The organism is Bartonella sp. CL70QHWL (assembly GCF_042194855.1).
Lineage (GTDB): Bacteria > Pseudomonadota > Alphaproteobacteria > Rhizobiales > Rhizobiaceae > Bartonella.
Genome location: NZ_JBHINJ010000002.1, coordinates 1 through 57,671, shown reverse-complemented (window position 1 = coordinate 57,671; position 57,671 = coordinate 1). Strand labels below are relative to the sequence as shown.

Annotated in this window: 54 protein-coding genes and 2 pseudogenes (1 of these 56 running past the window's edge); 31 read left to right on the top strand and 25 right to left on the bottom strand. The window is 37.9% G+C overall.

The features are described from left to right. The 3 genes from ACFIJZ_RS01500 to ACFIJZ_RS01490 all read right to left on the bottom strand — a co-directional run. A protein-coding gene (locus ACFIJZ_RS01500) for a hemin ABC transporter substrate-binding protein (RefSeq protein WP_273791109.1) crosses the window boundary here: on the bottom strand, positions 1-335 show its 5' end (the start). It extends 568 nt beyond the left edge of the window; only the first 335 of its 903 coding nucleotides appear in the window; its start codon is at positions 333-335; the stop codon falls past the left edge of the window. An 18-nt stretch (positions 336-353) separates the two neighbouring features. After that, positions 354-1,397: a hemin-degrading factor gene (locus tag ACFIJZ_RS01495; protein WP_375630796.1), complete on the bottom strand. Its 1,044-nt coding sequence runs from the start codon at positions 1,395-1,397 to the stop codon at positions 354-356. Positions 1,398-1,668: 271 nt separating this feature from the next. Continuing rightward, on the bottom strand, positions 1,669-3,849 hold the full coding sequence (locus ACFIJZ_RS01490; protein ID WP_375630794.1) for a TonB-dependent hemoglobin/transferrin/lactoferrin family receptor: 2,181 nt from the start codon (positions 3,847-3,849) through the stop codon (positions 1,669-1,671). 244 nt (positions 3,850-4,093) lie between these two features. Between ACFIJZ_RS01490 and ACFIJZ_RS01485 the strand changes: the two genes are divergently transcribed. After that, positions 4,094-4,864, top strand: a complete 771-nt coding sequence (locus tag ACFIJZ_RS01485; protein ID WP_375630892.1) for an energy transducer TonB — start codon at positions 4,094-4,096, stop codon at positions 4,862-4,864. 1,040 nt (positions 4,865-5,904) lie between these two features. On the opposite strand, the gene ACFIJZ_RS01480 is transcribed toward ACFIJZ_RS01485, so the two are convergent. Further along, a complete protein-coding gene (locus ACFIJZ_RS01480) occupies positions 5,905-7,995 on the bottom strand; it encodes a lytic transglycosylase domain-containing protein (RefSeq protein ID WP_375630792.1) in 2,091 nt (696 codons plus the stop codon). A gap of 250 nt (positions 7,996-8,245) precedes the next feature. Between ACFIJZ_RS01480 and dapA the strand changes: the two genes are divergently transcribed. Together dapA and smpB are read left to right on the top strand one after the other, a co-directional pair. Continuing rightward, positions 8,246-9,130 (top strand): 4-hydroxy-tetrahydrodipicolinate synthase, encoded by an 885-nt coding sequence (gene dapA / locus ACFIJZ_RS01475; RefSeq protein ID WP_375630790.1) that lies wholly within the window; start codon positions 8,246-8,248, stop codon positions 9,128-9,130. Between the two features lie 18 nt (positions 9,131-9,148). Next, positions 9,149-9,625: an SsrA-binding protein SmpB gene (gene smpB, locus ACFIJZ_RS01470; RefSeq protein ID WP_012231306.1), complete on the top strand. Its 477-nt coding sequence runs from the start codon at positions 9,149-9,151 to the stop codon at positions 9,623-9,625. Between the two features lie 48 nt (positions 9,626-9,673). Here the strand turns inward: smpB and ACFIJZ_RS01465 are convergent, their stop codons facing one another. Then, on the bottom strand, positions 9,674-10,342 hold the full coding sequence (locus tag ACFIJZ_RS01465) for a uracil-DNA glycosylase (RefSeq protein WP_375630891.1): 669 nt from the start codon (positions 10,340-10,342) through the stop codon (positions 9,674-9,676). 568 nt (positions 10,343-10,910) lie between these two features. On the opposite strand from ACFIJZ_RS01465, the gene rpoZ reads away from it, so the two are divergent. The 11 genes from rpoZ to panB all read left to right on the top strand — a co-directional run bounded on the left by rpoZ (position 10,911) and on the right by panB (position 20,338). Continuing rightward, on the top strand, positions 10,911-11,309 hold the full coding sequence (rpoZ, locus tag ACFIJZ_RS01460; protein WP_273791104.1) for a DNA-directed RNA polymerase subunit omega: 399 nt from the start codon (positions 10,911-10,913) through the stop codon (positions 11,307-11,309). 128 nt (positions 11,310-11,437) lie between these two features. Next, positions 11,438-13,663, top strand: coding sequence for a RelA/SpoT family protein (locus ACFIJZ_RS01455; RefSeq protein ID WP_375630788.1), 2,226 nt, complete (start codon positions 11,438-11,440; stop codon positions 13,661-13,663). Positions 13,664-13,679: 16 nt separating this feature from the next. Then, a complete protein-coding gene (gene pyrE / locus ACFIJZ_RS01450) occupies positions 13,680-14,258 on the top strand; it encodes an orotate phosphoribosyltransferase (RefSeq protein ID WP_273791120.1) in 579 nt (192 codons plus the stop codon). A gap of 94 nt (positions 14,259-14,352) precedes the next feature. After that, entirely contained in the window at positions 14,353-14,961 is a 609-nt protein-coding gene (locus tag ACFIJZ_RS01445; protein ID WP_375630786.1) for a DUF2062 domain-containing protein, read from the top strand. A gap of 27 nt (positions 14,962-14,988) precedes the next feature. Continuing rightward, positions 14,989-15,390 carry a holo-ACP synthase gene (gene acpS, locus ACFIJZ_RS01440; RefSeq protein ID WP_273791101.1) on the top strand — a complete coding sequence of 134 codons (402 nt, stop codon included), beginning with the start codon at positions 14,989-14,991 and terminating at the stop codon, positions 15,388-15,390. 80 nt (positions 15,391-15,470) lie between these two features. Beyond that, positions 15,471-16,283, top strand: coding sequence for a signal peptidase I (lepB, locus tag ACFIJZ_RS01435; protein WP_273791100.1), 813 nt, complete (start codon positions 15,471-15,473; stop codon positions 16,281-16,283). Next, complete coding sequence (gene rnc, locus ACFIJZ_RS01430) at positions 16,264-16,971, top strand: ribonuclease III (RefSeq protein ID WP_273791099.1); 708 nt, start codon at positions 16,264-16,266, stop codon at positions 16,969-16,971. The genes lepB and rnc overlap by 20 nt, the downstream gene beginning before the upstream one ends. Then, positions 16,964-17,869 carry a GTPase Era gene (gene era, locus ACFIJZ_RS01425; RefSeq protein ID WP_273791098.1) on the top strand — a complete coding sequence of 302 codons (906 nt, stop codon included), beginning with the start codon at positions 16,964-16,966 and terminating at the stop codon, positions 17,867-17,869. The genes rnc and era overlap by 8 nt, the downstream gene beginning before the upstream one ends. Before the next feature lie 26 nt (positions 17,870-17,895). Next, a complete protein-coding gene (gene recO, locus ACFIJZ_RS01420) occupies positions 17,896-18,642 on the top strand; it encodes a DNA repair protein RecO (protein WP_273791097.1) in 747 nt (248 codons plus the stop codon). 23 nt (positions 18,643-18,665) lie between these two features. Further along, a complete protein-coding gene (gene panC / locus ACFIJZ_RS01415; protein WP_273791096.1) occupies positions 18,666-19,526 on the top strand; it encodes a pantoate--beta-alanine ligase in 861 nt (286 codons plus the stop codon). Next, positions 19,523-20,338 carry a 3-methyl-2-oxobutanoate hydroxymethyltransferase gene (gene panB / locus ACFIJZ_RS01410; RefSeq protein WP_375630782.1) on the top strand — a complete coding sequence of 272 codons (816 nt, stop codon included), beginning with the start codon at positions 19,523-19,525 and terminating at the stop codon, positions 20,336-20,338. Before panC ends, panB begins: the two co-directional genes overlap by 4 nt. Positions 20,339-20,436: 98 nt before the next feature. On the opposite strand, the pseudogene ACFIJZ_RS10190 reads toward panB, so the two are convergent. The 3 genes and pseudogenes from ACFIJZ_RS10190 to ACFIJZ_RS01395 all read right to left on the bottom strand — a co-directional run. Then, a pseudogene (locus tag ACFIJZ_RS10190) lies at positions 20,437-20,720 on the bottom strand (integrase arm-type DNA-binding domain-containing protein); the annotation flags it as partial. A gap of 210 nt (positions 20,721-20,930) precedes the next feature. Then, on the bottom strand, positions 20,931-21,548 hold the full coding sequence (locus ACFIJZ_RS01400; RefSeq protein WP_375630780.1) for a YfbR-like 5'-deoxynucleotidase: 618 nt from the start codon (positions 21,546-21,548) through the stop codon (positions 20,931-20,933). Further along, the gene (locus ACFIJZ_RS01395; protein ID WP_375630778.1) at positions 21,541-22,413 is read right to left on the bottom strand and encodes a YgfZ/GcvT domain-containing protein; all 873 of its coding nucleotides are present in this window, start codon (positions 22,411-22,413) and stop codon (positions 21,541-21,543) included. Before ACFIJZ_RS01395 ends, ACFIJZ_RS01400 begins: the two co-directional genes overlap by 8 nt. Before the next feature lie 64 nt (positions 22,414-22,477). On the opposite strand from ACFIJZ_RS01395, the gene ACFIJZ_RS01390 reads away from it, so the two are divergent. Continuing rightward, positions 22,478-23,806: a dihydroorotase gene (locus ACFIJZ_RS01390; RefSeq protein ID WP_375630776.1), complete on the top strand. Its 1,329-nt coding sequence runs from the start codon at positions 22,478-22,480 to the stop codon at positions 23,804-23,806. Positions 23,807-24,225: 419 nt separating this feature from the next. Here ACFIJZ_RS01390 and ACFIJZ_RS01385 read toward each other — a convergent pair whose 3' ends face one another. Next, positions 24,226-24,594, bottom strand: coding sequence for a TIGR02301 family protein (locus tag ACFIJZ_RS01385; RefSeq protein WP_375630774.1), 369 nt, complete (start codon positions 24,592-24,594; stop codon positions 24,226-24,228). Between the two features lie 497 nt (positions 24,595-25,091). Between ACFIJZ_RS01385 and cysS the strand changes: the two genes are divergently transcribed. The 5 genes from cysS to pssA all read left to right on the top strand — a co-directional run bounded on the left by cysS (position 25,092) and on the right by pssA (position 30,973). Then, positions 25,092-26,600, top strand: a complete 1,509-nt coding sequence (cysS, locus tag ACFIJZ_RS01380; RefSeq protein ID WP_375630772.1) for a cysteine--tRNA ligase — start codon at positions 25,092-25,094, stop codon at positions 26,598-26,600. 39 nt (positions 26,601-26,639) lie between these two features. Then, entirely contained in the window at positions 26,640-27,311 is a 672-nt protein-coding gene (locus ACFIJZ_RS01375) for a DUF421 domain-containing protein (RefSeq protein WP_375630770.1), read from the top strand. A gap of 114 nt (positions 27,312-27,425) precedes the next feature. Beyond that, complete coding sequence (locus ACFIJZ_RS01370) at positions 27,426-29,309, top strand: ABC transporter ATP-binding protein/permease (protein ID WP_273791088.1); 1,884 nt, start codon at positions 27,426-27,428, stop codon at positions 29,307-29,309. Positions 29,310-29,426: 117 nt separating this feature from the next. After that, on the top strand, positions 29,427-30,125 hold the full coding sequence (locus ACFIJZ_RS01365; protein ID WP_273791087.1) for a phosphatidylserine decarboxylase: 699 nt from the start codon (positions 29,427-29,429) through the stop codon (positions 30,123-30,125). A gap of 8 nt (positions 30,126-30,133) precedes the next feature. Next, positions 30,134-30,973, top strand: coding sequence for a CDP-diacylglycerol--serine O-phosphatidyltransferase (gene pssA, locus ACFIJZ_RS01360; RefSeq protein ID WP_273791086.1), 840 nt, complete (start codon positions 30,134-30,136; stop codon positions 30,971-30,973). A gap of 70 nt (positions 30,974-31,043) precedes the next feature. On the opposite strand, the gene ACFIJZ_RS01355 is transcribed toward pssA, so the two are convergent. The 9 genes from ACFIJZ_RS01355 to rpsF all read right to left on the bottom strand — a co-directional run bounded on the left by ACFIJZ_RS01355 (position 31,044) and on the right by rpsF (position 39,963). Beyond that, the gene (locus tag ACFIJZ_RS01355) at positions 31,044-31,793 is read right to left on the bottom strand and encodes an SDR family NAD(P)-dependent oxidoreductase (RefSeq protein ID WP_375630767.1); all 750 of its coding nucleotides are present in this window, start codon (positions 31,791-31,793) and stop codon (positions 31,044-31,046) included. A 2-nt stretch (positions 31,794-31,795) separates the two neighbouring features. After that, the gene (purF, locus tag ACFIJZ_RS01350; RefSeq protein ID WP_375630765.1) at positions 31,796-33,289 is read right to left on the bottom strand and encodes an amidophosphoribosyltransferase; all 1,494 of its coding nucleotides are present in this window, start codon (positions 33,287-33,289) and stop codon (positions 31,796-31,798) included. Between the two features lie 75 nt (positions 33,290-33,364). Then, positions 33,365-33,946 (bottom strand): CvpA family protein, encoded by a 582-nt coding sequence (locus tag ACFIJZ_RS01345; protein WP_273791083.1) that lies wholly within the window; start codon positions 33,944-33,946, stop codon positions 33,365-33,367. A 142-nt stretch (positions 33,947-34,088) separates the two neighbouring features. Continuing rightward, complete coding sequence (gene radA, locus ACFIJZ_RS01340; protein WP_375630763.1) at positions 34,089-35,465, bottom strand: DNA repair protein RadA; 1,377 nt, start codon at positions 35,463-35,465, stop codon at positions 34,089-34,091. Between the two features lie 6 nt (positions 35,466-35,471). Beyond that, positions 35,472-36,962 carry a replicative DNA helicase gene (locus tag ACFIJZ_RS01335; protein ID WP_273791081.1) on the bottom strand — a complete coding sequence of 497 codons (1,491 nt, stop codon included), beginning with the start codon at positions 36,960-36,962 and terminating at the stop codon, positions 35,472-35,474. A 594-nt stretch (positions 36,963-37,556) separates the two neighbouring features. Then, complete coding sequence (gene rplI / locus ACFIJZ_RS01330; RefSeq protein WP_273791080.1) at positions 37,557-38,153, bottom strand: 50S ribosomal protein L9; 597 nt, start codon at positions 38,151-38,153, stop codon at positions 37,557-37,559. A 25-nt stretch (positions 38,154-38,178) separates the two neighbouring features. Next, positions 38,179-39,159, bottom strand: coding sequence for a hypothetical protein (locus tag ACFIJZ_RS01325; RefSeq protein WP_375630761.1), 981 nt, complete (start codon positions 39,157-39,159; stop codon positions 38,179-38,181). A 148-nt stretch (positions 39,160-39,307) separates the two neighbouring features. After that, on the bottom strand, positions 39,308-39,556 hold the full coding sequence (gene rpsR, locus ACFIJZ_RS01320) for a 30S ribosomal protein S18 (RefSeq protein ID WP_012754957.1): 249 nt from the start codon (positions 39,554-39,556) through the stop codon (positions 39,308-39,310). Then, complete coding sequence (rpsF, locus tag ACFIJZ_RS01315) at positions 39,556-39,963, bottom strand: 30S ribosomal protein S6 (RefSeq protein ID WP_273791078.1); 408 nt, start codon at positions 39,961-39,963, stop codon at positions 39,556-39,558. Before rpsF ends, rpsR begins: the two co-directional genes overlap by 1 nt. A gap of 335 nt (positions 39,964-40,298) precedes the next feature. Between rpsF and ACFIJZ_RS01310 the strand changes: the two genes are divergently transcribed. The 7 genes and pseudogenes from ACFIJZ_RS01310 to gmk all read left to right on the top strand — a co-directional run bounded on the left by ACFIJZ_RS01310 (position 40,299) and on the right by gmk (position 46,708). Further along, positions 40,299-40,886, top strand: coding sequence for an undecaprenyl-diphosphatase (locus ACFIJZ_RS01310; RefSeq protein WP_273791077.1), 588 nt, complete (start codon positions 40,299-40,301; stop codon positions 40,884-40,886). 77 nt (positions 40,887-40,963) lie between these two features. Continuing rightward, the gene (gene fabD, locus ACFIJZ_RS01305; RefSeq protein WP_273791076.1) at positions 40,964-41,908 is read left to right on the top strand and encodes an ACP S-malonyltransferase; all 945 of its coding nucleotides are present in this window, start codon (positions 40,964-40,966) and stop codon (positions 41,906-41,908) included. Positions 41,909-41,926: 18 nt separating this feature from the next. Then, positions 41,927-42,664, top strand: a complete 738-nt coding sequence (fabG, locus tag ACFIJZ_RS01300) for a 3-oxoacyl-[acyl-carrier-protein] reductase (protein ID WP_273791075.1) — start codon at positions 41,927-41,929, stop codon at positions 42,662-42,664. A gap of 261 nt (positions 42,665-42,925) precedes the next feature. Beyond that, on the top strand, positions 42,926-43,162 hold the full coding sequence (locus ACFIJZ_RS01295) for an acyl carrier protein (protein ID WP_004860281.1): 237 nt from the start codon (positions 42,926-42,928) through the stop codon (positions 43,160-43,162). Between the two features lie 101 nt (positions 43,163-43,263). Next, the gene (fabF, locus tag ACFIJZ_RS01290) at positions 43,264-44,526 is read left to right on the top strand and encodes a beta-ketoacyl-ACP synthase II (RefSeq protein WP_375630759.1); all 1,263 of its coding nucleotides are present in this window, start codon (positions 43,264-43,266) and stop codon (positions 44,524-44,526) included. 96 nt (positions 44,527-44,622) lie between these two features. After that, positions 44,623-45,731 (top strand): annotated as a pseudogene (gene mltG, locus ACFIJZ_RS01285) (endolytic transglycosylase MltG). A 299-nt stretch (positions 45,732-46,030) separates the two neighbouring features. Further along, the gene (gene gmk / locus ACFIJZ_RS01280) at positions 46,031-46,708 is read left to right on the top strand and encodes a guanylate kinase (RefSeq protein ID WP_375630757.1); all 678 of its coding nucleotides are present in this window, start codon (positions 46,031-46,033) and stop codon (positions 46,706-46,708) included. A 29-nt stretch (positions 46,709-46,737) separates the two neighbouring features. On the opposite strand, the gene rsmA is transcribed toward gmk, so the two are convergent. The 6 genes from rsmA to lptF form a co-directional block, all read right to left on the bottom strand. Continuing rightward, positions 46,738-47,568, bottom strand: a complete 831-nt coding sequence (gene rsmA / locus ACFIJZ_RS01275) for a 16S rRNA (adenine(1518)-N(6)/adenine(1519)-N(6))-dimethyltransferase RsmA (protein WP_375630755.1) — start codon at positions 47,566-47,568, stop codon at positions 46,738-46,740. Continuing rightward, positions 47,559-48,572 (bottom strand): 4-hydroxythreonine-4-phosphate dehydrogenase PdxA, encoded by a 1,014-nt coding sequence (gene pdxA / locus ACFIJZ_RS01270; protein WP_375630753.1) that lies wholly within the window; start codon positions 48,570-48,572, stop codon positions 47,559-47,561. The genes rsmA and pdxA overlap by 10 nt, the downstream gene beginning before the upstream one ends. Beyond that, positions 48,572-49,528 (bottom strand): SurA N-terminal domain-containing protein, encoded by a 957-nt coding sequence (locus ACFIJZ_RS01265; protein ID WP_375612927.1) that lies wholly within the window; start codon positions 49,526-49,528, stop codon positions 48,572-48,574. The genes pdxA and ACFIJZ_RS01265 overlap by 1 nt, the downstream gene beginning before the upstream one ends. Before the next feature lie 109 nt (positions 49,529-49,637). Then, positions 49,638-51,998, bottom strand: a complete 2,361-nt coding sequence (locus ACFIJZ_RS01260; RefSeq protein ID WP_375630751.1) for an LPS-assembly protein LptD — start codon at positions 51,996-51,998, stop codon at positions 49,638-49,640. Then, positions 51,999-53,090 carry an LPS export ABC transporter permease LptG gene (gene lptG, locus ACFIJZ_RS01255; protein ID WP_375630749.1) on the bottom strand — a complete coding sequence of 364 codons (1,092 nt, stop codon included), beginning with the start codon at positions 53,088-53,090 and terminating at the stop codon, positions 51,999-52,001. Beyond that, a complete protein-coding gene (gene lptF / locus ACFIJZ_RS01250; RefSeq protein ID WP_375630747.1) occupies positions 53,087-54,277 on the bottom strand; it encodes an LPS export ABC transporter permease LptF in 1,191 nt (396 codons plus the stop codon). Before lptF ends, lptG begins: the two co-directional genes overlap by 4 nt. A 397-nt stretch (positions 54,278-54,674) precedes the next feature. On the opposite strand from lptF, the gene ACFIJZ_RS01245 reads away from it, so the two are divergent. The 3 genes from ACFIJZ_RS01245 to ACFIJZ_RS01235 are packed head-to-tail and all read left to right on the top strand — an operon-like array spanning position 54,675 to position 55,553. Further along, the gene (locus tag ACFIJZ_RS01245) at positions 54,675-55,121 is read left to right on the top strand and encodes a DNA polymerase III subunit chi (protein WP_273791065.1); all 447 of its coding nucleotides are present in this window, start codon (positions 54,675-54,677) and stop codon (positions 55,119-55,121) included. Further along, positions 55,121-55,300, top strand: a complete 180-nt coding sequence (locus tag ACFIJZ_RS01240) for a hypothetical protein (RefSeq protein WP_375630745.1) — start codon at positions 55,121-55,123, stop codon at positions 55,298-55,300. Before ACFIJZ_RS01245 ends, ACFIJZ_RS01240 begins: the two co-directional genes overlap by 1 nt. After that, positions 55,290-55,553 carry a hypothetical protein gene (locus ACFIJZ_RS01235; protein WP_273791119.1) on the top strand — a complete coding sequence of 88 codons (264 nt, stop codon included), beginning with the start codon at positions 55,290-55,292 and terminating at the stop codon, positions 55,551-55,553. Before ACFIJZ_RS01240 ends, ACFIJZ_RS01235 begins: the two co-directional genes overlap by 11 nt. Here the strand turns inward: ACFIJZ_RS01235 and ACFIJZ_RS01230 are convergent. Further along, positions 55,550-56,839 (bottom strand): MFS transporter, encoded by a 1,290-nt coding sequence (locus tag ACFIJZ_RS01230; RefSeq protein WP_273791063.1) that lies wholly within the window; start codon positions 56,837-56,839, stop codon positions 55,550-55,552. The two genes, ACFIJZ_RS01235 and ACFIJZ_RS01230, sit on opposite strands and share 4 nt — an antisense overlap. Before the next feature lie 572 nt (positions 56,840-57,411). Here ACFIJZ_RS01230 and ACFIJZ_RS01225 point away from each other — a divergent pair. Then, complete coding sequence (locus tag ACFIJZ_RS01225) at positions 57,412-57,576, top strand: hypothetical protein (protein WP_273791062.1); 165 nt, start codon at positions 57,412-57,414, stop codon at positions 57,574-57,576. Positions 57,577-57,671: the final 95 nt, after the last annotated feature.

Sequence of the window (57,671 nt, the reverse complement as noted above, 5' to 3'; positions counted from 1 at the left end):
ATTGTTGAAGCGGGACCGCTTCCTTCAACAAGCAATATACCCTCTGGAGCAAGTGATAAAACACCCTCAGGTGAAAGAGCACGCATATATCCAAGCACAGGAAGCTTGAGCGCTTCTTGTGGGTAGACACTTGTACTATCACGGGCGACAAGTTGATCTTGGGCTCCTAATGCATAGACAATTTCTGTAAGTGCTCCGCCGATAGAAACAATTCGAGCATTTTCAGGAAAACGCGTTGCAGGTTCAGCAATTACTTGTTTAGAAAAACAAGTAAGAGAGAGCAGTAAACACATAAGAAAAAGGTTTGATAACCTATGTAAAAGAGATATGAACATGTCCAACCTTACCTTATCTTAGTTACTGCTGTTTTCTTGGCATGATGGCAAACTATTCAATAAAGAGCGCCAATCGTCACGTTCTTTTTGTCCCTCCTTGCGTACGCCAAAGAATTGAATAACCATCTCATCAGCTTTATCGAAAACTTCAAGTGAGCTGACATACCCATCAATCGTAGGCTTGCGAACACGCCATACCTTATAAAATCCAGAAACGAGTAAATGGAGGTGAAATTTCTGATCGAGAACATTAAGCCAAGGTCCCATTTGCTTAATGTTCTTTACTTGCCCAGTGAAAATTTGAATACATCCTTTATTACCAACAAAACACATAATTGGTAACTCTTGTTGTGCAACTTGTCTGAGCATCATTTCAACAGCTTCTATTTTTAACTCATCGGCAAACTCATTTCCGACATGTTTTACAGCATCATGTCGATTAATTTTCAGTTCAGAAATAATCTCATGAAGTTGATGCACATCAGTCATCTGGCGCCAACGATCTCGGAACTTTTCAACATCCAGCTTTGTCGTATCACATTGTACTGGAGTAAGAACGGGAGAAATATCAAGTACAGGTGATTGATCGTCATGAAGCAACTTTTCAACAAGTGCAGCCCATTCTTCCATATTTGTTGCGTCTTTAGAATAGAGTTTGAAAATGGCAATGCCATATTGATCAAAGAATTGCAAACTTTTCATAGGTGTTCCGAGAATAATCACATCATGCTCGAAACCAAACTTCCATTTTTTTGAAAAAATACGCAAGTCAATTTCACCGAGTGTTATCGGGATATGCTGGCTTTGAACAATTTTCTCAAAACATCCTGTTATTTCATGGACAGCATTATCATTCCGTGTCAATGCCATAACTGTGCCAAGTTTAGGAGCATTTTCCAAGAGAGTAGCGACATCAGCGCGTAGTTTTTTTGCTTTTCCAATTGTACAATAAGCCGCAATGAGTTCTGCTTCGGATATACCAATAGAGTCCGTGAAATCGCGGTTACGCATCTCTTTTTTTTCTTCACGCAAGCGAATAATCATTTCGGCTGTGTATGACATGGGCTTATCCTTATGTTACCTGTTTGAGGGTTAATTGTTTAATTTTTCAACTCAAAGACAGTAAGTCGAACCACTATCAACTAATGGTTCAACCTACTACCAAATAAGCCCTTTTTTTATTAACAGTAGAACAATAAAAACCGATAAATTACAAAAAGCTAAAGCTTAAACCTCAAAATCTGTTGTTTAGAGAACAAGAAGAACAGAAACACAATAACTTATTCTTTATCGATCTAACCTTTTTAATTGATCTAATGGTTAACAAAAGTAACTAAAATTTTTGCACGAACGAAACTTTAAAGTTGCGACCAGGCTGAGTATAATAATCCTTCGGCGTTGAGCTTTCACCGGAAGGAAGATCTGATACATTCCAATATTTTTGATTGAACAGATTATAAACACCAGCCCTTATAACAGGACCCTTTTCACCAAATGGCTTCAACCAACCTGACACATCAATAATATTATAACCTGGAATTTTTTGATAGTCCGATTCCTTAGCAACTTTATCGCGTTTGGCAGATGAGGTAAGAACAACGTCTGCTCCCCAGATTTCTTTTGCATATCCGATCCCAACAATCGCTTTTAAAGCTGGAATTGAGTTAAGATATTCATCTTTATCAAGATCTTTTCCTTGCGAATAGGCAAGAGCAAAATTGCTATGGAATCCACCATTAAGAGCCAAATGTATTTTGGCTTCAGCACCATAAATACGCACATTCGCACGATTTATGTAATGGCGACGCGCAAATTTGAATTCCTCTGATGGCCCTTTATCTATAGTATCTATGAAGTCCTTGTATTGATTAAAAAAGGCACTGACTGAACCGCCGAAGTTTCCATTTCCATACCTTATACCAACATCATATCCATTGCTTGTTTCTGCTTTAAGATCAGGGTTTCCCTTCACATAGTAAGCAGAGGGTTTTATATAAGAGACATAAAGTTCTGGAATACGTGGTGCACGAAAAGCTTGCGCCCATTGAGCATAAAGTGTTACTTGATTACGAACATCCAGCTCCATACGTAATTTGGGAGAAAAACGTGAACCATTTCTTTCTGGAGGAAATTTGTCAGAAATCAGAGCTTTTTCATAAGAGGACGTTTTTTGAGGGATATATTTAAACCAATCATAACGAACTCCAGGTGTTATACGGAAATGGTTATCAGCAAAGCCAATTTCATCTTCGAAAACAAAACCCAAATTATAGCCATTCGCATCTGGTGAATCTGACCGATTAGCGGGTACAAAGAGACAGCCCCGTGCATTTTCCGCCAAATGACAATTATCTTTCCCTAACAAATAATGATGAAATTTAGATGATAAAACATTAGTGGCAATCTTTAACGTATGATCTACAGTGCCAATATGAACTTTCTTGAGAGCGTTAGCATTGATACCATAATTAGTATTACGCAAAAAATTATCTCTCAAAAAATCCCCTTTGGGGGCCCTAACACGAAATCCGGTCAGAATATGACGATTTGACTGTCTTTGCCAATAAATCTGCCCACGAAATGCATCAAAAAGTGCATCTTCATTGCCATTATAGTCATAAGAAAGAGAAAGGCGTTCACGGAGTTTGTCGTCCTTATCATAAACAGAACTAGGGGCATAATATCTCTCAGAAGCATTCAATGAATGTGTATCAATGGTGTGACCAAAACGCTCGGCGGTAAAACCAAGTCGGTGATTATCATCAAGGTATTGGTGAATTTTAAAGAGCAAATTATTTTGATCAAAATGAGCAGGGTTTTTACGTGTGCGCTCTCCATAGCCCTCTAAGGTTCCCATATTTTTGCGCTCATGACCTTCCGCATAAGAACCCTGGAAAAGCAAAAACGTTTGTTGAGCACGCATTGCAACAGCTTGATCTACGTGCCAACTATTATCAACAGAATGATAACCACCTTTTATAAGACCACCCCAATTTTTTCCTTCTGTGATAAGATCTTCAGGATCAAGGGTACGCAAAGCAACAATTCCTCCTAGCGCACCAGATCCATAAAGGCTAGAATCCGATCCTTGAATAATATCAAGTGTGGAAAGTGCACCAAAATCAAACGTTGTGTTACCACTATTTCCGCGGAATATATCGTCCAACCATGGAAGAACGATACCATCCATCGTTGTAAGAATACGGCTTGCCTCTAAACCACGAATGACAAAACTGTTATTCCCTGGGTTATAGGATACGGATGGATCAAGGCGATTAATATCATAGGCATCAGTTATTTGTTTTTCACGAATATCTTTCGCGGTTTTTCGACTCGTCAAAATAGTGACCGAATCCAAGGCCGTCCCTATTTTTTTCTCTTCAATAACAATTGGTTTGAGTTCAGTGACAGAAGCTCCATCATTACTTCGTGCGAAAACAAATGAAGGTATACAGACCGATAATGCACTTAAAATCACACAGCTTTTATAGATATTTTTTCGTCTTATTTGCATAACACATCACAACCCTTTTAACGTCCCCTCTCTGTTTTGAAATTTTATTTACATACAAAAAGGCTGGACCCGCTGATTAAAACTTGCCAGCCAAGTAGAAATGATTTTGAAAACAACACAAAATCACTGGAAAACCATATTAAACATGACAAAATCAGTCAAGAAAAAAGTTGCAATTTCAAAATAGCCTGTTTTAATGAGATTGAACACCAATATTAAGCTTAAAATAGTGGCAGAAAAAACGATGAATTTTGCAAATACGAAGCAATTATTAACTCTTTGGATTGGTGCATTTGTTGGAGCTTTCTTTTTGCATGTATTATTGGGAGCGCAGTTTTATTTTCAAAGTATTGGTGTAAGTAATGGCTTGCTCTCGTCGGAGATTATGCTGACTTTTGCGCAAGAAACTGTATATCCGGATGTTGATACAGACTTGCCAGATATTCATACAGAGTCGGATATTAATACAGAGCCAGAAGTATTACAGTCTGATCTCCTAGAGCAGGAGTTAGAAGGATTGCAATCCGTGGATGAAGTTCAATCGCAAGAACCTCAGCATATAGTAGAACAGGATGACTTAAAGTCTTTAGAAGACCCCCTTCCTCAAAAAGTGGAGCATAAAGCGTTTATCAAAAAAACAATACCGATGCCAAAGGCTGTAGTAAAGCGCTCCAATACAAAGGCGGTACGTTCTTCTTCCACCAATAAGGGCGGTGGTACAGCAGGGACTGAAGATATGTTGTTAATGGAGTGGTTAGCAAAGGTACAGTCACAATTAGAAAGGCAAAAAAATTATATTGTGGGACAGCGTACCAGTCATACAAAAGGAACGGTGAAGTTAGAATTTATGGTACATGAGCAGGGGAGTATTTTTTCTAGTCGTGTAGCAGTCTCTGCTGGTGATCCGGAACTTGATCGATTAGCGATGGCGGCACTTCAACGCATTGGTTCTTTTCCACCACCACCACCATCAAAAGTGAATAAAACAATCAGAGTATCCCTAATATTTAGCTGATTTTTTATGCGGGGCGCTTTTCTTATAATATATTGATTTATAATGATTGTTTATAATTTTAATGAAAGTTAAAATATAGTTTGTTCTAATTTTTTTGACGTTGAATTAATCAAAACCATTCGCTTACTTATGATATAAGTTGAGGGGGGGAGCATGAATAAAAACTTCTAAAAAGCAGCGAATATACTTCTTATGAATACTCTAAATGAAAGGGTTGTTGCAACATTGGGAGTTATGGGATGATAGAGCTATAGCTTTTATTAAGTAATTAAGTAAAGGTTAATCGTGTCTAATCGATTTTTATACCGTTCGTGAGAGGATTTTCGTAAGTACTTTCCAGATACACCGTTGTGAAATAGACTTAGAAACATTAAAATAAAACAAGAATATCAATAAGAAAAACATACTATTTTGGGATGCTCTGTTTTTGTGTGAAGGATGTGAACTTATATGTAAAAATGAGAAAAACAAAAAGCAAAGCTTCATCTTCATCATTAAAAGATATTGACATATTTAAAAGTCGTAAAACCGAATGAAAGGGAAGGGGCAGAAGAAAATTGTTTGTCTTTAAGGCTTTCTAACTCAATGAGTCTGTCTTTCTGTTATCAGAGATAATCCAAACGATATATATAACAACCTACTCTCTATTTGGTATAGAAATGTTATAAGCAGAAAAAAATAGTTTTAAAATATGCTGTTTCACAAGATTTGAATATTGACTAATAAGCAACAGTAAAAGGATGAGCTATTTGTTTCACTCTTCTCTTATATTTGTAATCTCTATGATATTGTCGTTTATGTTGAGAAGAAATGAACTATTTGTATGACATGTTGATTTATAATGATAATTCATCATTTTGTATTTAGAATAAAAGACCCGAATAGCGCAGGGTTTTCTTATTTTGAATTTATTGATACTGAATCAATTAAAATTACTTGCTTATACATCATAAGAAGGCTGGTATGTGGGTACTATTTAAAAAGGAATAAAAACACTTCTTATGAATGCTTTCAAATGCTATTTGGGAAGTTAAGGCATATTATTTCCGTCGACCAGAAAGCAGATCGGTTTTTATATCTATTTTCCCAGTGAGTCTTGCTTTGTAGACACCATAATTTTCCATGACACGCATCACGTAATTACGTGTTTCTGTATAAGGAATACGTTCAATCCAATCAATGACGTTATCGAGAGATTGTCCTCGAGGATCGCCATAACGTTTTATCCATTCATTGACTCGACGGGGACCCGCATTATAGCCAATAAGAGTTAGTATATAGGATCCATTAAAACGTTCTAATTGTTCATTGAGAAAATGGGCACCTAATGTTGCATTATAATGAGCATCACTGCTAAATTTTTTAGGAGACCATGCGATTGAGTATTTTTTTGCCAGTGCTTTTGCTGTTGTAGGAAGCAATTGGAGTATACCTTGTGCACCTGCTTTTGATATGGCTGTTGGATTAAATTCGCTTTCTTGGCGTGCAATGGCATAGATAAGCGATTTTTCTTCTACAGAAATATTAGCAGAAGCTGGTATAGCTCCCAGAGGATGAGAGAGTGCACCAACATTTTTTCCCTGAAAAGCAGCCATTTTTCCAATTTTGAGGCTGGTATAATAGTCTCCATTTTTTTCTGCCATAACAGCCAGAAGAGCTAATTCACCGGGGCTTTCTATTCTTTTTCCGAGCTCTCTATAAAAAATTTTAGCAAAATCAGCATAGCCGGCTGCTTCAAGACGTTGAATTGCTTTGATCGCTTTTCGTGCACTAAAATGTTGTCGCTCAGCGGTTGTTGGTTTGGGAAAGAAAACTTTAAGCTTTTTTTGGTTGAGTCGTTCAGCGGCTAATTGACCATAGTAAGTTGCACCAAAATGAGCAGCGCGATGAAAGTATTGCTGGGCATTTTGATGTTCTTTTAGCGCTTCTGCTGTTCGTCCCATCCAGTAATATCCACGTGATGCATAAAAAGGTAAAGAAGAGAGTTGAGGAATACGTGAAAAATGCTGCATTGCTAATTTAGGGTTATGAAGAAACCGTAGTGCATACCATCCTGCATGAAACTCAGCATCGACGGCTAATGCAGATGTTATACCAGTGTGCGTTGCAACGAGTTGATAAGCAATTTTTGGTTTGTTTAAATCGAGCATTTCACGAGAAAGGGCGCGTTGTTCTTTCCACAATGAATGAGGGTTCATAAGGCGAAATGCATCGTTTGATGTTTTCATCATGAGTGCTGCGGCCGCATCATATTGCTCTGTTCGTCGAAGATGGCGTATTCGAGCAAACTGAAAAAGAGGATCTTTTTGCCATGATCTCTCTACAGCTTTTAATTTTTGTGTAGCTCTAGGATCATTTTTTTCAACGGCCACAAAAGCATTAAAAAGAGATTGAGCATGGGCTAATTTTGCAACGCGTGCTGCTGAATCAAAACGATGTGCATACAGCATAAACTGCATGCGTTTCAAATGATCAATAGGTTTTAATGCAGCGCTTGCATTTTTAAGAACAAATACTTCTTCTTTTGCACTGAGTTGTGTTTTATGCCACCATGGAGCAATAATGTGTTGAGCACGAGTGGTTTGTCTGGTTTCGATAAGTGCTTTAGCGAAGAGAGCCATCCCTTGTGCTGTTTGGGGCGGGTGATGAGAAAATTTTTGGATGATTGCGCGTGTAACGTTGGTTTCGTTAAGAAAAGCACGTTCAGCATTGCGTTGCATCGTTTCTATACCTGGCCATCCTTTTAGCATGTTGATTGCATTAAATATTTCAGAACTTGGTATATTCGCTTGGTTTGATACCCCCAGCGCCCATGTCAAAATATGACGATCAAGGCTATGTTTTTCCATTGAATTACGAAGATTTATTGTTTTTGCAATATTGTTGTTTGCTAGTGCATCTAGCCCAGCTTTCAGTTGCTGAAGTGTAGCAGTATTGTGTGATGTCGTGTGTATCTGTTGAAGAGAGTCTTGAGCTTCTTTTGTGGTAAAGGGAGTAGGGCGAACCAAAGGGATTGGCGCTTTCCCTTGCAAAAGGGGTGTTTGCGCGTATGCACTTGAAAATAAAATTCTTATTGCCAGTATAAGTGCAGTAAAGGTTGATACGAAAAGAGAGGTGGAGAATACACGCATAGAGAAAAGACCTTGAGACCTTGCTTTTTGTAAAAACTTAAGGATTTATAGAACACAAGCGTGAAAAACGCGTTAATATAGACGGCTTATTTTAAAGAACTGTTCAACATTTAAGGAGGGGCATTTTCATCTTATGAGGGCTTTTTTTGAAATTCATCTTGCTTCAATGATAGAGCAAGATTATGCTCTATTTAAAATTTATAAAAGGCGATTATAAAAAAATAAAAGCAAACATTATAGGGAGTTTATCATGCTCAAGGGAGCTATAACTGCGCTTATCACACCGTTTGATAACAAGGGCGCAATTGATGAGAAGGCGTTTTGTGATTTTGTTGAATGGCAGATCACACAAGGGATTAACGGTGTAAGCCCTGTTGGGACAACAGGTGAATCAGCAACGTTAAGTCATGAAGAACATAAGCGGATTATAGAATTGTGTGTTGAGCAGGTTGCAAAGCGTGTTCCTGTTGTTGCTGGAGCGGGATCAAATAGCACAAGCGAGGCTGTAGAGCTTGCACAATACGCGCAAAAAGCTGGTGCAGATGCAGTTTTGGTTGTCACTCCCTATTATAATAAACCAAATCAATCTGGTTTATACAAGCATTTTTCTTCCATTGCCAAAGCTGTTTCTATTCCGATTATAATTTATAATATTCCTGGTCGTTCTATTATCGATATGGCTGTAGAAACGATGAAAGACCTTTATCAAGATTTTAACAATATCATTGGTGTTAAGGATGCAACGAGCAGAATTGAGCGCGTTAGTGAACAAAGTGAAAAGTGTGGAAAAGATTTTGTGCAGCTTTCTGGTGATGATTGTACGGCGTTAGGTTTTAATGCACATGGAGGTATGGGGTGTATTTCAGTTTCCTCCAATGTTGCTCCGAAGCTTTGTGCAGAACTTCAAGCAGCTTGTTTTCGTGGTGATTATAAAACAGCACGAGAATTAAATGATCGCTTGATGCCTCTTAATCGTGCTGTGTTTATTGAACCTAGTCCAGCAGGTATTAAATATGCTGCTGCAAAATTAGGATTTTGTGGTGATACTGTGCGTTCTCCTATTGTACCATTAACAGAAAGAACAAAGAAGATTATTGATGAAGCCCTCAGTCATGCTGGTCTTTTAAAAGCATAAAATGATATTGACAAAGCCATGAATAAAAAAAAGAACGCGCCCGTACGGAAAATAATTGCTGACAATCGTAAAGCACGTTTTAATTTTGAAATCCTTAATAATCTCGAGGCTGGTCTTGTCCTTCAGGGAGCGGAAGTGAAGTCCTTACGTTCTAATCATGCCAATATTGCTGAAAGCTATGCGAGTTTTGAGAATGGGGAATTATGGTTAGTAAACAGCTATATTCCTGAATATACGCAGGCTAATCGTTTTAATCATGAACCACGACGTTTGCGCAAATTATTACTTTCAAAACGTGAGATGGCACGTTTTTTTAATGCAACGTCTCGTGAAGGAATGACGCTTGTTCCTCTCAAACTTTATTTTAATGAACGAGGGCGCGTTAAGTTGGAGATCGCTCTAGCGCGGGGGAAAAAGCTTCATGATAAGCGCGAAACGGAAAAAAAACGTGATTGGGGACGTGAAAAAGCAAGACTTTTAAAAAGATATGGATGATGGATGCAATTTCGATATTCTTTATTTATAGCACTTTTTAAAACAGTTTTAGCATTGATCTAAGTATGTTTTTGCTGCTTGAAAGATTTGGTGAAACATGGCGTCTGTCAAGCGCCCAGTATTTGTATTATAACGAGAACAGTGATAGCTCGAAAAGATGCGTAATCTGCCGATGTTATTGATTTCACCATGTCCAAAAGGGTGAGATAAAACTTTTGCATTAAGGGCACGTATCGTTGAATGGTGCGCAATGGTGCCTAAGGTAATAACGGCTTTAAGTTTGGGAAGATTTGTTAAAAGAGGTGAGAAGAAATAGCGGCACGTGTTAATTTCTGCACCGGTGGGTTTATTTTCTGGTGGAACGCAACGAACAGAGTTAACGATTGCTGCATCAATAAGTTCAAGAGTATCATCTGCTCTTTCTTCAAAGGTTCCTTGGGCAAAACCAAACTTTTTTAAAGTTGAATACAGTAAGTGCCCAGCATAATCACCAGTAAATGGACGTCCAGTTCGATTTGCTCCGCGCAATCCAGGAGCAAGCCCGACAATAAGAAGGCGTGTTGTGTCTGGCCCTTTATAAGGAAAGAATGGGCGCACCGGTGCGTTATACCAACTTGGTTCTTTTACACGCCAGCCAGCGATAAATTGATGAAGCCTAGGACATAAATTGCAATTTTGGGGTGGTTCTGGGCAAAGTGATGTTAATTGGCTATTCATGGTGTTAGGCATTAATCGTTTTTCTATTTTTTTGAGTCTTTTATAGCGTATATGACGGGTTATGTTTTGATAAACAATCTATAATGAATATAAATAAACTTTTTTAGAAGAAAGTTTAATATAAACTTATTGCTAATTATTGTGTAAGAGGTCATCTTTCAGTAATTTATTCGATGAATAAGAGTGCAATACACATGATGTTCAAAGAAAAAAAGTTTTCTCTTTAGATAAAGATATTATCATAAAAAGTATGCGTAAGGCTGCCGTTATTGCAAAGGATTTTAAATAGCTGGTATTCCTTTTAAAAGGATGAATACTCCAGACAAATATTTTGTCAAGAAAGACCGTCCTTTGTTTGAAGTCAATCTATTGGAATGCTTTTACGAGAAACTTTGATAACGAGCATGAATAGGTTATACATTTTTATAAATTTTCCAAGAATTTTCTTAAATAAGTTCTTTAATCAAAAAATATAAAAGTTTGTGTTGTTTTTCTTGTGTTTTATTTTGATTATTGTATATACTCCTTTATCCGCTATTAAATTTTTTTATTTGAGAAAGAGGCATAAATGGCCCGCGTAACGGTAGAAGATTGTATTGATAAAGTTGACAACCGCTTTGAGTTGGTACTTTTAGCAGGTCATCGGGCGCGTCAGATTTCACAAGGAGCGCAGATTACGGTTGATCGCGATAATGATAAAAATCCAGTTGTTGCTTTGCGTGAAATAGCAGAAGAAACATTGTCGCCTGCTGATTTAAAGGAAGACCTTATTCATTCGCTGCAAAAGCATGTGGAAGTAGATGAGCCAGAAATGGCAAGTGAATTTATTACCCATTCAGGTGAAGCTGAAAGTGTTTTTAATACGTCATCGCAAGAAGAAGGTACTTCATTTGATCATATGTCAGAAGAAGAGCTTTTAGCGGGTATTGAAGGTTTGGTTGTTCCAGAAAAAAGTGACGATTATTAATTGCAGCAATTTATGTTACAGGAGTAAAGATACTTTGTCATGTGAGGAGCAATTATTTTTCGTGTCTTTTATTAATAGGACGTGTTCAATAAAGATTAGGGGTGTGAAAAGATAAAGGATATGCTCGTATGATGCGTCAGTGTGAGCTTGTTGGACGTGTTCAACGTTACAAGTCTGACGTAGATGAGGCTCTTTTAAACAGGGCCTATGATTATGCAATGAAAAAGCATGCGCATCAAAAGCGTGCGTCAGGTGATCTTTATTTTTCTCATCCTTTAGAAGTTGCTGCTATTTTGACAGATATGCGGTTGGACGAGGCAACGATTGCTGTTGCTCTTTTGCATGATACAATTGAAGATACAAGCGCTACACGAGCAGAAATTGATCAGCTTTTTGGTTCTGAAATTGGGAAGTTGGTTGAAGGGCTTACAAAGCTTAATAAGCTTGATCTTGTATCAAAGAAAGCCGTACAGGCAGAAAATCTTCGTAAACTTCTTATTGCTATTTCTGATGATGTTCGTGTTCTTTTAGTCAAACTTGCTGACCGTCTTCATAATATGCGTACCCTTGGTGTTATGCGTGATGATAAACGTCGGCGAATTGCTGAAGAGACGATGGATATCTATGCGCCACTTGCAGGCCGTATGGGTATGCAGGATATGCGTGAGGAATTAGAGGATCTCTCTTTCTTTTATTTAAATCCAGAAGGTTATCGTACGATTACCAATCGACTTTCTGAATTATTGAAACACAACCGTGATTTGCTTTCCACAATTGAAAATGAATTGACAAAACTTTTTTTGGAGCATGGCATTAAAGCAGATGTTAAAAGCCGTCAGAAAAAATCTTATTCAGTCTTTCGCAAAATGGAAAGTAAAGCATTATCTTTTGAACAATTATCGGATATTTTTGGATTTCGTGTGATTGTTGAGTCCGTGAATGATTGTTATCGTGCTCTTGGTGTCATTCATACGACATGGCCAATGGTTCCTGGTCGTTTCAAAGATTATATCTCTATACCAAAGCAAAATGATTATCGTTCTATTCATACAACAATTGTTGGCCCTTCAAGACAACGTGTTGAGTTGCAAATTAGAACGGCTGCTATGGATGAAGTTGCTGAATATGGGGTTGCTGCTCATTCCATATATAAAGAGCGCGGTTCCAATTATTCGACTGTGAAGTTATCAAGTGAAACGAATGCCTATGCATGGTTGCGTCAAACGATACAATCTTTGTCTGATGGAGATAATCCAGAAGAGTTTTTAGAACATACAAAACTTGAGCTTTTTCAAGACCAAGTTTTTTGTTTTACGCCGAAAGGTCGATTAATTGCTTTTCCTAAAGGAGCTACGCCTATTGATTTTGCTTATGCCGTCCATACAGACATCGGTGATTCTTGTGTGGGTGTAAAAATCAATGGTCGTATTATGCCTTTAATGACCAAATTAAAAAATGGTGATGAGGTTGATATTATTCGCTCACACGCTCAAATTCCGCCAGCAGCATGGGAATTTCTTGTTGTCACAGGTAAAGCACGTTCAGCTATTCGACGAGCAAGTCGTGCTGCGGTACGTAAACAATATTCGGGTTTAGGATATCGTATTCTCGAGCGTTCATTTGAATATATGGGAAAGCAATTTTCAAAAGACCTTTTGAAGAAAGTTTTGCCACGTTTAGCACGTAAAGATGTAGAGGATGTATTGGCTGCTGTTGGGCGTGGAGAGCTGTTTTCCGCTGATGTGATTAAAGCGGTTTATCCTGATTATCAAGATCACCGTGTGGTACAAAAGTCATCTTTTAGGCCTGGGGAAGAAGGTTGGTTTAATATTGAAAATGCTCAAGGTATGATTTTTAAAGTTCCAGAAAATGAAAAGAATGCAAAGGTCGAGAATCATCAATCTAAAGCATTGCCTATTAGAGGAACCCATGGAGATATACCCGTACGTTTTTCACCGGAAGGAGCAGTACCTGGAGATCGGATTGTTGGTATTATGCAGCCAGGATCTGGGATCGTTATTTATCCAATACAGTCTTCAGCTTTGATGGCGTATGATGATCAGCCAGAACGATGGATTGATGTTCGCTGGGATATTGATGCCCAAATGAATGAACGTTTTCCTGCACGGATGAATATTTTGGTTGTAAATAGTCCTGGTTCTTTGGCTGAAATTACACAAATAATTTCTGCTAACGATGCCAATATCCAAAATTTATCTTTTATCCGTACAGCACCAGATTTTACAGAAATTATGATTGATTTGGAAGTGTGGGATTTAAAACATTTGAATCGTATTTTTTCTCAATTAAAAAAGGCAGGTTCAGTAAGTACAGTACGGCGGGTTCATGGATAAAAAGAAAGATTTAGCAATGAATACACAAGATGTCATTGATATTTTTAAACAAGCAGATGCTATTCTAGAAGGGCATTTTATTTTAACATCGGGGCGCCATAGTGCGACTTATATGCAAAAAGCGAAAGTATTCATGCATGCTGACTTGACAGAAAAGTTATGTCGTGGATTGGCTGAAAAAATCAAAAAATCTATCGAGGAAAAAATTGATTATGTTGTTGGGCCCGCAATTGGCGGTCTTATTCCTTCCTATGAAACTTCACGTCACCTTGGTGTTCCTTCTCTTTGGGTAGAGCGTGTAAATGGCATCTTTGAATTGCGTCGTTTTGAAATCAAGAAGGGTGCACGGGTTGTTATTGTTGAAGATATTGTGACAACGGGTCTTTCCATTCGTGAGACTGTTGAAGCGCTTGTTGCAGCAGGAGCAGAGGTATTGGCCAGTGCATGTATTCTTGATCGTTCTGGTGGTAAGGTCAATGTTGGAGTTCCATTGATTGCGCTTGCTGAATACGAGATAACCTCTTATGCTAGTGATGCTCTTCCTGCAGAGCTTTCTGTTCTTCCAGCGATTAAACCAGGCAGTCGAAATATTTAATTGTCTTTCTATTTTTTTTTGTGCAAAAGCTTAAAAAGATTAATTTGGATGATATAGGTTATTTCATTATCAAAAGATGTATATTGAGAGTCATATGCTTTTTCGTCGTCGAGAACCAATAGATTTTGTAACGCGTATTCGACTTTGGTTATGGCCACGTCGTTCATTTTCTCGCTCATTTTGCTACATATATAAACGTATTTTGCGTATATCAGCAACACCGCATGAAGTAGCATTAGGGGTTGCTGTTGGCATTTTTTTAGCTTGTTCCCCTTTCTTTGGGCTGCATATTATTTTGGCAATATTTTTTTCTTGGCTTTTGCGTGCAAACTTTGCTGCCGCAATCATTGGGACGATTTTTTCTAATCCACTCACATTTTTATTGATTATCATGGCTGATTATAAAGTAGGGTACTTTTGTTTATCACTTTTTAGCGATGTCAAAGAGATTTCTCTTTCGCAAATTCGTGCTCTATTTAATGGTTTGACATTGTCAAATCTCTCTCTCCTCTTTAAAGGCGCATGGGACACAATTATGAGTCCTATGATTTTAGGTGGAACTCTTTTAGGTATTGTTTTTGGTGGTTTATCTTATATAGGTGTTTACAGAGCAACGGTTCGTTTTAAACAAAAGCGATATCAAAAGATTATAAAAAAAAGGCGTTTAAAGAAGCGTTCATCGCCTGTATTAAAACAGAAATAAATTTGAGAAAGATCGGGTTAATATCTTATGATTATTGGTCTTGGAAATGATCTGGTTGATATACGACGTATTGAGAAAATGTTGGTTCGTTATGGTGAGCGTTTTATCCAACGTATTTTTACGGATATTGAAAAAAATAGATCTGAAAATCTCAAAAAAAGCTCCTCTTCCTATGCAAAAAGATTTGCTGCTAAAGAAGCATGTGCTAAAGCCTTAGGAACGGGAATCGCTTGTGGTATCAATTGGAAAGACATGGGGGTAGTTAATTTGCCATCTGGTAAACCAATAATGCAATTAACAAATCGTGCGCAAATGCAACTTCAAAAGTTATTACCTCCTCATCATGATGCAGTTATTCATCTTAGCATAACAGATGATTTTCCTTGGGCACAGGCATTTATTATTATCGAAGCACTTCCACGTGGATAGATGGCGTGAGAGATTGTGCTTTTGTTATTTGAATATTATGATGAAAAAAAATTATATCTGTGATGAGAAGGCAGTTGGTGATGATCCAAAAAGATAAAGTGCATAAAAAAGAAAAAAAAGGTGGGATTCGTGAATTTATTTCTGTTTTAGTACAGGCTCTGCTTTTAGCAGCGTTTATTCGGACACTTTTTTTCCAGCCGTTTAGTATTCCTTCCGGTTCAATGCGTCCTACTTTGTTGGTGGGAGATTATCTGTTTGTTTCTAAGTATGCATATGGGTATTCTCATTTTTCCATCCCCTTTTCTCCCCCTCTTTTTTCTGGACGGATTTGGGCATCTCAACCTCAACGTGGAGATGTGGTCGTTTTTCGCTTACCAAGTAATCCGAAGATTGATTATATAAAACGCGTTGTTGGGCTACCAGGTGATCGTATACAAGTCCGTCAAAGTGTTCTTTATATTAATGATGAGGCTGTTTCACGTCACTTTATGGGGGAGATTAATAATTCTGATATAACAGAGGTTAACTATCCTGTTGAGGTTTATCGCGAGACAATGCCTAACGGTGTCAGTTATGATACACTTGATTTAGCTTTCATCCCGAAAGTTGATGATACAAAAGTTTTTGAAGTTCCTCAAGGACATTACTTTATGATGGGAGATAACCGCGACAATTCAGATGATAGTCGTTTAGATGTAGGCTATGTTCCAGAAGAAAATCTTATTGGTCGCGCGAGCGTCATTTTCTTTTCTATCAGTAACGGTTCAAGTGCTTGGCAGATTTGGCGCTGGCCATTTGATGTGCGTTGGAAACGTTTGTTTTCTTTCATAAATACGGTTCATGATTTGCCGCTTATCAAGCAAGGAAACAACGATGAAACGTCTCATGATTGATCAGCTTTTCAAGCTGACGGGGCATCGTTTTAAAGATGAAGAGAGGTTAACGAAGGCATTAACACATTCGAGTGTACAAGATTCGGAACAGGGAAATTATGAACGACTAGAGTTTTTAGGGGATCGGGTTTTAGGGCTTTTGATTGCGGAAATGCTGTATCAACTTTTTCCTCAGGCAAGTGAAGGTGAATTATCAGTCCGTTTGAATCATCTTGTTAATGCGCAGACATGTGCTGATATTGCGCGTGAAATGAGGCTTCCTGATATGATTCGTGTTGGTTTTGAGATGAAAAATTTCGAGGGGCGTCGACTTATCAATATGCATGCAGATGTCGTGGAAGCTTTGATTGCCGTGATATATCTCGATGGAGGATTGGAAAGCGTTCGCCCTTTTATTCAAAAATATTGGCAAAGTCGGGCAAAGAAAATGGATGCTGGTCGACGTGATGCCAAGACAGAATTACAAGAATGGGCGCATATCCAAGGCAATGCACAACCACATTATCAGGTTATCAAACGTTCAGGTCCCGATCACGATCCTGTTTTTATGGTAGAGGTCAGTATTTCTGGGTTTGCTTCAGAGATTGGGCAGGGAAGCTCCAAAAGATATGCCGAAAGAATGGCAGCTGAAAAAATTTTGCGACGAGAGGGTGTATGGAAAACAGTGGGAAAAAATGATCATGAGTGACGTTATGAAAACGCGTTCTGGGTTTGTTGTGCTTATTGGGATGCCTAATGCCGGTAAATCGACACTGGTTAATCAATTGGTTGGAACAAAGGTTTCAATTGTAACGCATAAGGTACAAACAACACGAACTTTAATCCGCGGTATTGTCATTCATGATGATGTGCAAATTGTGTTGGTCGATACACCGGGTGTTTTTCGTCCCCATAAGCGCTTAGAACGAGCCATGGTCTCTGCTGCTTGGGGAGGGGCTAAGAGCGCTGATGTTCTACTCGTTTTAATCGACGCTCAAAATGGTCTTTCGGATGAAGTTGATATGATGTTAGATATTGTAAACAATCTGAAACAAGAAAAAGTTCTTGTTCTTAATAAGGTTGATACAGTTGTTAAATCATCTCTTCTAGCGTTAACCACTAAAATAAATGAACGTGTAAAGTTTGCGCAAACATTTATGATTTCTGCTCTAAACGGTTCTGGTTGCAAGGATTTACTTCATGCGTTGAGTAATATGATGCAGGAGGGGCCATGGTATTATCCGGAAGATCAAATTTCTGATATGCCCATGCGTCATCTTGCTGCTGAAATTACGCGTGAAAAACTTTTTCTTCGTCTTCATGATGAACTTCCTTATTCCTCAACGGTTGAAACAGAAAGCTGGGAAGAGCGTTCAGATGGTTCCGTTAAAATTAATCAAGTTATTTATGTCGAGCGTGAGAGTCAGAAAAAAATTGTCTTAGGAGCAAAAGGCGATACAATTAAAGCGATTGGACAAGCAGCACGTAAAGAACTCATGGAAATTATGGATCAAAAGGTTCATCTTTTTCTCTTTGTGAAAGTGCGCGATAATTGGGATACCGATCCAGAACGTTATCGCGAAATGGGATTGGATTTTTTAAAATAAGATTTTTAAAAAATAATTAAAGTAAAATGAAGTGGAAAGAACAAGCCGTTATTCTTGGTACGCGCCAATATGGTGAAACAAGTGTTATTCTTGAGATTATGACACGTGAACATGGTCGTTATATGGGAGTGGTAAAAGGGGGGCGGTCGCGTCGTATGGCAGCTCTTCTTCAACCTGGAAATTTTGTGGAGGCTGAATGGTGGGCTCGTTTAGACGAACATTTGGGACTTTTTCGGCTTGAAGCTCTTGATTTACATGCGGCACGATTAATCTGTCTACCAGAAGCACTTTATGCTTTGCAATTGATAGCTTTTCATTTGCGGCTTCTTCCCGAACGTGATCCGCACCCCATTTTATATGATATTTTACACCTTTTTATGCAGAATTTTGATGAACCATTTGTAAATGCAGAATTGCTTGTACGTTTTGAAATGCGGCTTCTTGAAGAACTTGGTTTTGGTCTTGATTTATCTTGTTGTGCTGCAACAGGTCGTCAGGAAAGGCTTCATTACGTATCACCAAAATCTGGACGGGCTGTCTGTGAAGAAGCAGGGGAACCTTGGAAAAAAAAGCTTCTCATTCTACCACAGTTTCTTGTACAAAGAACGACTCGTCCTGCTGATTTTAGTGACATAATAAATGGTTTTATACTGACGGGTTTTTTTCTTATGCGTCATGTCTGGGAGCCACGAGATATAAAGCAGCCGTCAGTGCGCATGAATATGATACAATTGTTTGAGCGCCAATTTGGTGTGCAGGCATTAATTGGTTGATCTGATGATAATTGAATGGGAAAATGAGAATTTTAAAGACAATTGCTGAAGTCCGCCAATATACTTCAGAGGAACGACGTTTAGGTTTTTCGATTGGTTTTGTTCCAACAATGGGGGCATTGCATGATGGACATCTTGCATTAGTACAGTATGCAAGAGCAATGTGTGATCGCGTAGTGGTTTCTATTTTTGTCAATCCAAAGCAATTTGGACCTCAAGAAGATTTTTCTCAATATCCAAGAGATTTGAAGGGCGATTGTGCTTTGTTAAAAGAAGCAGGTGTTGAATGTGTTTTTGCTCCTTCTGTAGATGAAATGTGGCCACTGGGGAATGATACAATTGTACAAGTGAAAAAATTATCACGTATTTTGATGGGAAAATTACGTCCGGGGCATTTTTGTGGTGTAACAAGCGTTGTTGCTAAACTTTTTAACATTGTCCAACCAGATAAGGCTTTTTTTGGGGAAAAGGATTTTCAACAAATTTTAATTATTCGGCGTATGGTTGAAGATTTGGCTTTTCCTATTGAAATCGTTGGAGTTCCTATTCTACGGGAGTCAGATGGTGTAGCTTGTTCTTCACGCAATCAGCTTTTAACATTAGAAGATCGTAAAGCTGCCAAAATTATTCCTGAAAGTGGAAAAGCTGCTGAAAAGCTTTATCATGAAGGTGAACGGTCGGTTGATAAATTATGCAAAACTGTTCGTGATATTTTACAACAAGAAACGCGTGCAATCATTGAAGCGATAGATTTACGGGATATGGAAACTTTATGCGTGGTTAAAGGAACATTGAATAAACCGGCGGTTTTACTCCTTACTGTCCGCTTTGGTGAGGTAAGGCTGATTGATCAATATATATTGCAAGAGAAGAGTGGAAAATGAGTGTACATAAAACCGTAAAGCGTATAACATCTTCCGAAATACGTGCAAGAAAGGGACAACAGCCAATTGTTTCTTTAACAGCTTATCAAGCTTATACTGCGCGGATTGCTGATCCATATTGCGATATCCTTTTGGTTGGTGATAGCGTTGGGATGGTTGTGTATGGGTTTGAGACAACGCTTCCTGTTAATTTAGATATGATGATTTCACACGGGAAAGCCGTGGTGCGTGGATCTCAAAAAGCTCTTGTTGTTATTGATATGCCTTTTGGTTCTTATGAGGAAAGTCCAGAGCAAGCTTTTTTAAATGCATCGCGCATTCTTGCACAAACGGGGTGTGGTGCAGTTAAGCTTGAAGGGGGCGTTTATATAGCCGAAACAATAGATTTTTTGTGTAAACGTGGCATTCCAGTGATGGGGCATATCGGTCTTACACCCCAAGCAATGAATCGTTTTGGTGGTTTTAAAACACAAGGACGCAAGGAGAATGATTGGCAAAGAATTGAAGCAGATGGAGCAGCGATTGAAGAGGCAGGTGCTTTTGCTGTTGTTTTAGAAGCAATGGTCGAACCTTTAGCGGTGAAACTGACAAATAAGCTTTCTATCCCTACGATCGGTATAGGGGCGTCCAATCAATGTGATGGGCAAGTATTGGTTATGGAAGATATGTTGGGCTATGGTTCTCATGTGCCAAAATTTGTACGCCGTTATGGAGACCTTGAACAAGCCATGGAAACTGCAATAAAGAATTATGCAGAGGATGTCACATCTCGTGCTTTCCCCGCGGATAATGAAGTTTATAAACTAAAATAAACTTCAGTTTAAGATGAAAGGTTTGACAAGAGAACATTTGTTATTTTGATAATGAATGTGCATTTTTAATATATTTTGTATGCAATTTGAACTGTGATTTTTTCCATTTCTTTAATGAAGTCATGCCTCTCATGCAAAACAGAACGCCATTGGGTCGCTAATTCACGTGCTTTTTTAAAGAAAGCTTTCTTAAGGTACCCAATCCTATTTCGCGACGGCGTTCGTGAATAGTATAGTGGTAAGTCCCTTATGAAGTGTATAAAATTTATAGAGCACTCCCGTCTTTACGCTTCATAAGAGAGCAAGCCGGCATCATCACGCACTTTGCCAATTTTCAATGTTGCGACAGCGCTTAGCACTTGAGATAGTTCATAAGAGGCATTTTAATTCTTTCTTTAAAAAGTTTTATCTACACGCCAGCCCCACTTGTGGTGTGCAAGAGAATGATTTTGATTGATTCAATATAAACAGATTTGAAATGAGTGAAGCTTACGATATTAGGAGCTCTCATTCAAAATGAAAAAACAATGAATTATTATTATAAGTCAGTGTGATGATTCTGTAATGACAAGGAATCAACAATGCGAAGAGTCTATAATCTTTGGGCATCCAAGTCATTAAAGCGCGTTAAAAATGCGTTTTCAATGTGTTGTGTAGAATAGGGGGATAAATTAAGATCATCGGGTAGAATATTATTGGGAGAGCCAAAATAGCGAAGGGCTTCTTCTGTATTAAATCCAGCAAGCGTAATCGCTTCATAATAGGCAGCAATACGGTCGGCTTGTTTAATTTTTTTTAAAAGTTTTTGAGAAAGATCAACGGGAAGAGAAAAGCGCATGTGGATAGCATCTTGGATGCGTTTTTCAACGCGTTCATATTGTTTTCCTATGACAGCTTTAAAAGGGGAAATCATATCGCCGATGACATATTCTGGAGCATCATGAAGAAGGGCATAAAGACATTCGTTGCTTCCCGATTGTGGAAAAAGTTTTTGAAATATTTGTTCAACCAAAAGTGAATGTTGTGCAACAGAATAGGCATGCTCTCCTCGTGTTTGACCGTTCCAACGTGCCACGCGAGAAAGTCCATGGGCAATATCTTCAATTTCAACATCAAAAGGAGAAGGGTTGAGAAGATCAAGTCGCCTTCCAGAGAGCATTCTTTGCCAAGCGCGGGCTTCTCCATTTTTTAATAATTCAGCTTTAGCCATGAGTGTTTTCTATAGTATTTTCAGGAAAGGTAAAATTCATATTTTCAGCAATGCTTATAGTGACAGGAATGTTTTTTACAGTAAAGGGGATGTTATGATCCATAGCATCTTTGACGTGGTCAATACGCATTAAAGCAAGAGCCTCATTTTCTACACATGTTCCCAAGTAGCCAATTACTTTTGTTTCTGCTTCAATGCTAGATTGAGGGGTTAATTCACACTGGCCTTTTACAATAAAAATACGGCGACGTGCTGTACGGCGGTGGTGCATTCGTGAAACAATTTCTTGTCCAATATAACATCCTTTATTGAATGCAAGTCCATTGATTTGATCGTAATTAATATCATGAGGAAAGACTTTGCCAACTTCATAGTCTTGACCACTTTCCGCAATTGCATAACGGATACGCAATCGATTCCATGTGTCATGATATTCTGAAGTTAAAAAAGGTTTTTTGCTATAGATTCGTATTATTTTTTCTTGTTGTGGGAAGCGTTTATCAACAAAACTTGAATCAAAATTTAAAGCATCTGATTCATTATTCAAAGAAACTGTAACAAGCTCTTGGAATGGTTGTGTAATTTCTACTTTTTTGCGCAGCTTATAGAGCAACAGACGCTTATGGAGCGTATCAGCTAAAGGCATCCTGATATCAATCAGGTAACCATCTTCTTTTTTTCCGATAAGAAAATCAGCAAGAACCTTTCCTTGTGGGGATAAAAGGGCTCCAGGGAAAAGTTCCTGTGGACTGATTTTTTTTACATCTGTCGTGATCAGGGATTGTAGAAAATCTGTTGCTTCTTCGCCTGTAATTTGAATAAGCCCGCGGTTTTTTAAGCAAATGGCATTTTGTTTTTTAATCATGGTTCTTGCCTTTCTGCTCAAAGTTACATAATCGATAAGTGAGCAATATGTAAGGAGCGTGGTTATGTTTAAAACATTTGATACAATTTTTAAAGGTGCAACACTTGTGAATCATGATGGAAGAAGCAAGCGTGATATTGGTATTACAAATGGTCGTATTGCTGAAATAGGCGACCTTACATGTGCATCGGCTAGTGAGGTCATTGATTGTACAGGGCTTCATATTTTACCAGGAATTATTGATAGCCAAGTGCATTTTCGTGAACCAGGAAATGAATATAAGGAGGATTTGGAAAGTGGCTCGTATTCTGCTGTGTTAGGGGGGGTTACGGCAGTTTTTGAAATGCCTAATACCAGTCCATTAACAACATCAGAAGAAACATTAAGCGATAAGGTTAAACGCGCATTTCATCGAATGCATTGTGATTTTGCATTTTGGGTTGGAGGAACGCGTGAAAATGCTCATGAATTGTCTGAATTAGAAAGACTTCCTGGTGCGGCTGGAATTAAAGTCTTTATGGGGTCCTCTACCGGTGATCTTTTGGTTGATGATGATGAAAGTGTACGCCTTATTTTGAAGAATACACGCCGTCGTGCGGCTTTTCATTCTGAAGATGAGGCGAGGCTCAAAGAGCGTAAAATATTGCGTATTGAAGGTGATGCATCGTCACATCCGATTTGGCGTGATGAAGTTGCGGCATTAAAATGTACGCAGCGTTTGGTAAAAATTGCTCATGAGACGAAGGCTCGCATTCATGTGTTACATCTTTCGACAGAAGAAGAAATTGATTTTCTAAAAAAACATAAGGATGTTGCAACAATTGAAGTGACACAACATCATTTGACACTCACGGCTGATGATTATAAGAAGTTTGGTACATTAATTCAGATGAATCCGCCTATTCGTGAATTGCGCCACCGTGAAGCTCTTTGGTACGGTGTTCAACAAGGAATAATTGATGTCTTAGGCTCAGATCATGCGCCTCATACTCTTGAAGAAAAACTTCAACCTTATCCCTCTTCACCTTCAGGTATGACAGGCGTGCAAACAACAGCAGCAATTATGTTGACACATGTGAATGCAGGAAAAATATCTCTTGAACGTTTTGTTGATCTCACTTCACATGGCCCTAGTCGTATTTTTGGTATAAGCTGTAAAGGGCGCATTGCTGTTGGGTTTGATGCTGATTTAACCATTGTTGATCTTAAGAGAGAAGAAATTATTACGAATAGCTTAATTGGTTCTCGCGCCGGTTGGACACCTTATGATGGTCAAAAAGTTAAAGGTTGGCCTGTTGGGACTATTATCCGTGGTATGCGCGTTATGTGGGAAGGTGAAATTGTCACACCTTCACAAGGAGAGCCTGTTAAATTTATGGAAACTTTGGTGTAAACAGATTAAAATTATAAGTATGCCGTAAAATACCATCCTTTAGAGTGGTGATATAGGGTATGTCAGCCTCTTTGATACATAAGTGTTTTTTTAATGCGTGGTGAATATTCTTAGGCTTGTTTGTAGAAACTATGCAGCAAATTACATGCGTTAGAAGCTAAGAGGAACCTTGTTCAACAAGAACCTAGATTATTTACAGAGCAAATTTAGTTAAAAATCTTCGTCCTTTGAGGTGTGGGGAGGAAGCCAAAGAGCGATTTTGTATGGGGAAAAAGGCGCTCATACGAATAAAAGCGTATCGAGACATTATTCTTTAAACGTCTCTCTATTTTCAGAGCTGGTTTATTGCTCCCCGCATTTGTGAAAGGAGTATCATTGATACTGCTAAAATTGAGAGAGATACTTTTTGTATAGATTAATTATTTATAATGCATGAGGAGGTTTTCAGATAAAATTCTTCCTTCCTCAATGTATCTTTGATTGGCTTCAATGGCTTCTTGTGTACAATGATGATAATTTTCTGAGAAAGCACGATACGCTTCATTAAACGCTTCATAAAAATAAGCACGTCTTTGTGGAATGGGGTGTTCTGCTTCAATCAGTGCATTCATATAGTCATACCATTGGTTTGTTGGAGGCTCGCAAAGATTTTGGAGAGAATGCAATGATCCCAAAATTTCTGCTAGTCGGAGTAATTTTTTTTCATAAGGTGGAGATTGTTGTGCAAAGGTTGGCATTGAAATGACAAGAAATATTAAAATAATGATGTTCATCAATCTATTACGCATTATTTTTATTGCTTTCTTTGAATAAAACTCTGTAAGATAAAGTAATTTTGTCATGAGAACGGTGTAAAAAATAGAGTTAATTGCTACATTATTCTCAATTATTTATTATAAAATATAGGGCGTAAGAGGCTGTAAGGAACCCATTGTGGAATATTGAAAATACTGATGAAGCTTTGTGTAGTTTAAAATTTAAGATTTTCTTTCTGCAAACTATCTATTTTTCACATAGATTTATATTGTATTACCTATAGAATTTTTTCTAAGTTCGTTTTCTTTAAGGAGGGAGAGCATTTCTAATGATAGAACGCTTTTGTCCAATCAAATAAAATAGATTATTTTTATGATAAATGATGGATACAGCCGTGAATACAATGGGAAAATGGTAAGAAGAATTTACTATAAGATAAAAGTTTTTAGCCTAAACAGCGTAATACAATAATTTGAGATAAGATACATCTAAAAGGATCGGTGCATAATATCGTCCATGGAGTCAATAAATGAAAGAGTTGCGATTTTATAATACGCTGACACGTAAAAAAGAAAATTTTACACCAATAGATGCGACAAGAGTACGTCTTTATGTTTGTGGTCCGACAGTTTATGATTATGCGCATATAGGAAATGCACGCCCTGTCATTGTTTTTGATATTTTATTTCGTTTATTGCGTCATGTTTATGGTAATGAGCATGTTCTATATGCACGTAATATTACAGATGTTGATGATAAAATTAATGCACGCGCAGCTTGCGAATATCCAAACTTGTCATTGAATGATGCTATTCGTCAATTAACAGAACGTACATATTCTCAGTTTCAGCAAGATACAATAGCACTTGGTTGTCTTTTGCCAACCAGCCAGCCGCGCGCAACCGAGCATTTAGAGGAAATGCGCTCTTTAATTGAAAGATTGCTTGAAAAGGGGCACGCTTATAAAGCGGAAAACCATATATTGTTTTCTGTAAGTAGCATAAAAAATCCTCCCCATTATGGGGCATTTGCAAATCGTTCTTTAGATGAAATGAGGGCGGGGGCGCGTATCGATGTTGCTGCTTATAAAAGGGAAGAGATGGATTTTGTTTTATGGAAGCCTTCTGTGGAAGGAGAACCAGGTTGGGAATCACCGGGCGGAATTCCTGTTTTAGGTCGTCCAGGTTGGCATATTGAATGTTCTGCAATGTCAATGGCAAAGTTATTAGCGCCCTATGGCGGTGGTTTAACCTGTGATGATCCGACCGCCAATGTTTTTGATATCCATGGTGGTGGAATTGATTTAATTTTTCCTCATCATGAAAATGAGATTGCACAAAGTTGTTCAGCTTTTGGGACGGAGCGAATGGCTAATTTTTGGCTGCATAATGGTTTTTTACAAGTTGAAGGCAAAAAGATGTCGAAAAGCTTTGGCAATTTCATAACTATTCGTTCTGTTTTAGAGAATAATTTTTTGGAGTTTAATGGTATTTTAACCGATGAAATGAAGCAAAATTGGGCTGGTTTGTCTGCGCGTTTTTCGATGTTGCAAACGCATTATCGTGAACCACTAAATTGGACAGCGCAGCGTTTAATACAATCGAGCAGCGAACTGTATCGTTGGTATGAATGGCTTCGCAGCAAAAAGAGTGAGATGAAAAACAATGAAGCAATTGATGATACTTTGATAGATGCACTTAGTGATGATCTTAATACTCCAAAAGCACTGACTCTTTTGCGAAAATTTTATAAGGAAGGAAATGCTTTGGCTCTTGTAAATGGGATGAATTTATTAGGACTGTTACGACAAGAATGGATTAAAGGAATAGACTGCCCATTATTTATGAGAAAAACTTTCCTTGATACAAAATTTATTGATCAGCGCATTGCCGAAAGACTAAGACTTATCCATAATAAAGAGTGGGAAGCTGCGGATACAATTCGTGATGAGCTTGCAGCCGAGGGGGTTCTTTTAAAAGACAGTAAGGATCCGCAGAGTGGTGAGCGCATAACTGTGTGGGAAATAAAGCGACACTAATGTCTCTATTCCAGCAGCTCCATAAAAAAGGAGAATATGATGGAATTTTTATATCATTATGGATATATCGCGCTTAAGCTGGCTGTAGGTCTTGTTGCCTTCTTATTTATTTTAAGAACGACGGGGCGGGGGAGTCTTAGTCAAATGACACCAGTTGATTTGGTCAGTAATTTTGTTATGGGAGGTATTATTGGAGGCGTTATTTATAATCAGAATATTAGTAGCATTCAATTATTGCTTGTTTTACTCATCTGGCAAACCCTGATTACATCTTTTAATTTTATTGCACGTTATTCAGTTTTTTTTCGTCGTCTTATTGCAGGGCGGAATGTCACATTAGTTTTAGATGGAGTTTTCCAAATGGATAAGATTAAGAACTTGGGGATCAATATTAATGATCTCATTACGATGTTACGTCTTAAAGGGTGTCACTTACATGAAGCTGCTTTTGTTCGTTTGGAAACCAATGGTGATTGCACTGTCATTAAAAAGGAAGAGGGAAAGAAATCGACGATTTTAATAGAAAATGGTGAAGTTATTGATGATGGACTTAAAGAGATTGGTAAAACACAAAAGTGGCTTCAGGCAGAATTGAAAAAAAAACATGTAAAAGTTGAAAGTTTATTCGCAGCAGAGTGGTATGAAAATACAGATCAAAATAATAAATTGTATAGTGGATTATTTCTTGTTCCTTTTTCAAAAACAGTCTAACTTCAAAAAACGGGTAGGTATAGCTTATTGGAAGTATAATAAAGAGATAAATCTATAAATAACCACAGAGGGTATTTTGCCTGTTTGTGCGGATGATAGAGAAGTAAGGACTTTATGAAACGCAATGAAATGACAAAAACTGTATCATCAGATACAGGGAAGACTCTGCACACACTTTACAATTTATGGCCCTATATGTGGCCGGTAGGTCGGCGTGATCTAAAAATGCGTGTGCTATGGGCAATATTTTATCTTGTTTTGGCTAAGCTCGTTCTCATATCTGTACCGTATTTATTTAAATATTCTACGAATGTGCTTGATTCAAGCTTTCAGCTACCTGAATGGTTCCCATCCAGTTGGATTATTCCCATCATGCTCGTTTTGGCATACAATGTCGCGCGTATTATGCAGGCTGGATTAAATCAATTACGCGATTCCCTGTTTGCCACTGTTGGTCAATACGCTGTTCGTCAATTAGCTTATAAAACCTTTGTACATATGCATGAGTTATCCTTGCGATTTCATTTGGAACGCCGAACAGGTGGGCTTTCTCGTGTGATTGAGCGTGGAACAAAAGGAATTGAAGCGATTGTAAGATTTTCAATTCTTAGTACAGTACCGACAGTTTTAGAATTTATATTAACGGCACTGGTATTTTACATAAGTTATGGGTGGCATTATCTTCTCATCGTTGTTGCAACGGTTGGATTATATATCTTATTTACCATTAAGGCGAGTGATTGGCGTATTCGCATTCGACAAAAAATGAATACAGCGGATACTGAGGCGAATACTCGCGCTGTTGATTCTCTTTTGAATTTTGAAACGGTCAAATATTTTGGTAATGAAACTCTAGAAGCCGATCGATTTGATGCTTCTATGGTAGGTTATGAAAAAGCCGCAACGAAGATTTGGACATCGTTAAGCTGGCTTAATTTTGGTCAGACTCTTATCTTTGGTATTGGAATGACGATCATGATGCTGATGTCAGCTTATGAAGTTTTTTATAAGACACAAACTTTAGGAGATTTTGTTTTTATTAATGCGCTTTTAATGCAACTTTCTATTCCACTAAATTTTATTGGTTCAATGTATCGTGATATTCGACAAGGTTTAACGGATATTGAAGCAATGTTTGATCTTTTAGATGTTCAGAAGGAGATCGTTGATAAATCGGATGCTAAACCGTTAGAGATAAGCGATGGGACCATTTGTTTTCATCAGGTAAAGTTTTCCTACGATTCGAGACGTCAGATTCTCAGAGATATTGATTTTAAAGTTCCGGGAGGAAAAACAGTCGCCATTGTTGGTCCATCTGGTGCCGGTAAATCCACTATTTCTCGGTTGCTTTTTCGGTTTTATGATGTTGATGCGGGCTCTATCACAATTGACGGGCAGGATATTCGTGACGTAACACAAAAGAGTTTGCGTGAAGCGATTGGCATGGTCCCACAAGATACGGTGTTATTTAATGATACAATTGCCTATAATATTTGCTATGGGCGTCCAAGTGCTACAGATGAAGAGATGCGCAAAGCTGCTGAAATGGCACAAATATCAAAATTTATTGAAATTTTACCGGAAGGTTTTCAGTCTATGGTAGGAGAGCGAGGTCTCAAATTATCAGGTGGTGAAAAACAACGCGTGGCTATTGCCCGGACACTTTTAAAAGCTCCCCCACTTCTTATTCTAGATGAAGCAACGGCGGCTCTTGATACGGCGACGGAACAGGAAATTCAACAAGCATTAGATATTGTAAGCCGTGGACGTACAACATTGATTATTGCTCACCGTCTTTCTACTGTTATCAATGCTGATGAAATTTTAGTTCTTAAAAGTGGTCGTATTATTGAAAATGGGACGCATACAGAGCTTTTACGCAAGAAAGGTCTCTATGCTTCAATGTGGAATAAGCAGCTTGAAGCAACGAAAGCTGAAGAAAAGTTACGTAAAATGCGTGAAGAAGATGAGATGAGTGTTGTTAATCGTAAAAAATAAATAGAGCAAAATGTAATCTATATCTTTATATGGAGTGATTGATTAAATACATAAAAAGACACAAGAGGAACAAAAAGATTTGTTGCTTGTTTAAGTTTACGATGAATAGGAAATTATATGAGTATTCTGCAATCTTTCCATAATAGCTTTGTATCGGTTCATAAAGAAGGCTATCCTTTTATTGTAGCGTTTTTTGTTATTTCGCTCATTCTTGGTTGGATATGGAGTCCGTTGTTTTGGTTTGGTCTCATTCTCACGGTGTGGTGTGTATACTTTTTCCGTGATCCAGATCGTGTGATCCCTTTGAATTCAAATTGGGTTATGTCGCCTGCAGATGGGCGTATTTCATTTGTGGAATCATGTGTTCCACCTGAAGAATTAGGATTAGGGAAAGATGAAATGATCCGTATTTCCATTTTTATGGATGTTTTTTCATGCCATATTAATCGTATTCCTATCAGTGGTACAGTAGAGTCTATCGTTTATCAGCCAGGTCGATTTACTAATGCTGACTTTGATAAAGCTAGTCAGTTTAATGAGCGTAATGGGATGGTAATTGATAGCAAACATGGTAAAATCGGTATCGTACAAATAGCGGGAATGGTTGCACGCCGGATTGTTTGCTGGTCAAAAGAAAATGATGCCGTTATGACTGGTGAGCGATTTGGATTGATTCGTTTTGGTTCTCGCCTTGATATTTATATACCAACTGAAATGAAAGTGCGTGTTGCAGTTGGACAGACAGCAATTGCTGGAGAAACAGTTTTGGGTTCTTTTGATGATAAGAGTGCCACAACGGATTTCAGATACGATTAGGACTCACAATGAAAAATTTTTCGCCATTTTCTTCATTCAATCCTGAGGGGCAGCATGATGAAGGTGCAAATCGGCGGCGTTCACCTACATCGATGCGGTATGTCATTCCCAATATCATTACTATTTTAGCAATTTGTGCAGGGATGAGCAGTATTCGTTTGGCTTTTGAACATCGCTATGAAGCTGCTATTTTAATGGTGCTTTTGGCCGCAGTTTTAGATGGTGCTGATGGACGCATTGCCCGTTTAATAGATGGTAGTTCATCTTTTGGGGCACAGATGGATTCTCTTGCTGATGTTATAAATTTTGGTGTTACCCCTGCACTCATTGTTTATTCTTTTATCTTGAATCAAGCAAATCACATTGGTTGGGTTGCTGCTCTTGTTTATTGTGTTGCTTGTTGTTTGCGATTAGCACGTTTTAATGTGATGTTAGATAACCCCAATATACCTAAGTGGCAGAAAAGTTATTTTGTTGGTGTTCCAGCACCAGCAGGAGCATTACTCCTTTTATTGCCTACCTATTTAGGCACTCTTGGTTTGGTTCCCAATTGGGGGTGGGCATTATTTTTTAGTCTTTATACTGTAATTATTGCTTTTCTTTTGATTAGTCGTTTACCGGTATGGAATGCAAAAACAATTGATCAAAATTTAAGGCGCGATATCGTTATACCGTGCATGTTGGTCATTGTTATTTATGTCGGTTTTCTTGCGACTTACACATGGGAAACTTTATTGATTACAGCTGTTAGCTATATGATTTTTCTCCCCTGTAGTTTTATCGCTTATAATAAACGTGCTACTTTAGAAGAGAAAAAGGCTGATGCTAAAGCTATCCAAGAATCATAAAGTGCTTCATGCTTCTGTCGAAGAGCACAGAAAAAAGAGAGAGTCAAACGATTTACTTCTCATATGATGATCAATCAGGTATGTGATAATTTACAAACCGATTTTTATGGACATTAAAGAGTTTTCCAGTTTCCTTTAAATCAGGTGATAACAAATGTACGATCTTTTTTGCGACCTCTTGTGGTGAAGGCAGAGTTTGTGGATCTTCACTAGGCATAGCTTCAGCGCGCATGGCAGTGCGTGTGGCACCAGGGTTGACACAATTAATCTTAATAGGGGTTTGTTTGAGTTCTTCTGCCCAACAACGGGCAATCACCTCTAAAGCCGCTTTAGAGGCTGCATAAGCTCCCCAGAAAGGGCGCGCAGCATGCGCAACGCTTGAGGATAACAGGATGGCTCGTCCAGCATCAGATTCACGTAATAAAGGCTCAACGGCTTTCATTAAGCGCCATTGGCTGAAAAGATTTATTTGAAAAACATCTTCAAATACCGTGTTTTCTATATGCGCTATTGGTGAGAGTGTTCCAAGAATTCCTGCGTTTGCAACGATAATATCAAGTTTTTTCCAGCGTTTGGCAATTGAGATAGCAAGAGTATCGATGTTTTCCATATGATGCAAGTCAAGGGGAACAAGGGTTGCATGAGCTCCTTTTTCTCGGATTTGATTATCTAATTCAGTAAGTCCACTGACTGTTCGTGCAAGAGCAATAATATGAGCCCCGCGTGCAGCAAGCTCGAGTGCCAAATAATAGCCAATCCCTCTTGATGCGCCAGTAACAAGTGCCACACGCCCATGGAGACTAAAATCACATTTTGCCATCATTAATCTCTTGTTTTAAGAACAGATGATTGATGAATTTTGGAGAGATTTTCTTGATCAACCAGATGCGTAGGATAATATCCAGTAAAATAATGGTCAGTAAATTGTGGATCGGCGTTATTCCGTTTTTCCCCTGCTACAGCAAGATATAATCCATCCGTTGAAAGAAATTCTAATGAATCCGCTCCAATAAAATCACACATAGATTTTAAATCTGGATATTGATTTGCTAAAAGATTTTCAGCTTTAGGTGTATCAATACCATAAAAGTCAGGATAAAAAATCATAGGGCTAGAAATGCGCATATGAACTTCTTTTGCTCCTGCATCGCGAAGCATTCGTACAATTTTAAGGGATGTTGTTCCACGTACAATAGAGTCATCAACCAGAATAACACGTTTTCCTTCAATCACAGGACGGTTTGCCGAATGTTTTAACTTGACGCCAAAAGCACGAATTTGTTGTGTTGGTTCGATAAAAGTGCGGCCAACATAGTGATTACGAATAATACCAAGCTCGAAGGGAATTCCAATTTCTTGTGCATAGCCAATTGCGGCAGGCGTTCCTCCATCAGGAACAGGAACCACAACATCACCCTCACAAGGGGCTTCCTGTGCTAAATGGATTCCCATATTTTTGCGTGTTGTATAAACACTACGTCCTCCAACGATTGAGTCTGGGCGGGCAAAATAAACATATTCAAACAAGCAAAGTTTTTCTGGTTTTGTATTTTCTGGTTTTATAATTTTTTTCGTAATTTCCCCATTTTTTTGTATTTCACATATGATGATCTCTCCATTTTTAACATCACGGACATATTTTGCTCCAATAATATCAAGAGCACAAGTTTCAGAACAAAAGATAGGCTTACCATCAAGTTCCCCCATCACGAGAGGTCTAATTCCTGTTGGATCGCGTGCCGCAATAAGCTTTGTACGTGTGAGCGCTAACATAGCATATCCACCTTCTACTTGCCGAATCGCATCAACAAAACGATCAGAGGACGATTCATAACGTGAGCGGGCAATAAGATGGAGAAAAACTTCTGAATCTGACGTTGATTGACAGATAGCACCAGAAGCGATGAGTTCACGGCGTAATGTGAGACCATTGGTAAGATTACCATTATGTGCAATAGCAATACCTCCAACTTTCAATTCAGCAAAAAGGGGTTGAACATTGCGTAATGCCACTTCTCCAGTTGTTGAATAACGGGTATGTCCAATAGCACGATTTCCTGGTAAGCGCGCAAGTGTTGCAGGGTTTGTATAGTGATCACCAACAAGACCTAAATGCTTTTCTTGATGAAATATTTTATTGTGGTAAGAAACAATCCCAGCTGCTTCTTGCCCACGATGCTGAAGTGCGTGGAGTCCAAGAGCTGTTAATGTTGCGGCATCTTCATGCCCAAGAATACCAAAAACTCCACATTCTTCATGAAGGGTATCATCATCTAATGAAAATTCTTGACAGAAAACATCGCTTTTTATCATCATATTCTTTCAGTTGTGATATGGAGGAATCATTAATATCACATTGTACATCATTTAGTTCTCTTTCCTCATGAAAAACTATTCTCTATTTTTTAAAATTATCTTTTCATGAGAGTGTTGCTCATACGTATGTTTATTGCTGTCTTTAAACAAATTTTCAGCCTTTTCGAGAACAGATCCAATATCTTTTGGGAGTATTTCCCAAACTTTTTGTCCCAATGAATCTAAAATGGGTCTTGTTTTTGCATTTTTTAACCAATTCGCTTGAAGCTCGGGTTTAATCAGTGCATTAATCAGCAACATACCGATGACCATGATAAGTAAACCACGAAGTGCTCCAAAAATAAAACCAATAGCACGGTCAAGGATACCAATTCGACTATCAATAATAAAATCAGAGATCTTCATTGTAATAATTGAAGTAATAATGAGAACAATAATAAAAATTGTGACCAATGTTGTGATCAATGCGATCATTTTATTAGAGAGATATTGTTCAAAGAAAGGTAAGACAGGTTTGAATAAAAACAGTGTCGTAACAGCTGCAACTGCCCAAGAAATCAACGATAACACTTCACGTGAAAATCCTCGAAGCATAGCAAGAAAAGCGGACAACAGGATGATTACTACGACAATTCCATCAAGGATTGTTATGATCATTTGTTTGTTCCTTATACATAAAGTTGCGTTCTTTTAAGTCTGTGTGCAAATATATTTTTTGTTATGCCATTTTTTGTTCTTATAGCAAGGATCTTTTGTATGTTATAGAGTTTTTTCTATATTATCATATCTGTGGTGCAGATCATTTTTTACTTACGGTAAGAGTAGCAACGAGTTCGGGAAGGTCGGAGAAAGTTTTTTGTTTAAAGTTGAGCGACTTCATCATTTCGGTTGTTGTTGTGGGATGAAAGGCTCCTTGAAAGCCGAGTTTTTTGGCTTCATTTATGCGCTGTGCTGAATGTGCAACAGCGCGGGTAGCTCCTGAAAGACTGACTTCACCAAAATAGACATAATCCGTTGGCAATGCGATATTGGCAAGAGAAGATACCAAAGCAGCGGCTACAGCTAAATCAGCAGCGGGTTCTGATATGCGATAGCCACCTGCCACGTTCAGATAGACATCATGCTGTCCAAAACGAATGCCACAATGGGCTTCTAAAACGGCAAGAATCATAGAAAGACGATTTCCATCCCATCCGACAACCGCACGTCTTGGTGTCCCAAGGGAAGAAGGAGCAACAAGCGCTTGAATTTCTACGAGTATCGGGCGTGTTCCTTCCATACCGGCGAAAACAGCAGCGCCTGGGGCTTTTTCATTACGTTCTCCTAAAAACAATTCGGATGGATTTATCACTTCGCGTAATCCTTTATCAGACATTTCAAAGACACCAATTTCATCTGTTGGTCCGAAGCGATTTTTTACAGTTCTAAGAATGCGATAATGATGTCCTCCTTCACCCTCAAAATAGAGAACGCCATCAACCATATGTTCAACGACCCGAGGACCAGCAATTTGTCCATCTTTTGTAACATGCCCAACAAGAACAACGGCGGCTCCTGTTTTCTTGGCAAAGCGGATCATTGCCTGAGCACCGATACGTACTTGTGTGACAGTGCCAGGTGCTGAATCTGCTGTATCTGACCATAGGGTTTGAATCGAATCGATAATCACCATATCAAGGTTTTTATGTTCGCTTAAGGTTGCCAGAATATCTTCAACATTGGTTTCAGCAGCAAGTTTCACCTCTGTATTGTTAGCTTCAAGCCTTTGTGCGCGCAGACAAATTTGCGCAATAGCCTCTTCACCTGAAACATAGATGACATTATATCCTTTACGTGATAAAGCAGCAGCTGTTTGTGTCAGCAATGTTGATTTACCAATACCCGGATCACCTCCAACAAGGAGTGCCGATCCACGGACAAAGCCCCCACCGGTAACACGATCAAGTTCCGCAATACCAGAATAAATACGTGGAGCATCTTGGATATCTCCAGAAAGAGATGTAAGGGCAACGATGCGTCCTTTACGCGTATTCTGCTTAGGACCACTTCCTATGCCGCCATTTATATTTTCTTCGATAAGGGAATTCCATTCTCCACAAGCACTACATTTTCCTGCCCAACGAGAATGGACAGTTCCACAATTTTGACAGATAAATTGAATACGATTACGCACCATGTTGATTTAACCAATTTGCTCTGGAAGATAATTGCTATCGGCAAGATCACTGAATCGTGTGAAATCAGATTGAAAGGCAAGGGGCACGATTCCTGTCGGTCCATGGCGCTGTTTTGCAATAATAACATCAGCTTTTCCAAAAGCTTTATCCATTATTTCTTGCCATTTTGTATGTTCCAAGCTACCTAGTTTTGGTTCTTCATTTTTGAGATAATATTCTTCGCGATAGACAAACAGAACGATGTCGGCATCTTGCTCAATTGAACCAGATTCACGTAAATCTGAGAGCTGTGGACGTTTATCTGTTCTATTTTCTACTTGACGTGAAAGTTGAGAGAGAGCGATAATAGGAATATTCAATTCTTTTGCTAATGCTTTTAATCCTGTGGTAATTTCTGTGATCTCTTGAACACGATTTTCTGATGAACGCTTTGAACTGCTTGTCATGAGTTGGATATAGTCAATAAACAAGATATCTAAACCATGTTGCCGCTTGAGACGCCGCGCACGAGCAGCTAATTGCGTAATTGATATTCCCCCAGTTTGATCAATATAAAGTGGTGCCTTTTGTAGTTGGTTCACCGCACGAATAATTTTTGAAAATTGTTCATCTGAAATATTACCACGCCGAATATCAGAAGAAGAGACTTCTGTTTGTTCAGAAATAATACGTGTTGCAAGCTGTTCGGATGACATCTCAAGTGAGAAGAATCCCACAATGCCGCCTTCATTTTCTTGGATATTGGCATTACGATTATAAGCATTAGCAATATTAAAGGCAATATTGGTAGCCAGTGAGGTTTTACCCATACCAGGGCGGCCCGCAAGGATAATTAAGTCAGATGCTTGTAATCCTCCCATTTTTTCATCAAGTGTTTTAATATGGGTGGCTATCCCTGATAATTGTGAAGAGCGCTTTTTCGCAGCACTTGCCATATCGATAGCTTTTTTGATAGCCTCATTAAAATTTTCAAATCCACCTCCATATTTCCCTTTTTCTGCTAGCTCAAATAACTGATTTTCAACAGTTTCAATTTGTTGGGTAGGCGTGAGTTCTACAGGAGCATCAAAGGCTGTATTGACAACTTGAGTTCCAAGGTTAATCAAAGACCGTCGGATAAAAAGATCGTAAATGACGCGTCCATAATCTTCAGCGTTAATAATAGTGACTGCCTCTGTGGCTAAGCGAACAACATATTGGTATACAGTAATATCTCCAATTTTTTCTTCCATTTGGATATAGGGCTTGATTGTAACTGGATCTACACGTTTTCCTGTTTTAATAAGGTGAGATAAAACATGATAAATTTTTTGATGCAATGGTTCAAAAAAATGTTCTGGTTTTAGAAAATCTGAAACGCGGTCAAGAGAATCATTGTTGATAAAGATGGCACCAAGCAATGCCTGTTCAGCTTCAATATTATGCGGAAGTTGCCGAAAAGAAGGAGAATCCTCTTTCTTTGAAGAGCTGACATTAACAACGTTAGTTTCTTCCATAATATTTTTCCACTAAAATTCTAAGTCTAGCTACTTTAGGCGATAAATTGAAAACCGTATAATTAAAAGAATAGAGCGACAAATCTTCATTTTAAGTTAAAATTATATAATTTTTTAAAACTCTCTTTTCGTTCCTCATTTATCATTTGTGTATTATTTATATAACGTCTATCTATTTTATTTTATAATATGTGATTTTAAAGTGGAAGTTTTGCTACTCTAAATTTAAGTATTTTTAAGTTACTTAACCTTAAAATTCCAATATCTGTGTAAGTAGAATTATTTTTTTATAACTGAAATTATTTCAGATCATGTGAGGATATAATCAACTTAACGCTCGTACAAACTTTAGCCTTAAGGGTAGGACTTTAAATTATTTTTGCTTTATATGCTGGAAGACAAAAGACATTTCCTCTTAGTGATATTATCATTCTCGGCATATAATGCCTTTAAATAATATATTTCTAATTCTTTCATAAAAATTAGATTATTTATGTACGATAGCCATAAAATACTCACTTTTAAAGTGTGAGTATTTTATGAACAATATTTAAAATGGAATAAAAAATATAAAACACAAAGCAAAAATAGCAGTTAAGCTTCTTGATGAGAACTGTTTATATCGTTGTCATTAATTTCTTCTGCCAATAATTCTTCCTGACTTTCTTCTAATAATTCTTCTTGAATATTATATATTTCTTTAGCCGAAGTGAGAGTTTCACCTTCTGCTTGGCGTTGTGCTTCACTGGTAGAACGCGCAACGTTAATAATCACAGAAATTTGAACCTCTGGATGTAAGCTAAGAGTGATAGTGTGAAGACCGATCATTTTTATTGGATGATTAAGTTCGATTTGATTTCTTCCAATAGAAAAGCCTTCATCTGTTATGATTTCAGCAATATCACGTGTTGACACAGAACCATAAAGTTGTCCCGTTTCACCAGCAGAACGAACAACAATGAATGATTGTCCATCAAGTTTTTCAGCAATTTTTTGCGCTTCGCTTTTCCGTTCAAGATTACGTGCTTCAAGTTGTGCACGTTGTACCTCAAAATGTTTTTTATTAGCTTCATTTGCGCGTAAAGCTTTACCTTGAGGTAAGAGAAAATTACGCGCATAACCATCTTTAACTGAGACAATATCACCCATCTGACCAAGACGAGGAATGCGCTCAAGTAAAATAATATCCATAGTTTTTCCTTTCGAACAAATAAATTTAGTGGAGTTTTTTGCGTGATTGAAAATTGTATTGAATAGCAGCCCAAATTCCCATCAAAAGCATCATGAAAACAATAGGTGGAGTAAAAACGATTGTAAAAATAGCAATATAAACAAGAGAAAGTATAATAATTCGACCGTTTACCCCTTTTGTAATATTGTGCAGATATGCTAGACCGCTAATTAATATGATGACAATGTATGCAGTGCTAAAGACACGGGTACTCAAGTTAAGAGAAGCGCTCAGCTCAATCATCGATGCTATGCAAACAATAATGAAAATAATAATTCCAGAAATTGGAAGGCGGAGAGTTTGGCTCCAATCATCACGGGGTCTTTTCAGCCATTTCATATGTTGTGCTGCTATCATGGAAAAGTAAAGGTTACCAATGAGAAAAACCAAACTATAAATAGTCAAAGAAAAAGCAGTAAAAGTTGCTGTATGCGTCATTAAAAGCTCACTAAAAGCGCGTATATCGGCTTCTTTTATTGACTGTGATTGTTGCAGAGTTTGTGCTATGTTTTCGGTGATTTTTTTTGCAATGACGGGTGTGGATGGACGGGTTTGAACATAGAGCCCAATGAAAGTTGCTATAAGAGCGATAAAATTAGTTAAATGAAAAATAACCGATGATAATGGATACCATATCAGTTCGTTTTCTTTTTGCGCTGGTCGTGCAAGCCCAAGAAGCCAAGAAGCATAGACAGCAGGAAGGAAAAATAAGAACATAGAGCCAAGAGCAATATAGGTATTAGTGGTTATGATAAGAACAACAGTGGCACTTATGAGGGCGATGAGACTGGCTAATGTTCCTTGACCGAACGCAACAATAAAAATTGGCAATGAAAGAAAGCAGCCAAGAAGAAGAGAAAAAAAGGGCGCGATATTTGCAACACTGATGATTGCCATTCCTATCACAACAGCAAATAATCCTGCCAAAATACCGGTTAATATCTCATAAGTACGATTTTTTTTCATTTATTGCTGTCCTGCTTTCTGCAGTTAGAGGCGTGTCAATACCCCAACTTTGACATTTAATAGCTTAACATAGGATACAACAAGCTATTTTTAACCATATAAGAAAAGCAACTGGAGAAACTCTCCAGTTACATAACATATTGATCGCTTACTTTATAACGTACGGAAGTAAGCCTAAAAAGCGAGCACGTTTGATAGCATTAGCTAATTCACGCTGTTTTTTCTGACTAACAGCAGTAATCCGTGAAGGAACAATTTTCCCACGTTCGGAAATATAACGTTGTAACAACTTGATGTCTTTATAATCAATTTTGGGAGCATTGGTCCCTGAAAAAGGACATGTTTTACGACGACGATGAAAGGGGCGACGTGCAGAGTTTTGATTAGTATCAGTCATCATTCTACCTCTTCTATAGCATTTTCACGTTGACGACGTGGAAAACGAGGACGCTCTTCATCGTGTCCAATGTGACTATTGCGATCAAGGTGTGAGAGCATAGCAGATTTTTCTTTTTCGTGTTTTTCTACGCGAATGGTCATATAACGCAAAATATCCTCATTGATGCGCATCTGACGCTCCACTTCAGCAATTGCTGAAGCTGGTGCATCAATATTGACCAAGACATAATAAGCTTTACGGTTTTTACGAATACGGTAAGCAAGAGGACGAAGTCCCCAATTTTCTATACGCCCAACTTTTCCACCATGCGCTTCAATGACACCTTTGTAGAGACTCAAAAGTTCATCAACTTGCTGCGGTGCGATGTCTTGTCGGGCAAGGAACATATGTTCATAAAGAGCCATTGTTTTGCCTTTCTTCAATTAAATTTCACCGGCTTTAGCGCAAAGCCTCTGCGACTTGTCTTTTTTGGAAATCCAAAGAAGAAAGGACGCGTTTACAATTCGAGACATCTCAGAGCGGAGACACGGGAGGCCGGAAACATTGTATTTCCTACTGATATTTTACAGCCCTCCGTTCAACCTCCAGCTAAAGTGCCGGCAACGAACATTTCACATTTACAGGTTATCTTTTAAAATAGCAAGTTTATGCACATAAAAAAATTGATTTGTTAAATCTTGATATATTTCCTTCTTCTACAAAAAGATAATACTGTAATATAAAGGTAAAGGAGGGAAAAATGGACTTTTTAAACCAGATTGATGTTACACTCTTTGAAATGTTTGTCGGCAATCATCACGCTTGGTCGATTGTAGTTTTGTTTAGTATTTTTTGTGCAAAGTTTTTAATTTATATTATTCCTCTCCATCTCTGTGCGTTGTGGTTTTGTGGTGGGGAGAGGGAACGATGTGTCGTGCTAAGCATTTGCATGAGTATTTGTGCGGCTCTTTTCATAGGTTATCTCATTTCTCTTTTTTATTTTCATCCTCGCCCATTCGTGGTAGGGCTGACGACACCGCTTATTCAACATCGTGCGACAGCTTCTTTTCCTAGTAATCATGCCTTGACCATTGCATCTTATGCAGCTAACTTTTATTTTTACCGATACAAAGTTGCTTTTAAATTTGCTTCGGTATTTTTGTGTTTGATCTGTTGGGCGCGCATCTTTGTGGGTGTACATTATCCCTTTGATATTTTAGCAGGTGCAATTTTAGGAAGTCTCATAAGTTTGGGTGTTATTCAGTTTATAGCACCCTATTTCCCTAAGTTTTTATATCAAATTCCGCCCTTAAAATATAATTTTAAGTGTGGTATTCGTTTTAAATAAAGGGCTTTATCTTGATTTGTGCGGATGAATAAGGTCAAAAGAAAATAATTTAATTGTACAGTTTTAGGAGTTGATAAATGGGTGCAGCTTTTATTTTTCCAGGGCAGGGGAGTCAACTTGTTGGTATGGGGAAGGCGCTTACAGAGCAATTTATTGCCGCACGGATGGTTTTCGAGGAAGTTGATGATGCTTTGGGCGAGAAATTATCAAAGATCATTTTTGAAGGACCAGCAGATGTTTTAACGTTAACAGCAAATGCACAACCGGCATTAATGGCTGTATCTATGGCTGTCATTCGTGTGATGAAACAATTAGGGCTTCGTATAGAAGAAAAGGTAAGATTTGTTGCTGGTCATTCTTTAGGCGAATACTCGGCTCTTTGTGCTGCTGGTACATTTACTCTCACAGATACGGCAAGACTTTTGCGTATTCGTGGCAATGCTATGCAGGCTGCTGTCGCGGTTGGTGAAGGTTCTATGGCAGCATTAATTGGTTTAGAAGAGCACATTGTGGAAGAAATTTGCGAAACTGTTTCTGGAGAAGGATTATGTCAGATTGCTAATGATAATGGTGGTGGGCAAATTGTTATTTCCGGTAAAGCAAAAGCAGTTGAGGCAGCGGTAGAGATTGCATCAACAAAAGGTGCAAAACGTGCACTTCTTCTTCCTGTTTCTGCACCTTTTCATTCATCTTTAATGCAACCTGCTGCTGATGCCATGAAGAAAGCACTTTTGACTGTTAACAAAATGTCCCCTATTGTTCCTTTGATTGCCAATGTTTCTGTTGCACCTGAGAGCAATCCAGAGCGTATTACTACTCTTCTTGTCCAACAAGTGACTGGGAGGGTGCGATGGCGTGAAACAATAGAATGGATCGCTGCTAATGGAGTTGATACGCTTTTTGAAGTTGGTTCTGGAAAAGTATTAACAGGTTTAACGCGTCGTATTAACAAAGATATAAAGGGGGTAACCATTGGAACAGTTGATGAAATAGAATCAGCGCTAGGTATGCTCGGCGTTTAATCTATAAGGAGTTAAAAGATGTTTAGATTAACAGGACGTAAAGCTCTTGTAACGGGGGCTTCGGGAGGAATTGGTGAGGCAATTGCACGCTGCTTTCATGCACAAGGAGCCATTGTTGGACTTCATGGAACACGCGAAGAAAAGCTTAGAGAAGTGGCGGCAGAATTAGGGCAGAATGTTTTTGTATTTCCCGCTAATCTTTCTGAACGCCAATCGATTAAACAATTGGCTGAAGTTGCAGAAAGAGAAATGGATGGCGTCGATATTTTGGTTAACAATGCGGGAATCACTAGGGATGGTCTTTTTGTGCGTATGCAAGATAAAGACTGGGATGATGTTTTAGAAGTTAACCTAACAGCTGCTTCTCTTTTGACGCGTGAATTAATACATTCTATGATGCGCCGCCGTTATGGAAGGATTATTAACATTACATCTGTTGTTGGTGTTGTGGGAAACCCTGGACAAACGAATTATTGTGCTGCAAAAGCAGGCTTGATAGGTTTTTCTAAAGCATTGGCACAAGAAATTGCTTCGCGAAACATCACTGTCAATTGTATTGCTCCAGGATTTATTAAATCCGCAATGACAGACAAGCTTAATGAAAAGCAAAAAGAAGCCATTATGGCTGCGATTCCGATGAAGCGTATGGGAAGTGGGCAAGAAATAGCCGCTGCTGCTGTTTATTTAGCAAGCGATGAAGCAGCCTATACGACAGGTCAAACACTCCATATCAATGGTGGAATGGCAATGATTTGAGTATTTATTTTATTCCACATTGATTTATGAGTTGTATTATTTTAGATAGTAACGATTGAAATGGATAGATGCATCTATTTCTTTAATATGGTCGTTGATCAATTGATGTCGGAATGTCAGATTGGTTCATTTTGTAGGGGATATCCACAGGATGTTTTAAATCATTACTAAAATCTTTTAAAGTAATGCATCTATTGCTTGATTAGATGAACCGATATAGTTAACCAAATTATAGGAAAATATAAATTCGAGGATTTCAACATGAGTGATACAGTAGAGCGCGTTAAGAAAATTATCGTGGAACATCTTGGGGTTAATGCTGATAAAGTTGTAGAAAATGCAAGCTTTATCGATGATCTAGGGGCTGATAGCCTTGATACGGTTGAACTCGTTATGGCTTTTGAAGAAGAGTTTGGGGTAGAAATTCCAGATGAAGCTGCTGAAACGATTTTCACAGTTGGCGATGCAGTCAAGTTCATTGATAAAGCTTCTGCGTGATTACTAAAGGGCAAAGGCATGAATTGCTTTTGCCTATATTCTTCGGAGCTCTTTTGAAAAGAGAGCTTTGAGAGGTGAAGTTTAGTTCAAGGTTAGAAGTTATGAGACGTGTTGTTGTTACTGGTTTAGGGTTGGTATCTCCATTAGCTGGTAATACTGAATATAGTTGGAAACGACTTCTTGAAGGAAGAAGTGGTGTCCGACGTATCACAGAGTTTGATGTGTCAGATTTGCCATGCCAGATTGCTGCGCGTATCCCCTTAGGGGATGGAGCAGAGGGGACTTATAATGCTGATTTGTATATGGAACCTAAAGAGCAACGTAAAGTTGATGCATTTATTGTTTATGCAATGGCTGCTGCTAACCAAGCGCTTGCAGATGCCGAATGGTTTCCTAAGAGTGATGAAGATCAGATTTGTACAGGTGTGTTAATTGGTTCGGGAATTGGGGGAGTTGAGGGTATTGTTGAAGCTGGTTATACGCTTCGTGATAAGGGCCCACGTCGTGTTTCTCCTTTTTTTATTCCAGGTCGTTTGATTAATCTTGCTTCTGGTTATGTGTCTATTCAATATGGTTTACGGGGGCCTAATCATTCTGTTGTAACGGCTTGTTCAACAGGGGCGCATGCGATTGGTGATGCGGCACGTTTGATTATGTTTGGTGATGCAGATGTCATGGTGGCAGGGGGGGCTGAATCTCCGATAAATCGGATATCTCTTGCAGGTTTTGCAGCTTGTAGAGCTCTTTCCACTTGTCGCAATGATGATCCTGAACGGGCGTCACGTCCTTATGATACTGATCGTGATGGTTTTGTGATGGGGGAAGGAGCAGCAGTTGTTGTTTTAGAAGAGCTGGAACATGCCAAAAAACGAGGAGCGCGTATTTATGCTGAGGTTATTGGTTATGGTTTATCTGGTGACGCTTACCACATTACAGCGCCTTCAGAAAGTGGTGAAGGGGCTCAGCGTAGTATGATAGCTGCTCTTAAGCGTGCACAAGTGAATGTGAGTGAACTTGATTATATTAATGCTCATGGTACATCTACGATGGCTGATTCCATAGAGCTAGCGGCTGTTGAGCGTGTTTTAGGGAGTTATGCACCACAAGTTTCTATGTCATCAACGAAATCATCTATCGGGCATTTACTTGGTGCAGCCGGTGCTGTTGAGGCTATTTTTTCTATTTTAGCTATACGGGATAATATAGCCCCAGCGACACTTAATCTTGACAATCCATCGATTGAAACGAAAATCGATCTTGTACCACACAAACCGCGTGAACGAAAGATTGATACGATTCTTTCTAATTCTTTTGGATTTGGTGGGACAAATGCATCGTTGGTGATGCGACGTTTTAGGGGATAATAAGTATTTTTATTTAATTTTTGCTTTTGAGTTTTCTATTTTATTATAAGGTGAATGAGAAATTATAATATTATCCTTAATCGCTATTGAGGGGTTATGTCCGATGTGAAAAATGGAAATCATTAAAGGACGTAAGTGATTCCTCTTCGAATCATTTAGCAGATAGTTATGACATGTTAATACATAAAAAACGAAAGAAATCATCTATCGTCCGTAATCCGTTGGTCATTCTCGGTCATTTTTTTCTTATGCTGATTGTGATTATTCTTTTTGCCATAAGTATTCCTCTTTATATTGGAAAAAGTATTTTTGAAGAAAAGGGAAAAATTGAGGAAGAACAAATTGTTCTTATCCATCCTGGTACCGGAATTCGTGAAATTGCTTCATTGCTAGAAAAACGTGGTTTCATTCGATCATCAGATATTTTTGTTTATGGGGTTGGTTATCACCAAAAAACAACGCATCTGAAGGCTGGTGAATATTTAATTCCAGCTCATGCTTCGATGCAGGATATTATGGATATTCTTGTGAAAGGAAAATCTATAGAGTATACATTTACAGTACCTGAAGGTTTAACGGTTCAGCAAGTTTTCGATCGATTAGCTGCGAATGAAATTTTGATTGGAGACCTTCCAAAAATTTTGCCTCCAGAAGGTTATTTAATGACGGATACTGTTCGTTTTATTCGGGGAACAACGCGTAAAGAGATTGTAAACAGGTTGCGTGAAGGACAGACAAAATTAATTCATGCTATATGGGCTACGCGTTCACCTGATTTACCCATTAAATCAATTGATGAGTTTGTTATATTAGCCTCAATTGTTGAGAAAGAAACGGGAATTGCAGCAGAAAGACCAATGGTTGCTGCGGTATTTTATAACCGCCTTACAAAGCATATGCGTCTTCAATCGGATCCAACAGTAATTTATGGTCTCTTCGGAGGAAAAGGAAAACCATCCGGTCGTGCAATTTATCGTTCAGATCTTGAGAAGGAAACACCATATAATACTTATAAAATTAATGGTTTGCCCCCAACGGCTATTGCAAATCCAGGTCGGGATTCTTTAAAAGCGGTGGCACATCCACCAAGCAGTGATGCACTTTATTTTGTTGCTGATGGTTCAGGAGGGCATGTTTTTTCTCGAACTTTAGAGGAACATAATATGAATGTTCGCAAGTGGCGAGAATTAAAGGCAAAACATTGAATTTATAGTGATAACACATCTTTTTGCATCGTAAATGAGAATCCCAAATATAGTAAAATTTTTCTATTTAAACTTTTTATGAGAATGATAAAAAATCATTTTCTTGTCTGTCACAAGTGGGATTGGCGTATGGATAAAAATATTTAAGAAAGAAGTGAATATACTGCTAATACCTTATCTCAAAAAAGAGCAAAATAACATTGAGAATTGCTAAGAAAACACATTGATTAGGGGAGAGGTTGAGATAATGTATAATTCAAATTTTGGAGAAACATTTATGAACAAAGTAGAGTGATGTAATGACAGTCTTTGAAAGTAAATTGAGTGCTATAAAAATAAATCAACGCCGCGGTTTTTTATTTATTCTCTCTTCACCTTCAGGTGCTGGTAAATCAACAATTTCTCGATTACTTCTAAAAGATGGACAATTAGAGCTTTCCGTAAGTATGACCACAAGGAAAAGGCGTCCTAGTGAAGTAGATGGGCTACATTATCACTTTATTTCAAAGGAAGAGTTTGAATATAAGCGTGATAGAGATGAATTTATTGAATGGGCAGAAGTTCACGGAAATTATTATGGCACTTTGCGTGAAACTGTTGAAAACGCATTGAATGCTGGCCATGATATGTTATTTGATATTGATTATCAAGGTACCGAGCAGCTGCAAAAAAAGATGCTAGGAGACACTGTATCTGTTTTTATCCTTCCACCATCAATGAAAGAGCTTGTTTCGCGTTTATATCGTCGAGCAGAAGATAGTCAAGATATCATCAATTTGCGATTGGAAAATGCACGAACGGAGTTAAAGCATTGGCGTTCTTATGATTATGTTGTGATTAACGAAGATTTAGATCAGTCTTTATCTTTTATTAAATCAATTTATTTAGCTGAAACCGTAAAACGTGAGCGTTGTTCTTATCTTGGCTCTTTTGTTGATGGGCTTATTGCTGAAAAAATCGATAAATGTTGTGATTAAAAAAGGTTTCATAACACAAAGTGTATTTTTTAGAGCACTAGATGCGCTAGAGTTACAAATTCAGAAACCGAGAGCGTTTCAGCACGGCGCATTCCATCAATTCCAGCTTTTTCTAATAGCACTTCACCTCCAAGTGTTTTGAGATTTTGACGAAGCATTTTTCGTCTTTGCCCAAAGGCGGTTTTTGTGACGAGGCTTAGTTTTTGTGCAGAGCAGGCAAGAGGTTGTGTTCGTGGAATAATATGAACAACGGAAGACGTTACTTTAGGTATTGGTATGAAAGCTTGAGGGGGTACATCGAAAGCAATTTTAGCAGTAGTACGCCAGCCAGTTAAGACACTAAGACGTCCATAATGAGTAGATTGAGGTTTAGCTGTAATCCGTTTGGCAACTTCACGTTGAAACATCAATGTCATTGATTCATAAAAAGGAGGCCATGGTTCAGTCAAAAGCCAATTTAATAAGAGTTTTGTCCCAATATTATAGGGAAGATTTGCAATAATGCGAGGTTTTTCTGGGCTTGTTTCAAAGAGTTTTGAGAAGTCTTGCTTTAGTGCATCATTACAAATAACTTTTAATTTTTTAGGATAGTGTTTTTCTATTTCTAAGAGAGCCGGTATGCAGCGCTCATCGCGTTCTATTGCTGTTACAATGGCACCCTTTGCTAGCAAGGCACGTGTGAGACCTCCAGGACCAGGACCAATTTCAAGAACAGGTTTTCCTTCTATATTGCCTGCTTGATGAGCAATTTTAGATGTTAAATTAAGATCAAAAAGAAAATTCTGCCCCAAAGATTTATGCGCTTGTAATCCATATATATCAATGACCTCACGCAGAGGAGGGAGATTATCTATTGGCATGGTATTAAACTATTTTTTGCAAGTTGATTTGCAAGTTTAAGAGCAGCAATAAAGCTTTCGGGAGAGGCTATCCCTTTATCAGCAATGTCAAAAGCAGTTCCGTGATCTGGAGACGTGCGAATAAAAGGTAGACCTAACGTGACATTAACAGTGCTGTCAAAGTCTAATGTCTTAACAGGGATAAGGGCTTGATCATGATACATACAAATGGCAACGTCATATGCCTTTCTTGCACATTCATGGAACATTGTGTCGGCAGGTAGCGGGCCTGCAATATTGAGTCCTTTCTTTTTAAGATATTCAATAGCAGGAGTGATAACTTCAATATCTTCTTTGCCCATTGCACCTCCTTCTCCAGCATGAGGATTAAGACCAGCAACAGCTAGTCGGGGTGACGTTATTTTAAACCGTGTTTTTAAGTCACATTCAGTAATAAGTACCGTTTGAATAATTAAATCACGGGTAAGCTGTGAAGGAACATTTTTAAATGGAATATGAACAGTTATTGGTACTGTTTTTAATCGAGGCCCTGCTAACATCATAACTGGATGATAGTATTTATGAAAAGCTTTATGGGCTAAATCAGCTAAAAATTCTGTATGACCTGGAAATTGAAAACCGGCATCATAAAGATTCTTTTTTGCAATAGGACAAGTGATAAGTGCACATGCATGGCCATTTTGAATCAATTGAACACAGCGTTTAATTGCTTCAATAATTCCAGCGGCATTATTCGATGAAGGTATACCTAATTGATCACTTTGTTTGTTTTTTAACGGGATGATAGGAAGAGCGTTTTGAAAATTTTTTGCAGGATTATTGATTAAAACAGATTGCACCTCAACATCAATCTGTAAAAAACGAGCGCGCGAACGAATAACATCTGGATCAGCAAGAAGTACAAAAGGTGGAATTTGGCGCGTAACACGCAAATTCCACGCTTTTAATACTATTTCAGGACCAATACCGGCAGGATCACCACCACTAACAATAAGAGCAGCCATTATGAATTTTGAATGCGTGCCACTCGCCGCAGTTCTCCTAAATATTTGTCGCTTAATTCTTCAAGTTTTTGCGGGCTTCTTTTTTTACTATCTTGAAGAGAAAATATCAGTCGAGCGACATAATCATCAGAAACTCTTTTTATTTTGCAGACAGCAATTGCTTCAATTCCATCAGATGTTTCTTGTAATTTTGTCATTTTTCCAGCAGGCGTTTCAAGAATAGCTTGTTCCCATGCATTAGGAAGTTGTGGCTCCAGAAACTTTCCTAAGTGGCGGATAGTAACGTCTAAAATACCTCTTGCTTGATTGTGAGCATTGGCACATCCACGGAAATGTGCGCGAAAATTACTTGCTTCTCTTTGACGTCTTTCAAAGATCTCTGAACGACGATGTGCAGGAATGACAAAAACAATTCGCTGTAATGTATATTCGTTGGTTGAAGGTTTTACACCACCATTTTTTAATATTCTGCGTACAGCTTCTTGTTCGCTAATCATACCTGTTTCAGCTTGATAGCGTGCGCTAACAAGACGCCCCCATCCTATTTGTCCACGGATGTAATCTTTAAAGTGTTGCACTGTGATCTCAGTTTGGATCAGAATCTGGTTGAGCTGATCAATCGTCATATTATTTTGTGTCGCAAAATTCTCAAAAGCTCTATCAACTTCATCATTGCTTACTTCAATATTAAGACGTTTTATTTCAATATTTTTTAGCTTTTCGTCAATAAGCTCTTTTTTAGCCTGTGCCACCAAATTGCCTTGCTTTTGTTGTAATCTGAGAAAAGCAAGGCGTCTTTGTATATCATAATTTGTGATGGGGTTGCCATTAACTGTAACAACAATAGAAGTCTGCGCAAAGACTGTCGGAATCAAAAATCCATTTATTAACAGGCTACTTACGCTCAAAGACGCAATATAAAATAAAGCAAGAAAACGCTTTTTCAATTTATTCATGTAAATAGGCTTTCGCATTGTTTATTAATTCTCATCAACAACTTAAAATACACGCTTTCTTTCATAAAAACAATGATAAGTTAAATGACTGATACATTCCCTTTATAAATTAATCTATCTTTTTTCCGATATCTGCAATCGTACGCAATGAAAGAGAGAAATTAAAGTTTTGCAAGGGTGCTTTCCTGCCTGGATTCGTTACCTGTTGATAACCGAATGTTAACCCGAAACATTCATCCATATAACTCAAGCTAATTCCTCGCTTTATAAATGTACCAGATACTAAATCATAACCGGCGTTGCTATTAATGGACCAATAATCTGCCAATTTAAGTCCTGTTTGAAAAGAAATTTCTTGGCGCTCTTGAGAATATTCATAATCTGGTTGCTTTGCGATATAGGCATATTGTAGAGCTGCCCAAAAATTTTGCCATTTTTGTGATGCTTCGATTTCACTACGGCGGATTTTTCCTGTTTTTTTGTCAAAGCGTCCACGCGTTTCTAAGGAAAAACCACTTTTATGGGTTGTACCAAACATTGCAACATAGTCTGAACGTTTTGCCTCTAAGCTAGAATGAGTACCGACATTGATAAAGTCCTTTTCTGCAAAAGAATTCTTTCCTGCTAGATGAAAGGATTGTCCAATGAGACCATAAAGAGACCAATTATCATTAAGGCTTCCAGAATATCTTATACCTATATTGGCTCTTGTACCACCTTCTACACGATCATAACCAGAAAATTTGTCTCGTTGAAAGAGAGTGGTTGCATCAAAGACAAAGCTTTGAGCATCTTCATTAGGAATTTGTCCAATATATTGTTCATTATTGCGTATAAAAATTTGTGCAGTTGGTTCTATAATATGTGTAGAATGATCAGCTGTAATGAGGAAGGGATAGCGTAGTTCCAACCCTGCTGTTGCCATGCCACGAATTGCTGAACCATGAATTGCGGATAAGGCATTGTTTTCTATAGAATCTGTGTGATTTTCTCTTGCATTGGTTGTAATGATATCAGCTCGTAGAGAGAGAAGAGGGGTTAAGATGAGTCCGTTGTGCGTGTTGAAGCGCTTTTTCCACTGAAGCTCGTTTGTTAAACGCAAACTATTTCCAGCCATACCAGAAAGTTTTACTGTGTTGAGAGGGTTTCCGTTCTGGTCGGGTGAACTGAAGTCAGCATGGCGACGATAAACTGATTGCATATTACTATGGAAGGTAAGCTCTCCATTATAAATGGGTTCATCTGGTGTGAAAAAATAATCGATGCGTGGTAAGACCCACGCTTGCCGAGAGTGACGTTCATAATGAGGATCATTCAATATTGAATCTTGAACTTTAAAATGATAAAAACGCATATCAAAATAATTTTTTCCTGCAAGACCATTCAGATAGATCTGAGAAAGTTGTGTAGGATTGTTATAGTTTTCAAGTTTATAGGCACGACTAAAATGCCGATCTGATTGTGCAAGAATATCCCATCCATAAGTCCAGTGTGAATTAATACGAAAATCCCCCTTTGTCGCCAGCATATAACGGTTTTTATGTTGGGCATCAATCGTATCATTATCAAATCTATGCGGTTTCATTTGATATATATGAGCAAAGCGAATGTTATAACGTCCCGTTTTTAAACGCTGACGCCATTCCCCTTCGGTTAAAAGCCCTTGTTGGGTATAAACCGTAGAAGAAAGGGTAAAATCATAATGGGGGGCGAGATTCCAGAAATAAGAATTCTTTATCCCCATACCGAGATAATCAGTATAAAAAAAATGAGGAGTAAGCAGACCGCTAGCACGCCTAACAGTTGGATCATAGATCTCAAAATTTGGAAATTTTATAATCGGTACACCAAAAACTTCAAAACTGCTATTTTCAAACCGAATTTTTTTGATGCTATTATTCCATATGATCTTTCTTGCTTTAATTTTCCATAGGACGTCTCGATCTGGTTTATAAGAGCAAGGTTCACAGGCTGTATAGGTTGCATTTTCAAAGACTGTTATGTGGTTGTGTTTGCGTGTAGCATTTTGGGCTGAAAAGTGAACATTGTTGGCTGTATCAATACGTAAGGCGTTTACAAAACCCTCGCCAAGATCTTTGGTCATATCAATTTGGTTGGAATAAATTTTATTACCATCCTTTTGAGTAATTTCAACGTTCCCTTGTGCTATAAGCCGTCCTGTTTTTTGATTGTAAATAATTTTTTGAGCGACAACTTTATTGCCATCATATTCGATTTGAACATTACCGTGTGCAGAAACAGTGTTTTCATCACGATTGTAGATGAGTTCATCCGCAGAGAGCAAAAGAGGAGGTTCCGGATTTTGAATGCGACTTTGAGAAGGAGATAGAAGGCTTTGAGCGTGCGCACAATAAGACAAAGCACTTCCTAAAATAACCCCTATAACACTTTTAAAAGCGAGAGCACTTAATTTTGTTAAAATAGTTTTTTTAAGTGTTAATGCTTTCACTTAGCCATCCTCTTTATGAAGTAAAAAAGAGATTCCTAAGAATAACGCAATAACAACGGGTGTCCAAGCTGCAATAATTGGTGGAATATATCCAGCATTACCAAAAGCTTGAACAAGTACGGAAATAACATAAAGCATAAACCCAGCTATTACGCCACCAAGAATCAACATTCTAGATTGCCCAAAACGTGTAAAATTTAAAGATACAGTTGCTGCAATGAGGGTCATTGCCACAAGCAATGCCGGTAATGCAATCAAAGATTGAAAATACATATCAAAATTATTAGCAGAATAGCCAAATGAACGTGCAATCATAATTTTTTTTGGCAATTGGTAAAATGGAATAGTTGTGGGATTCACTAAACGTTCCGTTAAAAATTCAGGTTTTAGATTGGTTTTTATTTGCAACACGGTAAATTTTTCAGGAGGATGCCCTATTTTATAGATTGTTCCATTTGTTAATAGCCAAAATCCATTAGTCAAGGTTGCTTTTGGGGCGTTAATCCAATTTTTGACGGTTGCGTTGTCATTGTATTGTACAAAGGTTGCATCGAGAAGAGAAAGTCCTTGATCGGTGATAGATTTGGCACCAATGGTTGTTCTGCCTAAATTTGTACGTTGTGTTAACCAGTGGATACTTGTATTGTGAAGAGGTGTTAGTACATTGTGATTGCGCCATTCAGTCATCTTTTTTTCTGCTTGAGAAAATCCCCATGCAGCAAGTGGATTAATGAGAAGAATTGAAAATAATCCCAAAAGAAAAGCTCCAAAACAAGCTGGCATAAGAAATTGCCATGCAGAAACACCGATTGAACGAGTCACTACAAGTTCAAGTTTTTTGTTGAGCGAGATAAGCGTTGCCATTGCAGAAAAGAGTGCAATGAAAGGGATAAGTTGTTGCATGATAAAAGGGATGCGTAAAGCAGAGAGGAAAAATGCATCTTTTGCTGTATAATGCGGAAGGGAAGATAGCCTACCGGAATTCTCTGTGAAATCGATTAAAAGAGCAAGAACAAAAATGCTTCCCCAGAAATAACAAGTTATTTTAAGATACCGTATAAAAAAATATCGTCCAAGTGTCCACCCAATCATGATATTTTATCCGAGGAATCTTGAGATTTTCGCTGTTCAAATTTGTTCATTATTTTTTGAAAAGCGATTTGAAGTATCTCATTAACTTTTGTGGGAAGCCCAATTTTATGATTCGTTAAAAGCATAAAAAAGACAAATGCACTTGTTCCTATGGGTATAATATAAAGGAGAGGAACGTATGCAAGATCGCTTTTTGATTTTTCTGCGAAAAAATATCCTATCCAATACACCAGAAAAGAAAGGGCAATTGCCGAGAGATTTGCGGAATGACGAGCTTGTCGATGGGAGCGTACATCTCCTGCCGCTGCTAATGCAATAAGTGAAAAAACAATAGGGTAGAGCCATTGTGTTAATCTGCGGTGAAATTCAGCTTTATATTGGAGTGGTTTTCGTTGATAGTAGGGATCTTTTGGGTCAGGGTTTTGTAAATAAGAAAGAGACTGATCTTTTGGATAAAGAGTAGGTGTTTTATCACTGGGGATAAACTCTCCTAGGCTAAAAGTATATGAGCTAAATTGCACGATTGAAACACTGTTATTTTGATGATTGACTCTTTCTATTTCACCGTTATTGAGAACCAGAAAACTGCCGTTTTTATTGCTCACAATGGATGCGTCTGTTGCATAATAAAAAAGATCAGTCTTAGGATCACGCTGGTCGGCAATGAAAAGGCGTTCAAGTGTTCCGTTTGGATTTCGTTCGCCAATTTCTATGTAAAGGTTATTGGCGAGTTTTTGAAAGCTCCCTTCACTAATGAATAGATTAATAAGATCAAAATGAGCGCTTGCTAGCATTTGTCGCATATGAAGACGCGCTTGAGGAACAACAAAATTAGCTATAGAAAAGGAGATACAGGATGCAACAATAGCAAGAAGAAGGATAGGTTTCCAAACAGTACTTTTAGGAAAACCAGAGGCATTGATGACAGCAAATTCTGAGTCTTGATGCATTGCTGAGAGGATGGTTGTAACTGCGATCACTAATGCAAATGGAATGACAAGAAAAATAACAGAAGGAACCAATGAAAGTGAAAATTGTAAGACTGTGAGGAGTGTTTGTTTACTTGTTGTGAGAAAGTTTATCCGTGCAAGAATTTGTATAGTCCAACTAACGCCCACTGCTGCAATCATGACAGAACTAAACAAAACAAGGACACGTTTCAGGATGTAGAACTCAATAATACGCATAAATTGGGGAAAATCCTCAGTCTTTAATTCGATAGCAAATATTTTTACTGCTTTCGGTTAAAATGTAATAAAGTTTGAAAAAATATCCTTTCATGAATTGGATATTTTTACCAAATAAATAATATAAAATTGCCTATGAGGTCCTCTTTAAATTTTCCGTACATTATATTTTATTTTCAACTATAGTCTACAAAGAATCTAGAAAATAACTTAAAAAACTTTTTTATTAACGTTGAAAATAAAAATTATTGTCTTTTAAAGACACGTGCAAAAAGATGATGCATCTCCATCAAAAAAGAGGGTTTATATCTTGAACCGTTTCCTTTGTATTAGAGATATAGAAGTTTTTTTAAAAAGATGTTAGCTTTTTTATAAAGAATGATGAAGGCTTAAGAGATTGGATATTTTATTCTATCATTTGACGCAGTCAACGCTGAAGGATATTTTGCCGACGCTTGTGGAGCGTGCATTGGCTCGTTTTGGTAAAGTAACAATACAATGTGTGAGTAAAGAACAACGCGATTCTATAGATATACATTTATGGGTTTATGCTGATGAATCATTTATTGGACATGGAACGGAGTGTGATCAATATTCAAACTTTCAGCCTGTATTTCTGACGACAGGACAAGAAAATCCGAATGATTCAAAGGTTCGTTTTCTCATAGAGGGAGCTGTTTGTTCGGATATTGATGCTTATCAACGGCTTGTCGTGATATTTGATGGTAGAAGTGAAGAGCAGTTGAATCTCGTTCGTGCACAGTGGAAAAAATATAAAATGGAAAATCATAATTTAACGTATTGGCAACAGACTGAAGATCGTCGCTGGGAAAAACAGGTTTAATGCGTCTCGTATCTATTGCTCTGATTTTTATAGGATTGCTGGGAATAGTAAATCCAGCACTTTTTATTACGGAAGGTTCAGGGGGAGGGCGTTGGGTTTTTATTGTGATTTTTCTTTTAGGCATGCTAAAGATATGGCCTATAATTAAAAAAACGAAACGCCATGATGATGATTATTGATCGAATTTTGCTTATTTTATGGGCTGTGATGTTGTCCTTCTTTTGCGTGTCGTGGTTGGGGACAACGCATATCTTATCAAAAATGTTTGCTGTTGCTTATATGAGTAATATTGCAGATTTTTTATTTTTCTTTTTGAGTGCATTGTTTGCGGGAATATTGTGGTGGAAAATACCTCAACCCCTGTCTTTAAAAACAAAACTGGCAGCATTTTTGCCGCCAGTCCTTATTTTATTCTTCGTTATTATATTTTAGTTGGATATTTCATCATCTGTAAATCCGACGAAGCAAATCAGTGAAATAAAAGAAGCAAGAAGCAAATAATAACCGATATAAGATGTATCGAAATGTTGCACCAGATATTCTGCAATATAAGGCGCGAGAGAAGCTCCTATGATAGCAGATAAATTGAAAGTGATAGAAGAACCGGTATATCGAATTGCTGTTGGGTATGGTGAAGCCAAAACAGCACCAAGAGGACTATATATCATTCCCATGAGAGACAAACCGATGACAGACATTGCAAGGACTCCTATAACTCCAGAATTTAAGAAATAAGGAATTGCGAAAGAATAAATACCGGTGATGATCGTAATCCAAATCATCAAAGTTCTACGTCTAATACGGTCAGCGAGTTTTCCAGTGATGACAGTAAAAATCCCACAAAAAATAGCACCGACAATTTCGATTTGAAGAGCTTGATGAAATGGCAATTGCAGATGGTTTGTTGAATAGCTTAACAAATATGTAGTAACCAAGTAAAACAAAACAAAAGTTGCCATACCAGAAAATACTCCAAGAAATAGGATTCGTGGACATTTTAAAAAGACATCTATGATAGGAACTTTGACATGTTCTTTACTTTCAAGAGTTTTTTTGAATTGAACAGTTTCATTAATTGAAAGACGGACCCATAATCCTATAATCATAAAGACAACTGAAGCAATAAAAGGAATACGCCATCCCCAAGCTAAAAGTTCCGCACGATCAAGGAAATGCAACAGAGCTAAATAAACAGCAATAGATAAAAACAAACCTATTGAAACGCCTAATTGGGGGAACATCGCATACCAGCCGCGCTTTTCTGGAGGGGCATTTTCTGTTGCGAGCAAAACAGCGCCTCCCCATTCTCCTCCTAATCCCATTCCCTGTCCAATACGGCACAAGGTTAAGAGGAAAGGGGCAAACCACCCTGCTATTTCATAAGTAGGAAGAAAACCAATAATGACTGTTGAAAGACCCATTGTGAGAAGAGAAGCAATAAGTGTTGCTTTTCTTCCAATTTTATCCCCAAAATGTCCAAAAACAACTGATCCAAAAGGGCGGGCAAAAAAGGCTGCTCCAAATATTAGGAAAGATTGTAAAATGGCAGTCTGATCATTTTGTGTTGGAAAAAACACATGAGGGAATATAAGAGCTGCGGCAGTGCCAAAGACATAGAAATCGAAGAATTCAATTGTTGGTCCAATAAGGCTAGCAAATAAAATTCGACGAGGGGAGTTTCTGTTGCTTGTAGCTTTCATTTCTGAGTTTATAGACATGAATAGAATGTCCCTTTCAGTATATGACAAATCAAATAACGAGTTAACTAATTATAACTATAGAAATTTCAAATCAGTGTCGAGTCAATATTATGACACTTCGTTATATATTAGAACAATGATTATGGACTGATGAGTATGAATAAGTGTTCTATATATTATCTAAAATGAATAAAATAAAGACGCTGCTTTAAATGCTGTAGAAGATGGCAATAGGTGGCTATAAACGCAGCTCTCATTCACATTGCTGTTTCCTTTAAAGTTTAATGCCATTTTTATCTATTAAGGGATCAATCTTATTCGTAGATCAGTATTTAGTGTCTCAAAATATTAAAAATATTTTTTATGGATGCAATTGCAACACTTTTAAAGTGTATCTAAAATAAATTAAATCTTTTAGTTGTGTATGCATTTTAAAACACAAGGTGTATATTTCGTCTATCAGAGCTTAATCCATCGTATGCTTTGCTATCTTAAAAGACATGAGGTTGAGCAATTACGTTGTGTTGTTTTTGTCTATGCACTTTTTTCTAAATGGGAGAATTTAAATTTGAAATTATGGAGTGTAAAGAATGCAACGCAAATTGAAATTAAGTTTTTATGCACTAATGACCAGTGGTTTTTTTGTCAAGATTGCGAGTGCAGATGGAGTAGCTACACCAAGAGAAAAGTTATTAACACCAGTAAGTATCAGTGAACATCTAGAAGAGACAAGAAAGTTGTTATCGGTCATATGAGATATAATACTAAAAAACACAATAAAGTCAATAGGTTGAGTGTAATTATCTTATATGAATCCACTCAAGAATCCACACTTTTATACGTGATTCAT

Bases quoted from the DNA above. Each gene is read 5' to 3' on its own strand.
- smpB (WP_012231306.1), top strand. From the start codon at position 9,149: ATGAATAAAAAAAAGAACGCGCCCGTACGGAAAATAATTGCTGACAAT.
- era (WP_273791098.1), top strand. From the start codon at position 16,964: ATGAGTGACGTTATGAAAACGCGTTCTGGGTTTGTTGTGCTTATTGGG.
- ACFIJZ_RS01370 (WP_273791088.1), top strand. From the start codon at position 27,426: ATGAAACGCAATGAAATGACAAAAACTGTATCATCAGATACAGGGAAG.
- fabG (WP_273791075.1), top strand. From the start codon at position 41,927: ATGTTTAGATTAACAGGACGTAAAGCTCTTGTAACGGGGGCTTCGGGA.
- ACFIJZ_RS01345 (WP_273791083.1), bottom strand. From the start codon at position 33,946: ATGATCATAACAATCCTTGATGGAATTGTCGTAGTAATCATCCTGTTG.
- rsmA (WP_375630755.1), bottom strand. From the start codon at position 47,568: ATGCCAATAGATAATCTCCCTCCTCTGCGTGAGGTCATTGATATATAT.
- ACFIJZ_RS01240 (WP_375630745.1), top strand. From the start codon at position 55,121: ATGCGTCTCGTATCTATTGCTCTGATTTTTATAGGATTGCTGGGAATA.
- ACFIJZ_RS01455 (WP_375630788.1), top strand. From the start codon at position 11,438: ATGATGCGTCAGTGTGAGCTTGTTGGACGTGTTCAACGTTACAAGTCT.
- panB (WP_375630782.1), top strand. From the start codon at position 19,523: ATGAGTGTACATAAAACCGTAAAGCGTATAACATCTTCCGAAATACGT.
- ACFIJZ_RS01335 (WP_273791081.1), bottom strand. From the start codon at position 36,962: ATGGAAGAAACTAACGTTGTTAATGTCAGCTCTTCAAAGAAAGAGGAT.
- ACFIJZ_RS01235 (WP_273791119.1), top strand. From the start codon at position 55,290: ATGATTATTGATCGAATTTTGCTTATTTTATGGGCTGTGATGTTGTCC.
- lptF (WP_375630747.1), bottom strand. From the start codon at position 54,277: ATGCGTATTATTGAGTTCTACATCCTGAAACGTGTCCTTGTTTTGTTT.
- gmk (WP_375630757.1), top strand. From the start codon at position 46,031: ATGACAGTCTTTGAAAGTAAATTGAGTGCTATAAAAATAAATCAACGC.
- rnc (WP_273791099.1), top strand. From the start codon at position 16,264: ATGAAACGTCTCATGATTGATCAGCTTTTCAAGCTGACGGGGCATCGT.
- ACFIJZ_RS01400 (WP_375630780.1), bottom strand. From the start codon at position 21,548: ATGGCTAAAGCTGAATTATTAAAAAATGGAGAAGCCCGCGCTTGGCAA.
- panC (WP_273791096.1), top strand. From the start codon at position 18,666: ATGAGAATTTTAAAGACAATTGCTGAAGTCCGCCAATATACTTCAGAG.
- pyrE (WP_273791120.1), top strand. From the start codon at position 13,680: ATGAATACACAAGATGTCATTGATATTTTTAAACAAGCAGATGCTATT.
- ACFIJZ_RS01485 (WP_375630892.1), top strand. From the start codon at position 4,094: ATGAATTTTGCAAATACGAAGCAATTATTAACTCTTTGGATTGGTGCA.
- rpoZ (WP_273791104.1), top strand. From the start codon at position 10,911: ATGGCCCGCGTAACGGTAGAAGATTGTATTGATAAAGTTGACAACCGC.
- ACFIJZ_RS01325 (WP_375630761.1), bottom strand. From the start codon at position 39,159: ATGAAAAAAAATCGTACTTATGAGATATTAACCGGTATTTTGGCAGGA.
- rpsF (WP_273791078.1), bottom strand. From the start codon at position 39,963: ATGGCTCTTTATGAACATATGTTCCTTGCCCGACAAGACATCGCACCG.
- ACFIJZ_RS01445 (WP_375630786.1), top strand. From the start codon at position 14,353: ATGCTTTTTCGTCGTCGAGAACCAATAGATTTTGTAACGCGTATTCGA.
- rplI (WP_273791080.1), bottom strand. From the start codon at position 38,153: ATGGATATTATTTTACTTGAGCGCATTCCTCGTCTTGGTCAGATGGGT.
- rpsR (WP_012754957.1), bottom strand. From the start codon at position 39,556: ATGACTGATACTAATCAAAACTCTGCACGTCGCCCCTTTCATCGTCGT.
- acpS (WP_273791101.1), top strand. From the start codon at position 14,989: ATGATTATTGGTCTTGGAAATGATCTGGTTGATATACGACGTATTGAG.
- purF (WP_375630765.1), bottom strand. From the start codon at position 33,289: ATGATGATAAAAAGCGATGTTTTCTGTCAAGAATTTTCATTAGATGAT.
- fabD (WP_273791076.1), top strand. From the start codon at position 40,964: ATGGGTGCAGCTTTTATTTTTCCAGGGCAGGGGAGTCAACTTGTTGGT.
- ACFIJZ_RS01395 (WP_375630778.1), bottom strand. From the start codon at position 22,413: ATGATTAAAAAACAAAATGCCATTTGCTTAAAAAACCGCGGGCTTATT.
- ACFIJZ_RS01225 (WP_273791062.1), top strand. From the start codon at position 57,412: ATGCAACGCAAATTGAAATTAAGTTTTTATGCACTAATGACCAGTGGT.
- lepB (WP_273791100.1), top strand. From the start codon at position 15,471: ATGATCCAAAAAGATAAAGTGCATAAAAAAGAAAAAAAAGGTGGGATT.
- ACFIJZ_RS01295 (WP_004860281.1), top strand. From the start codon at position 42,926: ATGAGTGATACAGTAGAGCGCGTTAAGAAAATTATCGTGGAACATCTT.
- ACFIJZ_RS01390 (WP_375630776.1), top strand. From the start codon at position 22,478: ATGTTTAAAACATTTGATACAATTTTTAAAGGTGCAACACTTGTGAAT.
- ACFIJZ_RS01355 (WP_375630767.1), bottom strand. From the start codon at position 31,793: ATGGCAAAATGTGATTTTAGTCTCCATGGGCGTGTGGCACTTGTTACT.
- ACFIJZ_RS01490 (WP_375630794.1), bottom strand. From the start codon at position 3,849: ATGCAAATAAGACGAAAAAATATCTATAAAAGCTGTGTGATTTTAAGT.
- recO (WP_273791097.1), top strand. From the start codon at position 17,896: ATGAAGTGGAAAGAACAAGCCGTTATTCTTGGTACGCGCCAATATGGT.
- dapA (WP_375630790.1), top strand. From the start codon at position 8,246: ATGCTCAAGGGAGCTATAACTGCGCTTATCACACCGTTTGATAACAAG.
- ACFIJZ_RS01495 (WP_375630796.1), bottom strand. From the start codon at position 1,397: ATGTCATACACAGCCGAAATGATTATTCGCTTGCGTGAAGAAAAAAAA.
- fabF (WP_375630759.1), top strand. From the start codon at position 43,264: ATGAGACGTGTTGTTGTTACTGGTTTAGGGTTGGTATCTCCATTAGCT.
- ACFIJZ_RS01385 (WP_375630774.1), bottom strand. From the start codon at position 24,594: ATGCGTAATAGATTGATGAACATCATTATTTTAATATTTCTTGTCATT.
- ACFIJZ_RS01365 (WP_273791087.1), top strand. From the start codon at position 29,427: ATGAGTATTCTGCAATCTTTCCATAATAGCTTTGTATCGGTTCATAAA.
- ACFIJZ_RS01375 (WP_375630770.1), top strand. From the start codon at position 26,640: ATGGAATTTTTATATCATTATGGATATATCGCGCTTAAGCTGGCTGTA.
- pssA (WP_273791086.1), top strand. From the start codon at position 30,134: ATGAAAAATTTTTCGCCATTTTCTTCATTCAATCCTGAGGGGCAGCAT.
- lptG (WP_375630749.1), bottom strand. From the start codon at position 53,090: ATGATTGGGTGGACACTTGGACGATATTTTTTTATACGGTATCTTAAA.
- radA (WP_375630763.1), bottom strand. From the start codon at position 35,465: ATGGTGCGTAATCGTATTCAATTTATCTGTCAAAATTGTGGAACTGTC.
- ACFIJZ_RS01310 (WP_273791077.1), top strand. From the start codon at position 40,299: ATGGACTTTTTAAACCAGATTGATGTTACACTCTTTGAAATGTTTGTC.
- ACFIJZ_RS01465 (WP_375630891.1), bottom strand. From the start codon at position 10,342: ATGAATAGCCAATTAACATCACTTTGCCCAGAACCACCCCAAAATTGC.
- ACFIJZ_RS01230 (WP_273791063.1), bottom strand. From the start codon at position 56,839: ATGTCTATAAACTCAGAAATGAAAGCTACAAGCAACAGAAACTCCCCT.
- cysS (WP_375630772.1), top strand. From the start codon at position 25,092: ATGAAAGAGTTGCGATTTTATAATACGCTGACACGTAAAAAAGAAAAT.
- ACFIJZ_RS01480 (WP_375630792.1), bottom strand. From the start codon at position 7,995: ATGCGTGTATTCTCCACCTCTCTTTTCGTATCAACCTTTACTGCACTT.
- ACFIJZ_RS01265 (WP_375612927.1), bottom strand. From the start codon at position 49,528: ATGAATAAATTGAAAAAGCGTTTTCTTGCTTTATTTTATATTGCGTCT.
- pdxA (WP_375630753.1), bottom strand. From the start codon at position 48,572: ATGGCTGCTCTTATTGTTAGTGGTGGTGATCCTGCCGGTATTGGTCCT.